Here is a 54,943-nt window from a genome sequence, read left to right as displayed (position 1 = left end):
ACGTCCGTCGGACTGAGCATTTCGGTTGTGGCTTTGTCTGCTCTCCTTGTGGTAGTTCTGACATTTGTAATGGCTGCAATGTATGCAACTCAGGAACTGGGTGCGCTGGGAAAAATGATTATCGCTCAGGTTGTACTGACCGGATTATGGAACCTGGCTTTTTCTATTATCCCGGACGGAAAGTTACTTTCTTTTTTCGGCGTAAATATCTGGCAATCCGGCTCATACCTGGTTTACTTCATGGCAGTGTTGATAGCTGTTTTCGCGACGTTCGTCGCGTTCCAGAAGCAGCAGTATTTTTTACCTGATGCACCATAAGCCTTCCGATATGGAAGGTTTTTTCCTTCAGTGCTGAGTTTATTTATAGCGGGTCTGTCTTTACACCTTTTTAAACTAAATTCTGTCCTATCTAATTTATCTATTTTTTTTTTTTTGCTCTTTGGGTTATTAGCCGGGAGAGTCGGTTTGTTATATTGGGTTTACACCAACCGAGGGCAAAAAAATGCAGATTAATAAAGTCATGTCTTTTCTTGATATTCTTTCTAGCTGGCTTGAAGACAATATTAATATGGAGTCTGAGCTGGTCTTCGATAATGATGTAGACAATACCACCTCAGAAGCCCTGTATCCCGCAGTGGAAAAAGCTAACGCGGTATTGAGCAAACTTGCATCTCTGTCGTCTGATACGATTCAGGCGACGCGTCAGCGTTTACAGGACGCTGTCGAAGGCAATGGGGAGGTTTCTCCTGCTGACGTCAAAGAGCTGCTCTTGGCAACCAAGCATTTGATGCTAGCGCCGGATTGCGGAGAATAATCAGATGAGCAGATTAACATTCGAGATTTCAGGGGTAAAAAAACTGCTTAAAGAAATCCAGTCAGCGGATCAATTCCTTGCAACCGTTGATCAGCTTTTTGAGCCAACAAATTATCCGGGGGGGGTGCCTCTTAACGAAGCTGGTAAGACGGAAAAAGAAGCTTGCCTGGCAGGGGAAGTTTTCTGGCCATCGCCAAAGCATATGGTTCAGACCCGTCTGACCCCTCAGATTACTCTGGTAAAAGGCCATGGCGTCTGTCTGATTACCAATGCTTCTCTGGATGGAAGTCCTGTCTCCCGAGATACAGCTATCTATGCCCGTGGAATGAATCCGTCGCTTGATGAAGATTGGAATTATGAGTCTGATCAGATTATGGGAGGAGATGATAGTACAGTTACAGTACCGCTTGAGTGGTTTGAACTCGCAATCGAAAAGAAACTTAAGGCTTTTAGTCTCAAAGTATCCCCTACAAAAATAACGCTGGTGAATGGATAAACGAGTCACAGGCTGTATCGGTCTAACATGGTCTGTCCCTGATCTTTCAGCCAGCCGAACAGACCCACCTTAAAAGGAGTATTATGGCTGACACAAAGCGACCTATTTCCCCGCTTACACAGGCCCAAATCTATGTGTTGCATCGTCTGGCAAGCGGAACGCAGTATGAGATCTGCGGTGAATTTCGTCGGGCCCGGGAATGCCGGATGTATAGGGGGGCATCGGATGATGTGCGATGCCGTAGCACCCCGGTCCTCTTTCGGCTTGGGTTGGTTGAGCTGGCCAATCCGTCCCAGCGGCCTTTACCGGGAAGTTATTATCAGGTCAAGCTGAGCGCCACTGGGAGTGATCTCCTGAGGTCCATCGAACGCGACTAAATTTTTCAATTGGAACCGTTTTTCTCTCTGATATCAGGACGGGATGACCACAGGTACCTCGAAAAGAACCTCGCCATTGCCAACCCTGAGGCGCTATTTTTTTCTGGTCAAAATAGGCCCGTTAGCGAAAAAAAAACGGTATCTGATGTGGTGTAATGCTGTTGTCATTTCACCCCAGAAGGATAGCTACTGATGAAATTGTTTTATAGCAAACCAGTTCGCTTTATCGTCATTATCTGTGTATTTCTCCTCGGCGTTGATAACTTGAGCGATATGTTCGCCGATGTTTCCCGATCTGTATTCTACGGCGGTCTCGCTGCTCTCCTTGCAATTGCCGTCGTCATTGCCCGAGTTGGTTACACCAAAAATGCGGACAAGGCCAGCCAGGCGCAGTAACTTTTACTCAGCCACCTTTCGGTGGCTTTTTTTTCATAAGGACTGACTCATGCACAACATTGAAATTTCTACCGTCGCCATTTTCAGCGCCCAGTTTAAAAACATCGAAGACGCCGAGAATGCCGGGGCCCTATATTCAGTCGACATCGAATATCCGATGACGCTGAATGACCTGTCGCTGCTGTGTGAATCCGTAGCAAAAGCCGTTGGTGTCCCTAATGGAGTAAAGTACCAGTTTGTCACTCAGCCGCAACCGGAAGAAAGTGATTATTAACGCTTATGGCGACTGGCTGAACAGGAGAAGAACATTGCCCCATGTTGATCACACCCGGACGCTCCGGGTCCAGCTGTACGATGCCAGCCGCTTTCATGATGGCGCGACGGCGGAACAAGCTGGCGAACTGCATACTGTCGCATTCAGTAAACCCGCGATTACCGATGATATTCAGAAAATTGTGGATACCACTGCCGAGGTGCTCGGTAGACGCTACAGCGTTAACGTATTCTCAAACTGAGCGCCGGAGAAGGAGGTGTCCAGGTGACCTCCTTCTACCTTTTTTTAAATCAAAGACCGTCAAATTTAATTCCCCTGTCAGACGTCATCGGCACACTTAAAATAAAACCCGTCCTTTTCCCGGTTGCCATTTTCACTTTTCAGATATTCGTCAAAATATTTCACCACGGGTTATTTGGGCCAGAGGCCGTATTGATATAATGAGTTCACATTTCTGAAAGGAGTTTTAGATGAATAAGTCTCTGGTCAGCTTTGCGGAATTATCCGGCGATGCTATTAATCTTGCGCGACAGTCGGTTATCGAGATGGAAATGACCGCTGCCCGGGAAAAGATTGGAAAGGCTCGTTCGTTATTCCGCTCAGGTATTCATCGTGCTGTTAATGGCTATCCGCTGATTCAGTCGGCGGCTAACCAGATGAGCGTCATTAAACGACTCCAGAGCGACACAGAATATCTCGATGCCTGTATTACTGAGAATCTTTGTATGTTCTCGACAGAGGGTTATCTGTACCTGTTTATGCAACGCCGCTTCATTAATGAACCCGTGTCTGAAGGCCGGGAACTGAACAATATTTCCATTTAAAGGTGACATTATGAAACCATTTGGACTTGCCGGAAAACCGCAGCCTGAGCCCTGTGGCTGCTGCTGGTACTACCCGGAGGATTGCCGTTATGCTGCTGCGAAACCGCTTTACCGCCGCAGCCAGCGTAAGGCTGAGCGTCAGCGTCAGCGTGCGACTATTACCCGCACACTGGCCGAATCACGATAGCCGTAAGGACTGCTCATGCCTGGGCTGACAGTACCCTGTTACCTGGCGGCATTATCCGCTGTGAGTGATTATGATTAAATACGTCACCACGTCGACTTCCCCGATATCACCGGAGCAAAGATGAAACTCAGTCAGTTGGAGGCGGGGATGACCGTTTGGTCACTCTTCCGAACCAAAATGGGCAATACCACCATTAAGACAGTAACTCTTCATTCTGTCGTTATTCAGGAGGTTTACGATAACCACGTTATCGCCAGCTGGAACCGCAATGCGCCGCGTCGGTTCGGGGAAACGGCGATAAGTAGCTGGAAAAAAGATAAGCCGCTACTCATCCGCGACCGTTCCGGAAGTGCCCGTTTGGCGACGCGGGAAGAAAAATCCCGAATATTGGAATCAAAATAGCGCCCGTCCATCTTATCGGTTTGGCCCGTTCCGTTCTCAGCGTATTCCGGTGATGGCAGTTTCCCCCCCCCACTTAACTGTAGGGAAACAAAACAGCTCATTGCATCCCACCTTCCTGCTGTCATTTCCCTCTTTAATCCCGTTTTTTTCGAGCCCTTAACCCGCAAACTAGCTCCCGTTCACCGGGTATGATCAGCGTGTCTGTGACCATTAATTTTCAGAGTGAGGAGAGGGTACATGAACCAAACTGAATCGGACCCGTCCGGATATACCGCAACAACGGTCGATGAAGAACGCATGGCCATCAGGGAACTGATCGGCGAAGTGGTCGGCCGCTACCGTAGACAGGTACCGCCTGATCGCGTCCAGAAAGCTACTTTTGAGGTGAATGGCGGGCTGCTCATGGGGCTTTTGCTTGCTCTGCTGATGCTGGTATGTATTATCCAGCGTGTGGCAACTGGCGACCGACTGATGAGCTTTACCGGAGAGCCTGACGTCCGGGATATTCAGTTTACCCTGATGCTGGTCATGGAGCTCGCACTTGGCATTGTTGTCTGGTTCCTGATTGCGACGGGGGACTATTCGCGTCCCTGGCTCTATCGTCTTACTCCGGCAAAACCCGTCTGGCTTTTTGATGAAGTGGAGGACTCCGATTTGGTGCTGCTTTCCAGCAATCCCTTTATCAAACGCTGGCTTCACGAGGAACTAACGAAAATCAGGCGACTGACGTATACCCGCCTCGATGAGAAACTGGAGAAAATCGCCCATTACCCGGATAGCCTAATGCACAGTTGTGTTCGTGCTCACCGTTTGTCACTGATCGCGGGTTCGAAGACTGACTGATTACAGTCGGAAAGAAGCGGGGGACCGGACGGGCTGGCGGCGTTGAGTGTAGAGATTTGCATCCGTCTGTTTCGTCAGCGATTACGTCAGCCGTCCGCTGTTACGGCCTGCGAGGCAGCAAAACCTGAAATACTTACTTATTAAATATTTAGGCGGTCGACCTGTTCGTTTGAAGGGGGCTGGGTGGTATAATGGCTTCGGTGCTGGAGGCTTTTGCCCCAGCCAGCAGAATCACTGTTTGACTGTGGTAAAAAGCAGAAAGCCCCGAGTAATTTTTTCAAATTAACCCGAGGCCCCTGATGCTAGTCACATTAAAGGTTAGCCTCTTACCTGCAAAAATGCAAGGAGAAGAAGCCATGTGTTAACACCAAGCTGTAATGTCCCCTTTGAACCATTCTAAAATGTCCCCAGACAATTCTCTGGGGGATTTTTCATGATCAAAGAGACTGTTACGATGAGTCATAAGGAACTCGACCGACTTCACATTATTCAGGAGTCACTTAATCGCCATATTACTCAGGAACAAGCTGCGGCACGCATTGGCATTTCTATTCGGCAGGTTAAACGTCTGGTGCAACGGTATAGAAATGAAGGGCCTTCTGGTCTAGTTTCCCGCCGACGTGGAAAGCGTCCCAATAATTCCTTTTCTACCGAATTCAGAGCAACAGTAATTTCACTCCTCAAAGGCCGCTACGCTGATTTTGGACCTACGCTTGCGTGCGAAAAATTGCGCGAGATACACGGCTTGTGTTTATCCATTGAAACTCTCAGGAAGTGGATGGTAGAGGAGGGCATATGGCGCGAACGTCGTCGTAAGTTTGCCCGAATTTATCAGCGCCGGATGCGGCGCCCATCCTACGGTGAACTCATCCAGATTGATGGCTCGCCTCATGACTGGTTTGAAGGTCGGGGCCCCAAATGCACACTGATAGTCTTTATCGATGATGCTACCAGCGCTCTGATGGCGCTACGATTCGCTCCTGCAGAAACAACCCGGGCTTACATGGAAACCCTCCGGGGTTACCTTAATGATCATGGCGTACCACTGGCTCTCTATTCTGACAGACACAGTATATTCAGAGTAAATAACCCGGAGCGGGAAGGAGAGTTGACTCAGTTCACACGTGCGATAAAGACACTGGGCATCGAGCCAATCCATGCCAACAGCCCGCAGGCAAAAGGGCGGGTAGAGCGTGCCAATCAGACACTGCAGGACAGGCTGGTCAAAGAAATGCGGCTTCAGGGTATCAGTGATATTGAAACAGCAAACGCATGGTTGCCGACCTTTATTGAAGCCTATAACAACCGGTTTGCTACGCCGCCTCGTATTGCTGATAACGCCCATCTTGATGTACACCATTCTGAAGAGGAACTGGGTTATATCTTCAGCCTCCAGGCGAAGCGCGTTCTCTCCAAAAATCTCACTTTCCAGTACAAAAGCAGTGCGTTTCAGATTCGCAGTGAAGGCCGGGGATATCGACTTCGGCATTCGGTTGTCACGGTATGCGAAAGCTTTAACGGTGAAATTAAGGTTCTGTATGATGGGAAAGCGTTGGGATGGGAAAAATATGTTGATGGCCCGGAGCCTATACCACTGGATGATGAAAAAAGTGTCCATGAACGTGTGGATAATGCCCGTTTTGATTTACGCTCAAAATTCTACGTAAAACCTAAAGCTGACCATCCTTGGCTCACGCGCCGCACGCAAAGTAATCAGCAAGTGAAGCCCCCTAAATTACCCAGAAAGAAGGCTGATCCCGATAAAATGGACTGAAACCAGGCGTTATTCAGTTGAGTGCATATCCAGTCATAGGATAGATTCTTACGTAGCGTTTCTGGCGTGCATTTTCGGGTGGTTTGTTACTGTTTTTAACGGGGACACGTCAGAAACGCGCTCAGGCCGTCTGAGCGGTACGCGTAATGCGGCGTTATGGTAAATAGCCTATGCTAATGTCCGCTAAGAGCGAGATATAGTCATTCGCACCCTGAGAATTACACTTTAAGTGATTCAGGGTATGCGCTTACTGGTTACGAATATTGAGCGAGAATCACGTGATGATCGCCGCTTTTCTTTCGAGCCAGTGGGTGCTCCACGTTCGCTAACGAATACTCAGGGCATGCAGATAAACTGCTGGCTATATTTCTTTCGAAGAGCGTGGAATGCATACCAATCCCCGATAAAAAGGAGTTGGTGATGACTGCGACTAATCAATTTGCTGCGCACGTTGGTCTGGACTGGGCAGATAAAAAGCACGATGTCTGTGTTCAGTTTAAAAACGGTGAACGCACATTCCATGTGATTGAACATACGCCGGAAGCACTTGATGTCTGGCTTACCGAGTTACACCAGAAGGTAAAAGGCAGGATCGCTATCGCCGTTGAGCTGAAGAAAGGTCCCGTGGTGTATGCTCTTCAGAAATATCCATTTATCACCGTTTTCCCCGTCCACGCTTTGTCCCTGGCTCGTTACCGGCAGGCCTTCTCGCCCAGCGGCGCTAAAGATGACCCGCAGGATGCCGAGCTGGCATTAGAGTTAATGCTGCGTTATCCCCAAAAGATAAAAGCCATTGAACCCGACAATGCGGATATCCGGTTACTCCAGCAACTGGTTGAGCAGCGCCGTCAGCTGGTTGAAGATAAACGCCGTTTTGTGAACCGGATAATCAACACACTTAAACAGTATTATCCTCAGCCACTGGAGTGGTTCTCACATCGGGGTAGCTTACTATTGTGTGAGCTGATTATCCGGTGGCCCAGTCTGCAACAACTGAAACGAGCGAGGCGCGACACGATCCGCAACTTTCTGAATGCCAAAGGTGGCCGCGCAATGGCTCTTACCGAGCAACGTGTTGCGAGTATTGATAACGCGATCCCATTGACTACAGACCCGAGCGTTATAGAGGCTAATGCTTTGATGGCAACAGCACTGGCGACACAAATTAAAGTCGTGAGTGAAATCATCAAAACCTATGACGAACGAATCGAAGCGTTGTTTGACACATTGCCAGATGCGGAGCTGTTCAAATCACTTCCGGGCATGGGGCCGTGTATGGGCCCACGAATGCTTGCTGCACTTGGTGATAACCGTGACCGGTTTAACAGCGCTGAAGAAATTCAAAACTACGCAGGTATTGCACCGGTGACAGAACGAAGTGGCCAGAAATCCTGGGTTCACTGGCGATGGCAGTGTGCCAAGTTCGTCAGGCAAACCTTTGTTGAATGGGCTGCCAAGACGGTTAATTCATCATACTGGGCCAGACTGTATTATCAGGGCCTCAGAGAGAAGGGCAAATCTCATCAGTCTGCGATCCGGGCACTGGCGTTCAAATGGATAAGGATCATTTACCGCTGCTGGAAGGCCAGAACCCAGTACGATGAAGCAAAATATTTGCTGGCTCTCGAAGCGCGCCACTCGCCCTTACTGAAGCCATAAAAAGCTTGTCGAATGTCTCAGGGCGTGAAGCGGACATTGCAGACTGCCCAGTAGAAAAAGTGCTATCAGAATTATCTAAAGGAAGATCGTATTTACCATGTCTCATTCTAACTGTTTAATAAATTACAAAAATTAAAATTTCCATTTAATATCATCGCGTTAAGCAAGAGAATTAAACCTCTCATTTAATTTATGATTCTTATTTAATTCATGAGTTGGTGTAAAAATAGGTTGCCGCACTATAGAAAGACACATATTTAAACCCAGCAGGAAATCATATTTGAAAGTAATGTGTTTAAGGGGCTGCGTAACAAGAACAGCAAGTAAACACATAGTAATAACAGTTACCATTCCCATTTCGCAAGTGGCCATATCAGAGGTGAACTAATGCCTGCTGCAATTTTAAGAATTAAGGTTATCCTAATAATTCTTTTGTATGATTAAGATCATCGATAAATTTACTAAGGACTCATTAATGAAATTGCGACTCTGGAATCTATTACCCCATGATTACGCTCCTTTTTTTCGTATTCTTCACATCATTGTGGCATTTCTAATATTATCACAAATTATTAACTCTAATCTGACAGAGACCGAAGCAATTGGTGAACATAGTCTTGAAGGAGTTATAACCTGGATGCACATTATTTCAGGGTTAGGACTGATTATTTGTGGTTTTATTATGTTAAGTTGGATGCTTACTCAAAGAGGTTTTACTTATTATTTTTCATGGGTAGGGCTTGACTTTAGTGGTATTAAGCAAGATATAAAAACGTTGACTAGTTTCCGACTGCCCGATGCACATTCGGGAGGTATTGCCAGTACAATCCAAGGATTTGGAGTTCTAGCATTGCTAATTGTAGCACTTTCAGGTGGCCTATGGTTCTTGTTGAATACCATGCAGTCAAATCTGGCTGAAACAGTAATCCACTGGCATAAGTTCTTTACTACTTTCATTGAGGTCTATTTTTATGCACATGGTGCAATGGGAGTTTTGCATATTTTAATTGAAAAATATAAAAGCCGCTCAGTTAACCTAAGTGACTAATCTGTTGTGAGATAATATTACTTCAAGTTGAAGAAAACCCTAAAAATAAAATTTAGTTTACTAGAAGATGAAACAGCACTTGCAGAGACTTTTTAATTAAATTTAATAAAAACGAAAAAATATTCATGGCGAAATGATTGTTTAATTATCTATCATGGATAGAAATGTGAGTTAGTCGTCCTATTTTAGGAAGTTAATAATGACTAAAACAAAAGGGTTACCTCGTCCGCTGACGCACTACGCTTGGCTTTCCATTGCCACGGCTATTGCCACTATCGGACTCAAAGGTGTGGCGTGGAAAATGACCGGTTCGGTCGGTCTGCTATCTGATGCCATCGAATCCGTAGTTAACCTCGCAGGAGCCCTAATGGCGCTCTGGATGCTGACCTTGGCTGCGCTTCCGGCCGATGAGAACCATGCATATGGGCACGGCAAAGCCGAATATTTCTCGAGTGCTTTCGAAGGATTTCTGATCCTATTGGCGGCAGCCAGTATCGCCTATACCGCAGTTGAGCGGATGTTAACTCCACAGCCGCTTGAGGAGATTGGTCTCGGATTACTGGTTTCAACAGTCGCATCAATCCTTAATTTTGTGACGGCTCGCATTTTGTTAAGGGCTGGCAGGCAGCACAACTCTATCACTCTTGAGGCAGATGCTCATCACCTGCTGACCGATGTCTGGACGTCGGTCGGTGTCATTTTTGGTGTCGGACTGGTTTATCTGACCGGCTGGTTTTGGGTCGATCCGATCGTTGCATTGCTGGTCGCAGCCAACATCGTTTGGACTGGTTATCAGCTTATGAGTCGTTCAGCTGCAGGTCTGATGGACGTATCGCTACCCACGGAAGAACTCAAAAAAATCGAGTCACTGCTGGCAGGATATCGTGAACAGGGGCTTGATTTCCATGCACTACGTACACGCCAGGCTGGCGGGCGGGCGTTTATGACAATGCACATCCTAGTTCCTGGGCGATGGACTGTTCAATATGGGCACGACTGGGCCGAGCGTATAGAGAATGATATCCGCACCGCACTGCCTTTTATCCATATCACCACTCATGTGGAACCGTTGGAAGATCCCGCGTCAATGAACGACCAAACGCTCGACATTTCTGATCACTAAACTAACCACATGTCGCTGGTCGGGCAGGGTAACAAACCTCGCTCTACAAAAATTTCAGGTATTCTCTATAATTCTGAGGGTACTTGATGTGACCTGCGCCCAATTGTTGGGCACGCAATATTTTTAAAAAGTCCGCTTCTGGCACAAAGCGGACAGTGATCACCGTTCTTACGACTACTTTCTGACTTACTTCGTGACTTGCCCTAAGCATGTTGTAGTGCGATACTTGTAATGACATTTGTAATTACAAGGGGTGTAAGACATGGGTAGCATTAACCTACGTATTGACGATGAACTTAAAGCGCGTTCTTACGCCGCGCTTGAAAAAATGGGCGTAACTCCTTCTGAAGCGCTTCGTCTCATGCTCGAGTATATCGCTGACAATGAACGCTTGCCGTTCAAACAGACACTCCTGAGTGATGAAGATGCTGAACTTGTGGAGATAGTGAAAGAACGACTTCGTAATCCTAAGCCAGTACGTGTGACGCTGGATGAACTCTGATGGCGTATTTTCTGGATTTTGACGAGCGGGCACTAAAGGAATGGCGAAAGCTGGGCTCGACGGTACGTGAACAGTTGAAAAAGAAGCTGGTTGAAGTACTTGAGTCACCCCGGATTGAAGCAAACAAGCTCCGTGGTATGCCTGATTGTTACAAGATTAAGCTCCGGTCTTCAGGCTATCGCCTTGTATACCAGGTTATAGACGAGAAAGTTGTCGTTTTCGTGATTTCTGTTGGGAAAAGAGAACGCTCGGAAGTATATAGCGAGGCGGTCAAACGCATTCTCTGAACCAAAGCATGACATCTCTGTTTCGCACCGATGGTGACACTTCTGCTTTGCGTTGACAGGAGAAGAAGCCATGAAACTGCCGAACCAACCCGTTGTTTTGTGCGTATTGATAGTATGTCTTACGCTGTTGATATTCACCTGGCTTACGCGCAATTCGCTCTGCGAACTGCGGCTGAAAGACTGTACGCGGGAAGTGTCGGCTGTGATGGACTACGAATCCGGTAAGTAGCTGAAAGAGGGGGGGTAACCCCCCTCGATTCAGATGTGGCCAGCAAGCCAATAGCACCTTTAGAAAAGGGTTTCTCCGGTCGGGGAAACCCTTTTTTCCTTCCGTTCGGTGGCAGACCGCCACTCAATTACCCAAGGCATTCAACAGTCTCAGTGGAATACCGTCGGATTAAAATTCTCCCCAGAACGGCTGCGGCTCGCACTGGGTACCTCCTCCTGCGTCCTGTTTAATTCTCAACGCCTCAATTTTTCGAGGACCCGCCGCAATTTCCGAACCTGGCTGGTCGTGGAGAGAGTACTGGTTTGTGGATGACATGCACTGGTCTTCTCATTGGGCTGTAGCTCATAGGACATAGCCAGTGCGGTCAGTGCTTCTTCAGCATCCAGCAGAGCTTTAATGGCCGTCTGGCGCATCTCTGCACGGCGTTCAATTATGGTCATGTTTGTCCTTGCTGCATCCGGTAAAATGACGCCGGGTATTCAGTCTTTCACGTTTTTCAGAATGGCCTGGCGGCAGGCATTCCAGATCGTCTGGGCATTCGCATCGCAGTCCACGAACCCGCCGCATTCCTGATAGATGACCTGGTAGACGCTGTCTGGGATCTTCTCCGGTACAACCGGGGAAAAGATGCTGACGGATGCCTTTCCTTCGGCGGCGTCACAGACGGCGTCCAGATGATTCGCCATCCATTCGGTTAAATTCAGATCCTCCTGAATTGCCTGCGCCTTATAGCGTTCTTTTCTTGTTACAGTGGCACGCATCTGAATTTGTACGCTCGCAGGCTCTTCGCCCTTCATCGCATTCTGAAGTGCAGATTTGGGCTGTTTCATCTTCGTTTTCATTTTCAATCGCACTATTTGGAAAGCGGCTTGTCTTCAGTGGGCTGAACCGGGGCTGTCTCCCCCGGCGTAACCAGCACACCAGCTTCACTCAGCACATGTCTCCACTGCTCATCCCGGTAGGCCGTTGCGGCGTCGGCAGAATCAAAGCATTGGTCGCAGGGCGGACAATTTACGGTAACCAGGCTCACTACCGGCTTAACGTAGTACGCTCTTCCCCGTGGATAATCTTTTCCACAAGGGGCATAGAGCTCCTCGTCCCCACCAACACGGCGGAGGTGGAATTCTGGTTGCTGGCTGGCCTGCTCGGACAGCTTCACGGATGCCGTCTGCCAAGCTGCGATAGCCCGGGTCATGTCGCTTTCATGCCTGGCAAGATCTGCATCCCGGCGAGCCAGTAGGTGCGCGATAATATTGGCTTCATCGTAATTGATGACCGCCATTAGTTGACGGGTCGCTTCATCCCAGTCCTGTACTGCGGAGCCATCCAGTGGATTAGCGAGGTGCGCCTGGTATGTCGTACGGTAATTTGCGGCAGCACCTTCCAGCTGGTGCAGTTTTTCATCCGATAGTTGTTCGGTCATTGCACAGTTCCTTTTAGATGCAGGCTCAACGCTTGCATTAAAATTCATGCCGTCTGTTTGGCTGCGGCTTTACGCTGGGCGGCGATATGGGCGGCAATCTGCTTTTTGAGGCGCTTATAGTCAGCCCTGAAGCGTGCCACGTCATCGATCTCAATCATGTACCCGCAGCTGTAACCGGCATGCCCAAACGCATCGTCATCTTCGTAGTTTGGACAGTGATCGCTTTCCCAACCCGCTGCATCCAGCAATTCATCAATAGCGACGAGGTGTGCCCTGGGCGCATTCTCAATGATGAAGTAGAGCGAGCGACCCCAGAAGTGGCTGCGGGTACCTTCGATAACAGCAGTGTCGTTCGTGGTCTGGCGGGAAAGTTTCATTGGATACTCCTTTGCCCGGAGCCGCCGGGGCGGGGGTGTGATGTTCACACCTTGTGTTTGCAGTATGCGGTCCTTTTCAGGCAACCGGGAAAGTAACTTTTCGCTGCTGCTGGTGGACTGTCGCCTATTGCTCGCCAGCCTTTTTCTTTAGATAGTTTACGTCTGACTCATCACATACCTGATCCATATGACGCTGAATCCATGCCGAGATAGTCAGGCCATTACGCTTCGCCTCACGGACATAGCGTGATTTTTTCTCCGGGGTCATACGCATCTGGACCAGTGCCGTTGCTTTGTCGGCCTCATCTTTTTTCGCGTTATCGTTGCCCTTCATATGGATCGCGTTAACGTGCTTTTCATTGTTATCGGTCATAGTGTTCTCGGTCAAACAGAGCCGCGTAGTGCGGCTCCCAGGGGGAGAGTGCAGCCGTGTCATGTCGCTGTTGAAACCGTCGGGTCAGGGGCCAGTCCTGTGGCGAGGTTTACGGAAACGTTCTGCACGTTAGAATGAATTGTCTGGTCAGGCTGTTGGTCTGTATTATGGACGACGGTGTCTGATGGATTGTCAGCCATTCGAACAAGATCACCGGCCATAACTTCGTGCCGATGATCAAGCATGACTACGCCAGTCCGTGCCTGGGCACGGGGTGTGCCGTTAGCGCTGCGGATGAATGCACTTCGAAATCCCGTCACGGTACGAACAGTACCCTTGTCCAGGACCCGCTGGCCCGACTCCAGAGTCTCAGCTGCGGCCGCATGAAATTCCGCCACGGCAGCAGCAAACCACTTTTCGAAACGGGGAGCAATGGTCTTCACGGCAAGCGAGGTACAGGAATAGACCTGTTCAACCTGCTTAGAACCGTTTTTATCGGTAAAGGCGATAATGCCGATTCGGCCACAGTTAACGGTGTAGAAGGTTGGTCTGAAGCCGTTGGTGAGGAGTGATTTAACAGCTGAGAAGAAAGCGGATTTAAGCATCGGTTTCATGGGGTTATCCTGTATGCCCGGAAACGCCGGGGCGTGCGGCCAGAGTGCCGCTGTGTGATTAAATATACAGAATCAGAGTTGTTTTGTCAATACAAAACAACGGGTGCTTTTTCCACCTGATAGCTGTATTTATTTTTTAAATCAGACTGTTAAAGTTGTAATGCGCAGTGCAGCAGCGGGCTGAGTCAGCCCACCGAGATCACCGCCGTTGTGGCTAACTCCTGCCCACGCCCGGTCAGCCGTACGCGATAGAAACAGCTCTGTTCTAACCCACTTTTCAGAGTGAACTCAATCAGGCCCAGCCGGAAGAGGGGCGGCAGACTGGGGGCATTAACCGGAAAATATCCCAGCGTACTGAGGCAATCTGGACGCTGCTCCATCCCTTTCTTTCCGTTGCCCTGCATCAGGTAGCGGGTTCCGGTATTCAGCCGACGCAGAGTATAAATTTGGGCGTTAGTCAGCGTCATGATCATCGCCCTCTTCAGTGGAAGAGCTGACCGGCTGTTTCCAGCCGCAGTGACAGTCCTGTAGCGTTCCATCCCCCCCTTCAAGGTACGCCAGGCACTCGGGGCAATACAGCTTCATTACCACGGGACCACCTCGACATGTTCACCCAGCCAGGCCAGCTTCTCGCGAAGCAGTTCGGCGGCATTCATCTGGTCTTCGGCCCAGAATGGAGCGAGTCCCATAAATTCGCACCAGTACGCCAGACCGGATTTTCCGTCGTCCCGGTAAGTCCAGACCGCCTGGCCGTGACCCACGCCGGAGTCGACGGTTACATACAGCCCGGGCATGCATTCACAGGGCTCCTCGCAGTCGCAGGTGCCACTCTGGACCACGCGTACTCGTCTCAGCTTCACTGCGGTACGCAGGCGCAGGAGCTCCTCCAGCGCATCAGCGTCGAATTTCGTCGTGCTGACAAGGGTGTTTGCACTGGTTTTACGCAGCGCCTGAATACGGGTGCGAAGCGCATCGTTGCTGATAGTAGCCTTAATCATCATTATTCCCCCATCTCACCCAGCTGCTTGCGGATTGAAACGCTTTCCGCACGGAGTTCATCTTGTTTTGCCAGCAGGAAACGTTTTACAAGCGCCATCGCGTCCAGAAATTCAGTGGGCTCACATTCAACCCGTTCGCACACGCTCTGAACGGCTTCCGTCACCAGCGGCATTACGTCCAGCGCTGTCTGCATTTCCGAAATCACAGAGGAGTTGCCTGCGTAACGGGTTGCCAGTGACAGAGTCTCTTTGCTCATGGATCGCTCCTTATGCCGAGACCGGACGGACAAACAAGTCATGCGCCCCATCTGCCAGCGGCTCGCAGTAATCACCGAAACCGTCTGGCACAATGCTGCCATCGGCCACGATGCAGGAAGCCACCGGTTTCTGTGCCCGGTACGCTGCCAGTTCGGCTGCGTCGACTTTCGCGCCATCGGTCAGGTCAAAATGCAGATCGTCATACGCAGAGCCGTTCAGCTCTTCTTCCAGACTGATAGCCGCATTCAAGGTAGCCAGCGCATCAGCGACGTCACGTGAGTTGATTTTTGCGTCGCGCAGCTCTAGCTCAAAGGCCAGTTGCAGGCGGCGTACAGCGACGATGTGGGACTTATGCTGGGACAGACGAATGAGGGTGTCGATATCGTGGGTCATGATGCTTACCTTATGCCCGGAAACGCCGGGGCGTTGGTGCGGATGCCGCGCCATGGGATTACTATGATCTTCTGAACTTCTATTGTCAATACAATAGAAAACAACGTTTTGAGGATTTTTTATACAGGACGGATGCTGCGGTAAATTCAGTTGCACACAGTCATTAGCCCCTGCATTTACAGAAGATGGAGGCGGTTTAATCCAGGAGCTGACATCTTGATATGGACGCCAGCCGTCACAGCATGATTCTGCCCGGGGACACCGCGCCGAGTGTGACCTCCCGCAGACGGAAGAAGAGCGGGGGAGAATGTGCCCCTTCTCCCTGCGGTGGTCGCTGGGTTCAATATAGGATTGAAATTCCCCGCTTATCGACCAGATGTGGCATGCGAACAGGGTAGAATACTATTCCGGATTCACGAATTATCAGCGCCAGCCGGTGACCCGCTGACGTACCCGCTGCAACCTGTGCCGAAGGTGTCGACATGATTAAAAAGGAATGTATGAAAGAACGTACACAATCCCCGGGTGAGTCGTTTGCTCACGCTGAGTTTATGGAGAAAGTCTTTACCAACTTACGGATGTTTTGTGACGCCGAATACCGACGGTTAGCCACAGGTGAGAAAGAAACCCAACAGTCGCAACCGGAAAAGACCATACATTCGCATTATCTCGTGTAAGACCCATGCCGCCGTATCCTTTCCCGATGGCCGGGCAGATTTAGCCTGGCCCGATTTTAATTCCCTCATTCTACCTGCCCCGCGTTGAGATGTTCGACAGTGATCCCGGTTATTCTTTTATAGCGATAGATAGATTGCCATTCCATATTTTGGAAAAGTAACTTTAGATGCCTTGTGACGCCGCAGTTCCCCTCTTACTCATCTTCCCTTCAGCGCATGTAACACCTTTCATGCTGACGGTTCTGCATTATTGTGGGTTCTTGCAGACGGAAAAGTAACTTTTTCGATAAATTCCGGCTTTTTGGTACCCGATTTCACACTAAAGTTAAATTTGGCCTCCTTAGCGAAAAATTAAAACGGACGGATCACGTACTATTACCACGGGAAAAAAAGTTACTTTTTTTTTCGCCTCAGGTTATTAGGAAATGAATCGAACCTGGTATTGTTGTGTTGTAGCGAACAACCACCCTAAACGAAAATTTAAAAGGAAGGCCACAATGTCCACTATCGAAAATGATGTAAAAACCGCTAACAACGATATCAGCCTGCGCACTTACCTGGAGCGTTCCGGTAACGGCGCACGCAAAAGCAATGGTCTGGTCATCAACCCGGCAGTGGTCGAAGAGGAAGAAGGTTTTAACACCCGTACCGCTGGCATGGGAGAAAGCTACTACTCCTTACCCCACGTGGTAGCCCACCTGAACAGTCTTAAAGAGTCCTATAAGTCTGAGCCTTTAAGCGTACCAGCTATCGTCGTGCAGGTTCTGAATGGTCGTCCTGTTCTGCGTCAGGGGGCATGTCGTATCCGCGCCGCCGCTATGGCAAACATCGAGCTGGCAGAGGAAGGGCGTGAACTGATTTCGTTAATTCGCTGCGAGGAGTTTCGCGGTAGCCGCGCCAGTGCCGAACAGTTTACGCTGGACGGTAACTCTAATCTGGCTCTGTCTGTCGTGGCTGAGGCGCTCTCCATCAAACGGATGGTCGAAGATGCTGAAGAACCTAAAACGTTCGCAGAACTGGCCAAGCGTCGCGGTAAAACAGAACAGCACCTGCGTCAGATGGTTCGCGTCCTGGACCTGCCTGAAGCCCTCCAGGTTATGCTGGTGACAGGGGAAGTGAGCATGTATGTCGCGCTGGATGAATATCTCTACAGCGGCGATAAGGCCGTGAATAATATCACCAAAGCCATCGACGTCTATGGCAAGGCTACGGCCAAAACCCTTAAATTCGTCAAAGCTGGCAACATTGATGCAGCCATGCAGCCGAAAGCGCCGGTCGTGCAGGAAACGAACGCAAACACCCCTGAAACCACCGTGACGGAACAAACATCCGTCGAAGGTACTACGGATGAGACCACCCCGCCGCAGCTGGTGGACGGGAATGTTGGGACCAACCCGGAGCCAACTCCGGAAAACACCCCGGAGCCGAAGGCGAAAGATCCGATCAAAACGCCAGAGCCTAAAACTGTATCGGTCTCCAGCGTACTCAACAAAAAGACCGTGACGACGATTGCGGACACGGCAATCCCGCTTTTTTCGCGTATTGCGGAAGAAGCAGAACAACGTGCCGCTAAGAACCTCAGCGACGATACGTACACCTTAGTGCTGACCAATGATGAGATGAATGCCATCTGTGAAGCCCACGGCAATCTCACGCAGTACCTGCGTAAGCATGCCGAAAAGCAGCAACAGGGCCAGGCATGATTTTCTGACCGACCCTCCACCCGGTAGGGTCGGTTACCACCACAGGTCAAGGAGAAACAGGGTAATGAAGAATATCGCGATCAACGTCAGCACGAAGGCACCATTGCAGACAGTTAAGGACCCTGTGACCCGGGTCAGCATTCAGTGTACGGCGAAGGATGAGAAGGGCGAAGACGTGGAAGTGAATATTCTCGATCTGGAGCAGCACCACACCACCAACGAAATTAAAGTGACTTTTGGCGGCTCCCCCTCCCAGGCGCTGACCATGCTCAGCCGGGTGATGGACGTGCTGCAACAGCAGGCGGACGCAGAGCTGCAACTGAATTCTTACGCTCGTTTGCAGTAAACGTAAAAGGTGAATGATCCGTTTTAATAAGTACCTGCAAACCCCATGGATACCGATTTGACGAATGGCACACCCATTTATAAATCTTAACCGCCACTGAACAGGCAATAAACAGAGTTATTGTGAACTTACATCCGAGGGAAAATAGGTGGCTACCAGCTTTTAGGATGGTGATATTCAAATAACTGCAAAATTACGAATTAGCAAGCGTATTGTAGGGAATACATAATGGTAGAATAAGATATGGTTTTAATAATTTACAACGCTTAAATCCACATTCGTCCATATTTAATATTTATGGGAATTTAAAAATATATTCAGTGTAGGTTATTAGCTAGCAGGTCGAATTTTATATAATACCAAAAAACAGGAGGTATTATGAAAACCAGTCTGGCTTACGCATCTAATTGTTCCGACGCTCTCTATTCCTTTATTTACAAGGCACTGCAACAACGCTCAGGTGCCGAAAATGAAAGTCTCTATCAGCAGGCTATTTCAGCGTGCCGTACTCCGAAGCAAAAAAAGAAAATGGCCGGTTACTACGCCGGTCCGTGGCAGATGCTGTTTAACGCCTGGTGTTACAACCGCCTACCCAACATTGCCGTACTGCCCGTGTTGGCACAGCAGTGCTTATCCTTTTTGCAGTGCGAAGAACTGATCGCCGACTGGCACTAATCACATTATGTCCTGCTGGTGGATGCTGGCAGGTCTGGAGTACCTTTAAATGTACAGATATGACAGGAACCGGCAGTCGTTCAACCTGGTCAATGCGCTTCAGCCGGTCTATCGCAACAACGGTGGCGGTTTGTTTGAGTTCGACCGCAGGAAGCAACATGAAACGGCTGATCTCATCTTCGAGGCACTGACGTTTTCCCAGGCGCCCGAACTGGAGCTGGCGAAATTTGTCCGTCTTAAATCTGTGCGCCGAATTGCACAGTTTGACGACGGTGAAGTGCGCTATGGCGTTCACGTTGAACTGGCCGACGCTGTTGATAATAATTCCTTCAGAATTTTCAAAGATGATAATACAGGTGGATTTGATTTTTATTTATTTTCTACTTCAAATAATGAAGCAGAGCTTGTCCGCTTTAATCTGGATGTCTGTGGTATTCATTTACAGGACATTTTTGAACGGTCAACCGGCTTGTGTCTGTCGTACTGAATTATTTATTAAATATTTCACTTCAGGTTATTAGCCACGAAACCGGTTGTGGAATAATAATAAAAAACGACGAGGTGAAATATGAAAAATCTTAATATTCAGATTAACGACATCGCAGCAATTAACACACTTGGTGGATCAATGCTGGCGGATATCATCGCCACCCAATATAAAGTAATTGGTGATAACAAAGACACTGCGGAAATGCCTATGCCGTGTATTGCTTACGGGCAGACCCCTGCAAATATCGACCCAGGCGTCTTCATCAACCGTGTGTACTGCTTGGACAGTCAATCGCTAAGTGCCAGCCTGCGTTACGAGCTGTTTAACGGACTTGCGAACCAGGCGTTTACCTTCTTCTGCCAGTCGGGCTGGTACGGTGCATTCCGGGTGGTGTCTTTCCGTGATAACGGACCTGCCGGACTCCTTAATATCGGCATTGTCCATGAGAAGGTGTTAAACGAATTTTGCGCCGATTTTCCCCGGGCTAATGTCAGCGAAACCGGCTTTAACTGCGGCATGACATTTGACCAGATCCGGATGTTTATTTCAGACCGGGCCTATCAGATGCCGCTCTACAACAACCAAGATCACTTCGTTAAACTCGCGAAACGCCTTGTGGCCTGACACCCAGTGCCAGGCTCAGGCCTGGCCATTATGAAGGAAATGCCCATGAGCGGATTTTTCAGCAACGAATCACCGTTATCACTGGCTCAAGCCCGCGCCGTTGCCGCCGGTTACCAGAACGTCTTTATCGAAAACCTCCAGCCAGCAGGCCATTTCCAGATTGCCATCCGTAATCATCGCGACCACGATCGCCAGCTGATCTGGCGTAACTGGAATTATGAACCCGATGCCTATGATGCGCTCAATAGCCACCTGCAAAGCCACGGACTGAAGGCCAGCTGATCAGCACAAGAACCCGGTAACTCCGGGTTTCTTTTTATGGACTCAGCTGTCAGTGCTGGCAAACGGGGAAGGGAGTCTGGGTCTGCCCGGGGCCCACAGCTGGTGGTATAAGTCTGACCCGCATGCAGATGGTTTCGCCCGGTGCCGAGATGGCGCCGGGGAACTGAAAAGGTATCTTGCATCCGGAAAGAAATCGTCGTGACCTCCCGACCTGCGTGTAGATATGCCTGGCGGATGCCTGCGGTGTGTCGTCTGTAACTGAACTGAGCCATCTTAATTCGCGATCGAGAGAAAAGGGACGTGCTAGCAAAAATTAAGCGCGAGGGACTTTGATATAAATACTCAGACAATTAACGATGACTCACAGGATTTCACTGGTGCTTATGATTCTCCATATTGTTTTAACCCTCTATGTGGTTGTATGTCTTTTCTGCTGTCTATTTTTGAGAGCCCGTAATAAAAAGGCACTTTGCCATTCCCAGACCGAAGGGCGTCGGTATACGCAGGATAGTAAGAGAGGGGGGATTGCCGACGGAAATGGTTCCTTCTTTACCCCCGATACCTCAGGCGGTGATGGTGGATGTGGGGGTGGTGGTGACGCTGGTGGCGGATGTGGGGGTGGTGGTGATTGATGCTGTTCGCAGGCGTCCGCTGGTGGGGAGCTATCGACATTGGTAATTTTGACGGTTTTTTTCGTAAAGGTTGCGGCCGTGGGCTCTGGCTGGTGGGGCGTGAAGTCAGAGAATCTAAATTAAATCCGTCGTGCAGAAAAGTACCTTTTCTGAATCTGTCAGACGCATCCGGAAAGAAAATATCTCTCGGGGCAGCAAAGGCACGCCGGAGGTGATTTGCAGATTCAAGCGGGAAAGTCTATTTTTCATGCACCGAACCTATTTGGGCTGGGACGGAACCTGGTATAATGGACACATACAAAGGAGGGCATTATGAATACTTTTCTTTACGTACTGGTAGGCTGGATTGTCGTGCTGTATCTGGTTAATAAAGTGCGCGAAAAACGCAGCAAAGCGAAAGCGGTTAAAATCCTGGTGAAACGCAATGGCGTTTATCAAGAAGTGGATGCCGTAATGTTGCCCAAATACCAAGGCAGCGATGTGAGTACAGTTAAGACAGGCAATGAATCAGCCTCGCAATGGTTGAATAAAGAGGATGATATTACTGAACCGGAGTACTACAGTGGCGCTTCATTATTGAAGGCAACGAGAGATTTTGAAGCTCAACAAATGGAACAAAAATTCTAGCTACACTAGCCAGTTTTCACGACTAGGAACTGTTAGTTGAACCCTATTCATTCAGATTTAATAGGGTTGGACGGGAGGAGTTTAATAATGACAACGGCCAACGTAACCACCACTACTATCTACCGCTCCGATGATATTGTGCCTTTTCGTCGGCCACAGGGCGTTCTGGATAATCGTTATATGCCGCAGGCTTATGCTCTGGTACGGAACTGGGCCAGCAAACCAGCGGAGTACGGTTCTGGTGTTCTGGCAACCTACAGACAGGCGGTAGTTAATCTTGCGTATCAGGTTAAAGGGACTCGTGTGATTTTAATTCTGGTTCCCATTGAATGTGAGCCGGTTGGCGTAATCATGACTGACACAGTCTTATGGCCGTCGCTACCCATTGGGGAGGTCATGCAAATTATGCAGGAAGCATGGCAAAATATTCCGGTGTTGAATCCATAAAAAAGCCCCGCATAAATTAGCAGGGCTTTTTTTTACTTTGTCGAACCGAATATTTTACCCGGTAGATTCCGAAGAAAGCGCAAAAGGTTATAGGTAATACGCTGCTCCAATCGCATAGTTGTTTTGTATCTGGTGGTAACGTTGTGGATATGGTCCAGATCAGTATAAAGGCCAGGAGGCTTTCTCTTTAACTTCAGCTCCCCACGGATATAACTTACTGCCTCAGGCTTGAATACAGTTAACTGGCGCCGCTCAGTGACTTTCCGAACAAAATCACCCATACCCATGCAAAGCCAGTCTGGCTTCTCACCTTCAAACTTGCAGGGCCCGTTAATGATGACAACATTGATACACTCCAGTTCGCTGGCGCGTAATGTAGACTGAATGGCCTTGATGTGACCGTAGTTTTGCCTGAACGGGTTTTGTAACTTTAGTGTCCCTGACGATTTCCATTTTCGCCAGTGGCTTTCATCCAGCTTCCCATAGAGCTTTCCAGCATAGTTCTTCTGCTCGATGACGTAGAGCCCATGAGAGGCGATAAGGACGTGATCAATCTGCGTGGTGCCAGTGGCACTAACCGGCAGAGTTAAATCGCTCAGAAGGCCTTCTGCATCATCAGGAAGGTACGCTTCAATTTGCTTGGCCGTCCTGCGTTCAGCAATGGCTGACGATACGAATCCCATCAAGCAATAAAGCACAATGAGTACCAGGGCAATAATACTTATTGCTATCACCCGCCACGCCATCAGGATCACGTCCATCTTATTTCACCGTCGGATAGCTGGTGGCCTGAACAGAATCAAGTAACCGGGAGGTTGTGCCCGCCAGCGTTTCGATGTTGGTTGACAGGCTCATTAACATACCGAGCGCGGAGCGAAGCGATCGTTGCGGCTCGTTGTACGTTTTGAATGTAGTGGTCGAATACATTTGAGACAGACGCGAACGGACCTCGACTGGTGTCAGGTCACCGTCGATGAGACCGTACTGGATTGCTTGCTGCGTTGTCCATACCCGGCCGGAATACAGAGCGACAGCATTTGCCTCCGGGCGGCTAATTAGTTTGTTACCCCGGCCTTGCTCAACGTCCGAAATAAATTTTTCATGCATGGAATCCAGGATTTGCTTCTGCATAAAATCCCGGGTGGCCTCGGAAAGCGGATGATAAGGGTCGAGTGCAGCTTTAAATTCCCCTGCTGTGAGCGGCTCATTTTTAACACCGACCGTATCCATGACGCGGGACAGGTTCCAGTGATCCATTCGTATGCCGATCGAGCCGGTCAGAGCGCTGCTATCTGCATAAATGGCGTCAGCAGGGGACACGGCGTAGTAGCACGCTGAAGCACAAATGCCTTTGACGCTAACGATAATAGGCTTATAGCTGGTTTCCATATCGGCAATGAAACGGCCACTCCCGGCGGAGAGGACCTCCAGGGTATTGCGTTTCGATTGTTCGGCATTGATATCGTCCTGCGAGCGTGAAGCACTGGTATCACCCGTATTACGGGTCTTGCTTGCGGATTCCGCATGTGAAATACGTTCAATCTTCTGCTGGTGGCTTCGAAGTGCATTAATCTGGCGATAAATAATAATCGCGTCTGAAGGTCCGCCACCACCTGACTCCGCCTCGATAATGACAGCTTTGGCATGCGGGTTGTTGTACGCTTTTGCCAGTGCTGCGGCTATCACAGAACCGTCACCGGCCTCTGACCCGGTGCCCATTTCTCCCGATATGCGCACGACGGCAATATGATCCATTCGTCCTTCTGATTCCTGATACTTATCGTAAATATTAAAGGCCGAAACCCCTGCTGCTGCTAATGCCAGAAGGGAAATAACCACTTTTGAGGTGGTATGGATTCGGAACATCTTATAAAAACGGTCAGCGTTCTCATCAAGCGATTCTTTGATATTGGCAGGTGACTTCTTATTTTTACGGTTAAACATCTGACCACCTTATTACATAAGTTTTTGAAAGTTAGACCACAAGCGGTTGAGTGCAATTCCCAATATCAGCAATGCGACAGGGGGGAACAGTTGAGCGATATTGTTAAAAAGAGACATATTAGGCATTGAGAGGTAAACAAAGGTTAATGCACCAATTATCCAGAAGGCTCTGAACCAGATCCTGTAAAACTGAACGGTTACATTACCGAAAACGTAACGTTTTAATTTCCATTGATACATGCCGTCAGCGAGCATAGCAATTAAGTAAGGTGAAAACACAATCAGCCAGCCGAGTATCAGATTCCAGCGGAAAATGGACTGATAAATGAGCAAGGGGAGATTCTTTGCCACAGTGTAGTTTACCGATGACATCTTCTCTGCAACGTAATTCAGCCCACGCGCAGGTTTCGTCGTTTCCGGGATCAGTATCGTATTCAGATATTCGATCAGCTTATAGTCATTAATCAGAGTCGACAAAGTAGCTTCACTATTTGCAATAACCGACAACCACCGGTCATTAGAAATGAGGCTACGACTGGCGTTCACCTCCTGAGTGATTTGTTGCTTTAGATCGTCAGTATTCTGGAAGCCCAGACTATAAATAAGATAAAGCATCATCCCTAAAAAAAGCAGTCCTCTGATGAATACTGCCCGTGCAGAATTATCCGCAGCCATTTGCGTCCCTCCACTCCCTGAATAAGTCTAATCGGTCGCCATGGTCACGGTAGTGGCTTCGCCAGATTGTTGGCACACCCAGCAACCAGTGGTATTGCTGCGGGATTATGTGGTTGATCAGGCTGAACTCAGCCAGTTCCTTATGCTCCGGACTTTTCCAATGAATTTGACCGGGTTCAGGAACATAGACACAGGCTTTTTCCTTTGCAGCCTGACGGCTAAACTCAACAAAATTAATCCCCCAGGGCGTCCAGTGTCGGTATCTCCCGGTGATCCCTGTATTAAATACCGGGAGCGTTAGCATGGTGTCTGCGTAGGTTGAGATGACCTTTTTGCACACACAAGGGCTATCAATTTGCTCCCGGTCGAGGTGTGTTAATAGTGCCCGGTCCATAATGTGGTTGAACATATTGGCATACAGCCCGGTCGGGTCGGGCAGGCGGTCAATCGCCGAGATTAGTTTAAATTTGATACGAGAGAGAAACGCCGAGTCTTCTATGGTAAGAATGTGACTTAATGTGGTTTCAGGGTGAATGAGTGGCTTATTGCGTTGTACTTGTTTAAACGTGACGCTGTCAGGCAGCGTAATAAACGCCGATGCAGCACTCGTAAAATTGACAAAATAGGGAAGTAAATAACTCCCCAGCATTTTTGAATTTTTATCAACAAGGCGGCGGCGCTCTTCAGAATTGTCGAATGTAATGCGAAAACCAATAAATTTTCGCTGTCCGTCTTCGCTCGTAAGAAGAGACTGAACCCATTCATCACAAGGTCCCTGAGCTACGGACCAGTAACTTGTTTCATGGTCACCGTATTCATTGCTGGTGGACAGTTCCCCTTGGAGCAGAAAAAGCTCGGAAAGGATAATAGCCAGCGCTGATAAAGACTCAGCATCGTTGTCATGGCAAAATTGCCCCACAGATTTCAAAGCACCTTTTTCAATCCCTGCCAGACGGTCACGAACATCCTGCGAATCGGCAAACTTCAGGCCTAATGACTGCATACGCCGTTTAACAAGCGAACGGCTTTTACTGACTTTCAGAGATGAACTGAAAATTTGATTTTGTGTCAGAGTAATTTGCTCGTCCATCAATGCAATTTCCTTAGATGTTTATTTAAATAGTCTAAACCCACATTCTGACGCAAAGTTACTTTTCCGGCTGGTTTCAGGAACATCTCCAATAATGTTGTATTGGGTCTCATCGAGTTTTCACTTACGGCAATCGGGATCTGCCCGACGACTTTACGACCATCCTGAAGTCTGGCCACAATATGAAATTTTGGAACCTGGCCTAAAAGCTCTTTCGGAATACTTTCTTCCAGCGTTGTTTGCTTTCTTTCTGATATCGAACCAGAGAAGTTATTATGCGGCAAAGTGGTTTCTGATCCTGTCGTATACGTGACCATATTTGTACTAATTGGACTTTTACCAAAGTTTTCTACAACCAGCGTTTGCGTTGGGGTGTCGTTTACCCGCAGGCTAATGTAATTGTTACACAGACCCGTAATACGATTTGCAGTCTCAACGTTTGCTGCTGCAATAAAATCGGAAATGGTTTGCGTGCAAATAAACAATGCAATTTGTGCGGCACGACCCTGAGCGAGTAAGTTTATCATTGAATTGTTGATTGCGGAGTGTGCTTCGTCGACGAAAATACTGATCCTTGAATGTGAGGACATATCACCATCATCAGAGTTATAGCGACTACCCGCGCAGGACGTCAGGTCTGACATTATCAACTGCGAAATAGCCCGGGCGGATTCCGGGTTGGAAAGACCATCGAGCGAGATATAGAGAACACCTCCGGTACTGAATATTCCATCTGAAGTGACTATTTCACGCGAAGTGAGTGAATTAGGTGACGGCGAAAGCAATTCATTCAGTGGTTGTTCGGTCAGACGACTGAACAGCGGCATAATACCCGCTGTCATTTTTGACATGTGCTCAGGATCAGACAAAGAATAATCTACTAACCGGCCGACGGTATCAATCCAATCAATGGGCTCGGCACCTTCATAATTCAAGAAGTGGGCAGAAAACCATTCAACAAGGCGCTTAAAGCGGACTTGTAGAGTATCATTCGAAGAATATTTCACCTTTTCCATCCATACATCGGGCCCGTAGTGCCGTGCATAACAGCATTCCAGAACTTTTACGGTGAGGTTCAGGATTGCCATGTGGCTTTTCATGTTTTTATGAATGAGATATATCGACGGTTTTTTATCCGTGTAAGACAGACCGGTGATCACAGTTGAAACGAGAGCCTCGGCATATTGTACGAATGGGTTAACTTCCCCGGGAACCGAAACCAGACTAAGAAGGCGTGAGGTGAGGTCCGAAACATTGGTATAAGCGTTGCAGACATCAATACACACTGAAGAAGAAGGCTGGGCAGGGTGAAACTTATAAAATGGCAACCCAAGTTCCGCCGCTTCATCCATAAGTGACTGCCGCCAATCTGCGTCGTTCTTTGGATCAATAACCACAATGACGTGGCCTAAATGCAGCATACTGATGCTCAATAACCGCTGAAGGACTGTTTTACCGGTACCGACGTTTCCGGTAATGAGGGTATGGCCGAACCAGTTATCTTCGGTAACAAAAATTGGCGCCCGTTTATCAACAGCAAAAATGGCGTTACTGCCACCCATGGATCTGGCCATCGCCTCAAAATGCCGCGCTATGGGGTTTAGGGCAAATGGCAGGGCTATCTCTCTTTTATCGCTTGAGAGATTGGCAATTTGATACGCGCGATCTGCATGCTCGGGACCCCATTCAAAGCCGTTACAGAAGTAGGTTTTTCTGTCCGGTACCTGACGGTTGGATTTTTTATACTCTTGTACCAGCTGGCGGTACTTTCGCTCGTTAGAGAAAAAGTTACTTTTGTTGATCGACCTGAGCGATTTAAGGCTAATAAACATAATCTGGCGCTGAAACACGCGCCAGTGCGCCATCAAATAAGGGTATGCCGTTTTACAGCGGTACAAACAAACCAAAAGCATGAAGGCAGCGGTATACAAAATGATGGGGGCAATATTCAACCCATCTGATCGAAACCCCATAAACAGCATTATTATGGCGCAAATTAAAAGTACTGAGGCACTTCTGTACTCCAATATCGGCCTGTAAAAGTTTTCCTGGGCGTGCAGGTTGGTCCTTTTTGATTTTGCCATTATAGATTCCCTACATCTTTAAGTGTGTTAATGATTAACTCAATATCGACCTTTGCCCGGTCGGATGCGGCTACCAGAGTTGGCATGTTGAATGCGAAACATTTTGTATTGACTATGGCGCCGGAGGTGACCTGGTATTGAGGAAGCTGGTTAAAAAGCTCAGGCGCATTTAACTGCGTCCCGTATTTTTCAACACATGACTGGGTCAGAAAAAAGGTGTTCTGGGTCAAAACCATGAATCGGTTTTTCCGCTTTCTTTTAAACGACCCAGATAACTTAGTCAGAATGTGGTGAAGCATTGTGGCAATTTCGACGTATTCAAGTTCTGTAACTTCACCGCCACTTAGCAGGGTAAAATCTTCCAGTGTCTCCTTTTCTTCTGCACCAGGTTGGTCAACGGCAATAGGAGCCTGAACTGTGGCAGAGTTGGATCGATTAAAGGCTTCTTTCACTGGAGTCGTGACCGGCGGATTTTCATGCTTCTTCTCTGCTTGAGTGTTTACCGCAAACAGACGAGCCAGGGCCGGAGATAGATGGTTCGCTTTCTCCCCGGCGGGTTCCGATTTTATAGGGTCCTGTGATGACACAGGACTTGTTAAAATTACTTCTTTCCCGGTTGTATTGGGAGCTGGTGGCTCTCTGGTATCCTCAGGATCATTCAATTTACCGGGCGCAACGACCTGGTCTGTTTCATCATGGAATTCGGCGACATCGCTATTTTTCGCCTCAGGCTGGGGGGGTTCAACCACAGAGTTGTCGGCGACTATAAAGTCAGAATATGCCTCACTATCGCTATCTAGGGTTTCTTCCAGCAGGTGGCCATATTGCTCATACTCAGAAGCAGTGACGGTCTCCGGTTCGGAGTGGGCGTTAATCTGTTCAGCTACCGAATTGGCCTCTACAGCCTGGGGGGTATTCAGTCGCGCCGGAGGGAGATCAAGCGGTGTTTGTGGGGGCGAAACCGCTTCGTTTAATGATGGACTTTCAGGGATATCCAACGGCTGGTACATTGACGTATCAAAAAGCGACTTCAGCGTAGAAGTGGTTCGGGGTTCCGAGGTGCTCACCTGAATACCAGCACAGTTATCCCCCAGTTGTATCAGGCGTAGATTGTTTACGTCACGGACTATCCACATACCATCCAGTGATCCATCACGGTACGTCAGCTGGAAAAAGGGCCCATCACAAAATGCCGCCTCATCAATACCAGGGATTAACGCAATAGCAGCATCGAGATTAAGGTAAGGTACGGAATCAATATTAATGACTGCGTTGTGGGGCAGTGGGGCGCTCAGAAGCATTTCATGCAGCTGCTCGACCAGACGCATCTGACTCTGCTCTTCATGTTCCTCTACCCGTTCCTTTTCATCCAAGCCGCCTGTTCCGGCTGTATCTGTTGGCGTAGTAACCTGCGGATCAATAATATCGGTTGCTTTATCCGTGCCAGCCGCCTCCACACTTTCTGTGATGGCTTCAGTATTTTCACTGCTTTTACCGTTGACACTGTCGGCATCAGGGCCGTTCACGAGTTTGAGTCCGTATTGTGGAGTATCTTCAATGGCGTCGCTTACGGTGTCCGTTACTCTGGTAACAGACTCACGACCCGGGACCGGCCTTCTGTATTCTGTTACAGTTTTCTGTTCATCAATATAGATGAAATCTTTATTTGCATTAACGCTGAAGAGGCCCGGAACAGAATCCGGGATTTTATATGAGTCAAAAATTAACCCGATCCAGCGAAGTTTCAGGAGATTATAAAATTCCAGCTTACCGATACCGTTTCGGAAGATGCTGGCTATTTCATTTTCCGAGTATGTCCCGGGAATAAAATAATGAACCACACGCTCATCATCGTAAGGCTCAACATAACCCCGTTGAACCAGCGACTCTACTAGTACAGTTTTACCTGCATCCCCCTGTGGGAAGTTGAACTTGTGGGCCGCAAAATCACTAAGTACAAAGTCGAGGAAGGCGTTTTCATTGAGGTAAACTTCACCGTTTACAATAATGATGTGCATGGGTTTGGATTTATAGTTATTAATATTAATACTGGTGAAGTTATGCTTAATGGTACCTATTGCTCTTGCCGCAGCATCATTCGACCGCAGACCCATTATCGGGTCCCTCAATACATTAAGGTCAGTTCCCGTTGAATAATAATCTGAGGTTCTTACACATTTGGACAGAAAGTCATTGCCATCGTTATAGACATTCAGTGCCGTAACCATTTTTGCATAGACGCGCTCCTTTTTGACACGGTCGAGGAATGACATACAGACCGGATCTAATATTCTCTCAAGGAAAACGCTTGACCATATATTATGTTGGTTATGAATGCGTTTTCGCCAATGTATTTCATATTCGACAACATTGTTTTCACGTGCCCAGTCAAGCAGGCTTTGCGAGCTTGGCGCCCATGTTAAAGTTTCATTCAGATTCAGACTTACTATATCGAGGTCATATACCTTTCCGGCATCATGCACAAGGCCACAGATAAAAGCGGCATAGAGATATACTTTTCGGCGAATGACTTCTTCATCCTGATACCCAATTGGGCGCAATTCAGAATGATTGGCATTTTTTAAAGAAATCATTGCAACTTCCAGGCTATGTGACAACAATCCGCCAATACCATTATGGTGGTGGTTTTCTGAAGCAGGAAGTAAATGAATCCAACGGATGTATTCAATCAATGGTTTTAAAACCAGATTGGTGAAGGTAAAGGCATCCTCACGGATGTCTCCATCACTTATTGCCAGCATCATAGAGATTGAGTGCAGTTTATCTCTGTAAAGAGAAAGAATAGACTGCTCATTAAACGTTTGTATCCCAGCTGGCCGAGTTGGGTACTCAATGAATTTCAGGACTTCAAGATTCGGGTGATCCGGTACAGTGTATTTCTGATCCCCTATAATCTGAGCAAATGGTGAAAGACTCGAAACATCCTTCATCATTAACTCAGCCACATCATTCTCCCTACTGGAGAAGATGCCTAAAACTCTTTGTATACTTAGGAATAGCGCCCTGAAATTCATCAAATAATCCTTATTGGCGTTTACCAGATAGTTCCGCAGCAATATATGCCTGCACGCTTTTGTACTGTTTTACCTTTTCGATAAACTCATCAGGACTGTAAGAACCTTTTACACGGCGCGACACGTTAAGTGTTTTTTTGACCCGTTCGATATACATGTTGAGACTTCGGATAATATTGTGCGCCATTACGTTGTAATCGCTAACCGGCAGCTGACCCAGAGAGTTGAATTTATACATCTGGGTCAGAAGGTTGTTCATTTCAAAGATGTGCTTATAAAATCGCATCGTGTTCTGGTTGTTGAAGTTTAACTGGACAGATTCAAATCTGAACGGAGAAAACTCAGTTGATGAGAAGAATGGATCACTTTCATCAACCTTAATAGTGGCGATGTGGGCCTCCAGATTCTGCTTCATCAAATTGTTTTCGTCGTGCAATTCATTAAACCAGTCCTGAATTGCCTGCACCAATTCAGGGTGTTTTACCGCATTAACCGTCCTGAATAATGATGAAATAGCAATGCTAACATCATTAAAGCCTCTTATTACGGAACGATTCCGTGCCGTAAGAAATCGGTTAAAGTCTGGCGTGCCTGGAGTAATAGTTACTGTTGCCATGCCGTAATGTTCATTTTTACTTTGCGTGGCTCTTCGGCTATCTTCAGGAGTCTGAGAGGAGCGGGCATTTACATCAGGTGTCTTCTGCTTGCTTTCATTAATTGTTACGTCGGTCATTGTGCCACCTCTGATTTTGAGTATTTACGGATTTTGCGTCCCAGTTCGATATACGCAGTATGATAGAACTCAAGTAATTCTCTGTAGGGTTCTAGTACTCCCTCCGTTTTTTCGATCATTTCATATTCCCAGAAGGCATGATTAACAAAGCAGCTTTTCGAATATTTTCCGCTTTTCATCGCAGAAATCCGTTTCGACATATGACTGGGAGACCTGGTTTTAAACGGGCTGAACTTATGCCAGGTGATTGTAACTTTTTTGGCATTACCGATTAATTCAATTTTCGGCGCATACGAACCCAGATACTCACGCTTTAGCGTATTGTTAGGCCGGGGTAAATTAATCTCCAGATGATTCCGTTCTTTCCACTCGATCCAGTAATTTGTGCAAAGGTCTTCAGCTGCCTCCCGCAGAACCTCGATTTGTGAACGCATCAAACTGCGTGATAATTCTAGTGACTTTATTAGTTTCGAATTAGACATGTGACCTCCTGATGTGAAATCACTATACCGAAGTGGTTTTTATTTTTTTTTCACAAACAGGACTTTTTTCCGTGATTTTTATCGAGAATTTTGAGGTGGGGCTTCGGAGGCGTGAGGAATACAGATAGTGCGCAGCTCCAGATGAACACGGGAACGGCTGAGATGGGCGCATTTAAGCGCGGCAGAAAAGTAACTTTTTCTGCCATGGGTATTTTGAGACCGTGATCTGAAAAGTGCTGTTTTACTTACTAAGTTATACATATATCTAGTGCCACTTTTTAAACAAAAGTGACCCTATGTTTTTTGCGCATAGTGCCACTTTTAAAAAAAGTGACCCTATGTCTTGGCTACATAGGGTCACTTTTCACAAAGAAGTGACCCTATGTCGAGGCTTCATAGGACCACTTTTCGGCAAGAAGTGACCCTATGTAGTAGTCATGTTAATCAATCGGAAAAATATTCATCCTGAATCGCTTTTTTCGCTAATGTTATTGCCGCTTAATGCCGATAACGATTCGGGCTTTGCTATTTTTTTAAGCGATTAAAATTTCGTTAGCAAGCGCAGGGTTTTTTGATAAAATTCTGGTTAGTTTGGTCAAAAAGTGTTACAAGTAAGGCCAATGGATGAATGGTTAGTTTTAAGACTCAAATAGGCAGTATTAAAATTCCAAAAGTTACTTTTCATCATTCAAAAACCAAACTTTAATTTCATGTAGAAGATTAGTACAATTGTATTGACGCAAGGACAATCCGCACATGTCAGAATCAGATAACATAACGCGTAACCTACTCGGTAAACTATTACGTACCGAGATTTCGATTATTCGTAGTTACCGTGCATTCCTAATGTTATTGCCTATTCACGGATCTTCTATGTATCAAACAGGGTCTCCACTCCTGCAACGCCGTCTATTTGGAACCGGGTTTGGGGCAATGGCTGATAATGCATTCGAAGTTGAAACACGTCCCGGAAGTTTCCTCGTTCCACGTTCTTTAGGTAAAGAGATCTCGTGGGATAAATTTTTTATGGCCGTTGTTGATGGTGACACTAACGTTATCCGTGAATATGACAGTGACGATACTGACTTCGGCATTTACAATGCAGGGGAAAAAGTTACTTTGTTGAATGGGCAGGAAGATTGTTATAATCCGAGCAAAATTCAGCAGTTACGCTCCAAGTGTGTAGACATACAAAATGATTATTTTATGCAGATCTTCTTTATGTCAATGCTTGCACCTGAGTTTGTCAGTATATTTTTTGGATTAAAGCCTGCTACCGTAGATGCAATAAAAGATGTTGGTGTGTCATCACTCAAAGCAATTAACGATGTCGTTCTATTCCCACGAATAATTGCCTTTACACCGGGGTTGGGGGATGATAGTGCAACATTAAAATCTAAGGTGTTTGCCTGGGCATACGAATTATCTGCCGACATTCGTTTGGGTAAAGTTAGTGACGACTTAATGGAACTATTGCGTTACGACACTATGTTTACATGCCACCGTCAGGATGTGTTCAACTCTTTGGCAAATAAAGTGCTCTTGAAGGATTAATAAAAATGGCTAAAGTCGATCAAACTAAAGCTAACATGTTGTTGAGCGCTACAAAAACGATGTCACTTGGTGCGAATAAAAACTCAATAAGAATTCTTTATGGAAGCCATGTTGCAGAAAATATTGATTTCAGATCGGAACCTCAACAAAACGTTAAAAAAGGTATTCGAGGGTGGAGTCGTCGTTCGGATAACCGCAGAGCATTTTCTGCGGTTATTGATGTCGCGGTAAATTACTTCGGTTTTGATCCTATTCATCCGGAATCCAGCTTCCGCAATATTGACTTCAACCGAATCATGAGCGTGCTGCATAACCTTGGGTATTTCGTCTGCGCCCCTGAGGTCAATAAAATCATTGAGATCCTCACGTCAATGAAAGAAATAGAGGAACTCGAAACTTGTGCGAAATGCAAGCGGCCTTACATTGTCCCGTATACCAATGATACTCATTGCCCTCGGTGCAGATTGTCGTCAACGGTCTCTGCAATAGCGAGATATTCTCAGGAGGAGTTAGATTAGCTATTACTTTATGTGAGTGGTTTTAAGCTGAGACCAAAAATCTAAAGACTGCGTCGTCTTTATCTATTAAATCTTTGGCTTGCATACCGTTACACATGGTTCCTCATGTTGCTGTTTATTTTCAGACGGCTTCCGTTCTGACGTATCTAAAACATACTGTGTTAAATATTACTACCATCCGTATTTTTTTGTCTGCTCTATCCTTCCAACGTTCATTTTCTGTAAGTATAACTAACATGAATTGCCATTCTTTGATTCATTACGGTCTTTGAAAAGTCCAGATTTTATGATGCGCCTGCCAATTTCGTTTCTTATAGGTATTCAATTAAGTATAAATTCCCTTATGCGTTAACCAGCAAAGTACGGGGATCGTTCATAATCTGGATAGTGTTGTCTGAATGACAACGCGAATTTGCATTACTGTACCGTCATATAATTAATCCATTTCTCTCTTACAGACCATGTCTTTACCGGGACACTGTGTTGAACTGTCGTTTTTGGGGCTTTGTCGGCGTCACATTTCTGGTTTTTTAACGCATGAAATCTACTCCGTTATCGAACTCCCGGTGATTTTTTTTATGCCATCATACCTCTATTCCATGAGGAGATCGGTGAATGACTCGATTAACGTTACTGCCTTCAAAGATGTTAGTGCTGATGTCTTTGTTTATAACTGGCGTCCATGCAAATGAAGACCAGACCCTTATCAAAGACACCCCATTTGTGTCAGGACAAGCCTTTAAGAAAGGTTTTTTCTGGTATGACGACCCAGCCCGGAAAACTGAGGAAGAAATTAATGAGACTACGCCTCCTGTTGCATCTTCGTCCCAGCCAGTACAAGAAGAAAAGATTGATCTTAATTCAAAGTGGCTAAAGGACAATATGCCCCGGCTTTTGACTCAGGCAATGGATAATCCGACCCCTGAAAACTTATCGAGGTTTTATACAGCGCAACGTTTAATGTTGGATATCGGTACGCGATTTTCGGATAAGTCGAAAGATTATTTTCTTAAAAATCCAATGATGTCTGAAAAACGAAGACAGCCGGTTGAGAAGGTTGCCTTGGATGCACATCGTACGGTTGTGGAAAAAAACCAGCAGACGGTAATGAAAGATATTTTCACAAGATCCGGGCTCTTTTTCTTTTTCCAGAGTACCTGTGAGTTCTGCCACGAAGAAAGTCAAATCCTCCAGTTTATGCAGAATTACTATTCGGTCGACATTCTCCCTGTCAGCATGGATGGCAGACCATTACAAAATGGGTTGTTCCAGGATTTCTCTGTCCCTAATGCGCAGATTATTGATCAATTCAAAATCCGCGAAGTGCCAACTATTTTCCTTGTGTCGAAAGACGGGTCATCAGCGCAACGAATTAGCGAAGGTATGATCACTGCTGAGGAGCTCAAGAATACTATTATTCTGGCTGCAAAGGGCATGAACCTGATTGATGATGCCTCATTCCAATCCACGTTAGATATTAAGCGCCAATATACCATTGGTGAGGATGGCGTAATTACAGTGAATAAATCAGAAATGGAATCTGACCCGTTCTTATTGCAACGAATAATGGACCAGAAGTTGGAAGGGTACGATATGCCTACAGCGGACCCTGTGAACTACTTGAATGTTGGTGGCAGTTTAGGAGGCCCATATGCGCGCTAACCTCCATGTTTGTGCAAAAAAGTTACTTTTGTCGTTAGCCGTTTGCACGGCGATGATTGCACCAAATGCCGGTGCCGATAACGCCATGCGTAATATTTTTAATGGAATGATGACGACAACCAGCCCGGCCAGTTTTGAAACGGCCACCCGTACCGGTGTGGTTGGCGGCTCTTTTTCCTACCGCACAACAAACGTGAATACCAATTTAGTTTCAATGTCTTTCCCCAAAGCTTCCGTCGGCTGTAACGGCATCGATGTTTTCCTCGGTTCATTCAGTATGATTAACGGAGATCAGTTGGTGCAGGTTGCTCGCGGTATCGCGCAGGGGGCCGCGATTTATGCATTTAATGTCGCGGTATCGGCAATCTGTGCTGACTGTGCTGCGACTATTAATGATATCCAGAACAAATTGCAGGCGTTGAACAAATTTGCCAAAGATTCCTGCAACGCTACTTACTCGTTTCTTTCTGAAAATGTTGGACCACCCAGCCAGTATGCGAATGCGGTCAGTTCCGGCCCAGCTTCAATGCTTGGTACTCTTAATGGATTGTTGCCTGATTTCGGTTCATCAATGACCAAGTCGCCAGAAACTGTGACCTCCCAGGTAAAAGCAAAAGACCCTGAAGAGTTTGCTGAAAAATTCAGTGGAAACCTTTTCTATATGTCATTTATGGACATCGATAAAGGTTCTATGAATATCGGTGGCGTGACTGAATTATCTGGCTACAAACTCGCAGAGCAGCTGATGTCGCTTGTCGGCACTGTGATTATCAACTGGGATGCTAAAGGTGAAAAAGCGGGGATGGAAGTTCGTCCATCGACGATGACGGTATCGGATTTCATCATGGGTCCTCCGGCTGGTGGCTCCATAAAAATGCTCAAATGTTCGCCTGTACCCGATCCTGCTTCAGCGAGAAAGTCGCAATGCCTGGTTATGTCTGAAGTGATGGATGGTGGTTTCAAAGGACTGAAGGATACGATTTCAGACCTCCTAATTCAGGTTCAAACAAAGGCAATCAGCGATGTCAGGATCTCTGATGATGAATTACGCATTATTTCTTATATCGGCATCCCAACAATTCTTGATTCTCTTCAGACTTTTGATGTCCCTGAAGGCTATGCCTATATCCAGGATATCAGTGCAATAGCGGCCACCAGCCTTGTCATTAACATGCTTCGGCAAGTTGAAGCAAAGATCAGCGCTATGAATATCCCCAGTGAATCACTTTCCGGACGGCGGCAGGACCTGACTCGGTTATCTGAAAACCTTAGCAATCAGGTAAAAGCAGCTTACGAGCTCACCCGTAGCCAGGTAGGTAACAGCTCTGATGTCATTTCAGCATGGGATGATCGCCGATTAAAGAGGAAGGCGTTCATGGAAAGTCTTCGTGGCACAGGTAACTGAGGTCTGATATGGATTACAACATCTATACAGTAGGTGATATCGAGTTCGTGTGGTCCGCCCTTAACGGGATTGCCCTGATTTTCTCACAATATACCGGTGTAAAAGCATTTCTCACCACGGCAGCGGTGCTGGCTGGAGCCAGCCTGTTTTATAAAACATGGCTTTGGCTGTTGAACCCGACAAAAGCAGAGGTGCCGATATTTTCATGGATTCTTGGGCTGATTCTTTTTTCGATGGCAATAGTACGCGTGGATGTGACTATTGAATCGGTTAAGTCTGGTGAAGTGAGAAATGTCGATGGTATTCCTGTTTTTATCGCGGCGATGGGAACTGTAACCACTAACCTTAGCCAGGGCCTACTCAAAGACTATAAAACGGCGTTTGATCCGCTGGCGCCGATCGACTTTGCCGCAACCACGCTTGATGATGACATTACTCTTGGCCCGATGATTCGCTTCGTTAAATTCTTACAATGGGGCGGGGACAGCCAGGGGTATTGTTCAGCGTTCCCCGAACCAGTTAGCGGATTAGGTGCGATGAACGTGTGTGCGACAGTGCAATCACTGGCCTATAACTGCCTCAAGGGAACACAAAACTCAAGCGCGAAAATCGCTGGGAAAGAAACCATTTTTAACGATATTTTCTCTTCAAATGTCGCGGAAAGCATGGAACGCATTAATCAGGCGATGAAAGGTTCGCTGAAGAACGCATCTGCTAACATCGTGGGTGTGAATAGTTCAAAGTCAGCGACTTGTGAAGAGGTCTGGTCGACCGTTAAACAGGTAACGAGCACCCCGGAGGCTCGACAGACGATTGCTTTGATTGGGCAAACAAACGGTATTCTTACCCCAGAAGAGGCGGGCGGTGCCGCATCCGGATCGAGCTTCACGGATGTAATGGCGTCGGCGAACGGCATGTATGGCAAGGCGATTGGCGCTTATGACGCGACGCTTTCTTTGTTCATCATGAATGAGCTACGTAATGGTGCCAGTAAATACAAAACCCCACTTGGTCTGGCCTCGGATATGCAACTGTTTGAGGCATCATTAAAACGTACGAATACCATGGCATCTCAGGGGCAGCTCTGGCTGCAATTATCTGGTGCGGCAATTGCGTTTCTTGAAATGTTTGCGTACATGGTTGCTCCGTTTGCATTGCTCATGCTGCTTGCACTCGGCGGAAACGGTGTTGCCGCAGCGGCAAAATATCTTCAGTTGATTCTCTTCGTTAATATGTGGCCGATTACTGCGGTGATGGTCAATGCCTACGTGAAGAAGGTGGCAACAGCGGATCTTGATACATGGAGCACACTGAATAGTCAGAGTAACGCGGTGACTTGGATGGGCTTACCAGGGCTTGCCGAAACATATAGTTCTTACTTATCAGTTGCATCAGCGCTCTATGCTCTTATCCCAGTCCTGACGCTGTTCCTGATGACGCAATCCATTCATCCAATGATGAATGCGATGAAAGGAGTTACGCCACCCGCACCTGTGGACTCCAGCCACCTCACGCCGAAAGTGTGGGATGCGCCAAATAGCGGAAAATCATCATTTGGGGATGTTAATCGTACAGCACTGACAAGCACCGGGCAGGGGTTCAGCGGTGGCGGGGCCATGGACTCCAGTAACTTCCGACTCGGTACGTGGAATGCAGGTTCAAGTATCGCGTCAAGCCAGGGACAAGGGGCGGCAATGACCTCATCAGTCATGAGTGCAGCAAGTAATTCATTCCAGCAGGCCTACAATCAGATGAGTGAAGTTGGTCGTTCGGGGCAATCGGGCCAGCAATTTTCCTCGAATCTGCAAAACTTGAAATCATATACAGACCAGGCCGGTGCAAACGTCGCTAATAGCGTAGGGGCGAAGCACGGAATTAATTCGCAGCAATTAGCTGGTGTGGTGTCAAACCTTCTCCTCAATGGAAGTTTGGGACTTGGTGGCGAGGAAAAACTTGGAAAAGGGGGGGCTGGGGGCATAGGTCAGAAAGTGATGGATTCACTAGGTCTGAAAGCATCGGGTACCGTTGGTTCAGGGATCTCAAAATCGAATTCAGGCAGTGATAGCCTCTTAACTGATTTGAATAAAGCTATTACGACTCAATTGTCAGAAAACTCAGGACTTTCTGAACAAATGAGTAAAGCGGCTTCTCAGGTAAACAGTGATCAGTTTGCACAGACCAATGCATTCAAAGAAGCTGCATCAAAAATGAACCAGGCAACACAGACAATGGCCGAAAATCTGTCGACGTCACTTTCAACGAACGCCAGCGCTAATACCGGCATGACACTCGACTCAAGACAGTCTGTCAACCTAGACAGATTCTCCGATTCTATTCGTAATAAAAACTTCAGCGATGATGATGTGCGTAATTTTGCACGGAAAAATGGTCTTGATGAGAATGCGTTTATGGATAAATTCAATTCTTACAATGACACATTTAAGGCCAGCACTCAGTTGGGATCACAACTCCAGCGAACTGATGCGCTGGTGGCAACGACACGCGACTTTAGTGAGCAAAAAATTGCGATTGATACTGCCAGGGGTGAAACGGCTGAGAGCAATAAGCAGGATCTGCGTGAGACCTCCAGCCTGCTTAAAGGGCTGGTTGCTGACTTCGGCGGTAACGCTCAACAGATGCTGCCAATTACCAATCAACTTGACCGAATCACTGGTGATGCATCGGGTATTAATACCATTGCACAGGCGCAGGAGCGCACACCAGACCATGTAGATACCTCCGGCGTAATGAGTGCCGATCGTGTTGCTGACGTAGGGCAAGGTCTGGATGCTCAGGCGAAAGCTGGATTGGCACAGAACCAGCAGAATGCTAATCAACATATTGGCGGACAAACCGAATCAGGTGTTACGCCGTACAATGTGGGCTCGGTCAGTAAAGAAGATATTCAGGGCATTCATAAAGGTAATGTAGCTAACTCCTATAGCGAAGAAAACCAAAGTGTTCTCTCGTCGTTGGATAAGAATACCCCTGTAGTGACTAATGAGACCGTGGGAAGAATTCAGGGGGCTGGGCAGGACGTTAAGAACGCCAACCAAACTTTCGACCAGCTTCAAACTGGTATAGGCGGCAAGCATGCTACTTCAGGCATGGGTAATACCAGCGAAAAACTGAATTCTATGTACGGAGATAGCCAGATACGCGGGATATCAAACAACCTCCCGAATTATTTTGACAGGGTTGCAAATGACCCAACCAAAAAGCCGGATGACAAACGGGCGGAGCTGGCCGCACAAGCCGTGTTTACCTATGGGGCCAGTACAATGGCAACCGGCGCTGAGAAAGAACAACTGAAAGCGGATACTCAAAGCCTCCTCACCGAGCTGGGTCACTACAACGTTAGCTGGGGGATGAATGATCTCCAGAGTATCCATGAAGGTTTCAACATGCACAACAAGGCTTCAGGCTCTCTTGATTCAGCAATAAGGGCGAATCTTGGTGAAGGCGGCTCTGGCGGCGGGATCGTTGGCCAACGAACCCAAACCACGATTGATACCCTTGCTGGTAATAAAATTGAGTCCAATACAGAACGTAGTGTGATTGGCAGTACGCTTTTATCGGGCCAGGAGAGTGTTGCCAGAGGGCTTGACGTTATCGGAGCAAAACCCGTAAACGACATGCTCTCAGGTATTGGGGTCCTGACTACGCCCGCATCTTTGGCAAACGATGCAACGAATCCGGTAAATATGCCGAGTTCGTTATTGGGCAAGGTTGGCAACCACCTGCAAATGTCAGATGGTCTGAGCGCGGTGACCAGCCGTTATAAGGATATGGGAAGTGATGGGATCAAGACGTATGAGAGTGCATCACAAAACTCAGAGCGTGCGATTCGTCAGCAACTGACCGATGATCCACGCTTCGGGTCGGATAAAGCAGATGCGTTCGTTAACTTTATGAAGTCAGACCTTAACAATACAAACGAACCGTATCAGTCGAGAATAGAGAGAGCTGAAAACTGGCTGAATGATAATAAGAAGTAGGAGTGAATACTGACTGATAAAAGCCGTGCTCTTTTTGGGCACGGCTTTTTTATGCCTGCATCCGGGGAAAATAACTATTCACGGCAGTGCTATTCAAGGTAAACCACGAATCTGAGAAAAGTACACCGGCTAACTGAGCATTGGATAAGGTTTGTTCAGTTTTAAAACAATGGTCAAACAGGATACTATCTTAATCACGATTCAAATTCTCTTTCCAAATCCAGTTCACTCGCCACCCTAAGAAACGTGAATGCTTACTGGCCTAAATTAAAGTTGAGGAAAAAGTTACTTTTCTGATCGACTGATGCAGTGTTTTTGGTAGATGGCGAATCATGGTTTTTTTTGACGGAGTGTGTGGAAAAGTTACTTTTTTAATAAAAACGGGCCATCAGTAGGTTATATCTGGCTATCAGATCCGTTATGTCCTTTTCTTTAACCCCCGTGTAATAATCCGTACGGATCAGGTGCGGATATTCTGGCGGAAACAGGGTCGTATCGTCATCAAGGCAGATAAAGGCTTTTACCTGGTGCCTGGCCACGAATTCTTCACATTCAGCTGCACGTACCCCTATTCCCCCCGAGGGTAGACACAGGGATGGGGTTGCGCCAATTACCCGGTCTCTGTACGGCGAGCGGAAAAGTGACTTTAGGTAGGTAATACTCCCGCATTCTCTCCATGAACTTGATATAACGATGAACATTGAAGGACTTGCATCAAGTAACTTCTCAATCAAATACATCCGTTCGAAAGATTCATTCTGACATTTGTGGATTACACCATCAAAATCCAGGAAAAGAACAATATGGATTAATGGCAGAGGTCCCCATAAGCCAGCTGTTGATTCATCCTGAGGCAAGATCCCGTCCAAGTCTTTATTTCTAAGCTTCTGTGGAGAACAGCGTATCTTGCACAGGAATTCGTATATTGATTGGAGCATACCTAACCTCTTTCACGGGACAGTTTCACTCGCTCAGTGATGAATTGTTCACAGCCACGTAAAACAACTAAACAATAAATTGGAGAGTAGGGGGGTAATTTACTCCGGAACATTTTTTACAATATGTCCGTTGTACTGGGTCTTTGGTTGCGTCCACTGATATAACTCGTCCATGCCATTCCGGCCCTGAATCCGGCGATTGTATTTGACCATGAAGTTAAAGATATACCTCGCCCGGACCTTAGGGGTTTTGCTGTTGTAATCGGCAATCCCTTCAAATACATTACCATTTCGGTCTACAATTTTCCGGTAAAGCCACCAGGTACCTACCCAGAAACTGGCACAGGCGTCATAGGCCAATACCCGCCAGGTAACAGACGGAAAGTGGCCACGTATTTCCGGCAGATTGGACGAATTGATCTGCATAGGTCCAATATCATAAGTGCCATTTTTATTCCGGCTGAACGTTCCCACTTTTCCGCCTTCATTATCAAAAAGCGTAAAGACCAATTCTGCATCAATCCCGAAAAAGCGGGAGGCATCGGTAATGCACTGTGTGTAGACTTCAACAGGAACGGGAATAGGTTTCACATCATCTGCTGGTGGTATAAACACGAGATAATCTCCACTGGAATTACATACTGGATATTCTCCCACATCGCGGGCTAAAAATTTTTACTATAGGGAGGGAATTTTGTCCCTTAAGCGAATTTGGAGGATTTTTTCGCATGATAGTATTAATGCTCCATTAAAGGAGCTGAAATGAATAAGACTATCAAGGCATCATTCTTATTACTGGCATCTTGTACGGCCTTTAGCATGAATGCCCAGACAGTGAAAACTGACGTGCTTCCTGATGCAGCACTGAAGAAATTAAAAGAAGTTGGGCTGTCCATCGAGCATATTGAACCATCCCCAGTAAAAGATATTTATACCGTGATTTCAAGAGAAGGCGTGAGTTACGTCAGCAAAGATGGTGATTACATTTTTACCGGGAGCTTGTTTCATGTTAACGGCAAAGATGTGGAGAATACAACGGAACAGGCGATACTGAAAGGCGTCAGGGAGTTTGCTGCTAAAACAAAATCCATAGAATATAAGTCGGCGAATGAAAAATATCGCCTGGCGGTGTTTACTGATATAACCTGCGGGTATTGCCAGAAACTACATCATGATCTTCAATCCTATCTCGATGCCGGGATCTCAATAAAATTCCTCACTTTTCCGCGTGCAGGCCTGAACTCCGTGGTCGCGGGGAATATGGCAAAAATCTGGTGTGCGGCCAAACCTAATGATGCGCTGGATGCTGCAATGAGCTCGATATCAATCATTCCGGAAGGACGGCCTGACGCGGCCTGCCTCGATATTATCAAATCGCATTTCCAGGTTGCTTCAACTATTCCGCTTCAGGGTACGCCAACCATGGTAACGCTGTCGGGTAAACCTCAGTTGTTCACCGGCTGGTTGAGCCCGGAAAATCTGGTGACCCGCATGGGCACCGCACAAAAGTGACTTTTCACGACTGCAAGAGGTGATTATGAAATCTGTAATACTGACAACGTTAATGCTCGTGGCGGTTGGCACTCAACCCGTCTTTGCGGCCCAATGCCAGTTCGGGTCCTGCAACGCAGACATTGAGGCCAGCAGTGAACTGCTGGTCTCTGCGGCTCAGACGGATAAAGACGCGGTTTTAAAAAAACTTAATGACGCATCATCCCCCAGCGACGCCATGTCTAAGCGGGTTGAATCGTATCTGAATAATGACAGGCTAAAGGTGAACACCGACAGTACCCGGAAAGGTCCGGGCAATGGAATCGTGAAGCCGACGGATGAGCTAGCGCCGGTAAGGCAGCTGAAAGCCATTCGCCCCGAGCTTGTACAAAACCCCATCACCCAGCCATTGGTTGCCTTTTATGAACGTATGGCCTGAGAGCGCCGTATATCCGCGATTTGGGGGTTAGAAAATGTCGCTCTGGCTCAGCATTGTCACCCGGGCAACGGGATTACCGGATAAGCGGTATTTAAATGATCCGGTGATCTTCCGTTATTACCAACAAAAGATCCAAAAGGCTCCTTTTGCCCTGGTCGGATGGACTCTCTGTTTCCTGGCAACCATCGGTGTGTCGCTGGGACTGGAGCTCTCCAACCAAATATTACTTCTCGTTCTGCTGATTCTGTTTTTACTAATGGTGGTTCTCCAGAGTCGGTACCAGTTCATGCATCCGGAGAGATGCATCAGTGCTCGATTTTACCAGGAGGTGCTGGACGATGCGTCAGTGTCAGATATTCAGAAAGCGCAGTTTGAGTATTTGTTCGTGTCCAAAGTGGATGCAATGACGATCGGTGATCTTTACCGGCTCTATGATTTCAACAGAGGAGGCCGGTAAAGGTGCGGCATGCAGGTGAGAAAAGTCACTTTGCGGTTGGGCGTTGCGGTGCTGGTCATTAGTTCCAGGGAACCGATGCGACATAGTTTCCGGAGCGTAGCGGGGCATCCAGTTTCCCGGCCAGAGCGTCGATCATTGCGGAATACGCAATGCTGTCCGATGGGATTGGCGCATTGCTCTGCATACTGACTTTAAGAACCTGTTGTGCCCCTTTCCCCGCAGGGTAGACTTCCACATCAAGGCGGCGCCAGAAATGCCTCTGTGATATCGTCTCTGACCCCACGATCCCGCTGACGGGTTTATAGTCATAGTCCGTCTGAGTCTGCCCGTGTTTATCTTTTTTCGTTGTCTTCTTCTCGACGACATATCCGGTTATGCCCGTCACCAGCTGTTCACTGTATTGCATATTTTCCTGGGTCTTACTGTAACTGAATCTGAGAATATAGTCGGGCAGATGGTTGGAAATATTAAACCCTATCCCCGTTAATCCACTCGCAAACCGGGCTGCAAACATGCGCGATTGTATACTGTCATCAGGCGCTACAATTTCAAATTTCTTGTTGCCTACCGGGCGTGACATTAAATCGTAAGCATCAACATCATTCCCGAAATGATAGCTGCACCCACATAAGAACGTTGTGGCGGTCAGTAAGAATAAATGCCGTAACATTCTAATTCCTCCAAAAAGGGTTCTTTAACGAATAATTCCGATGTGCTGTGACAGTATAATCGAACACAGGTTGATAACTAACAAGTTGAATTCGTAAAGGTGGCTATGACTAAATTAAATTATTTAAAACCCGTAGCGTCTGTTTTAATTTCTGTGTTGATTGCGACGGCTGGCTCTGTGTATATCACGTCGAAATATTTTAAAACTGAGCTCCCCAGTAACGATGAAGTAGGAAAGGTAGCGGCTACCTATCTGGTAAAAAATCCTCAGTATCTGCTTGAAGCGGGTAAGGCTCTTGAAAACCAAAATACCAACGCCTCCCTTGAGCGGATCATCCCTTACGCACCGGCTCTCTTCGAGACCAAAGAGACTCCCAACATTGGACCGGATAATGCGGCCGTCGCCGTCATCGAGTTTTTCGACTACCAGTGCCATTTCTGTATGAAGGTAGCGCCGGTCGTTGAATCCGTGTTGAGCCAGAGCAGCGATGTTAAATTCTTCTTTAAAGAATTTCCAATCTTCGCTGGTTCGAAACCCGTTTCTGCGATGGGGGCGGCGACAGGCCTGCATGTGTACCAGGCATTTGGCGCTGAAGCGTATCGTAAGTACCACAACAACCTGATGACCAGCGCGTATGTATTCTTCAACAACCAGCGAGGGTTTACGCTCAGTGATTTAGACATGGTGGTGAATAAATCCGGGTTCAACAGCTCATTCAGCGATCGAGAAAAAAGTCGCTATGAGAATGTCATTTCCGGAAATATGCAACTGGGGGAAGCTCTCGGGATCAGCGGAACGCCAGGGTTCATTATCATGAACATGCAAAAACCCGATGCTGCAACGACATCATTCATCCCGGGGGCTGTCGACGAAGCTACCCTGAAATACGCAATCCAGAAGGCCCGTGGTGGTTAAAGTAGCTTTTCATGCCAGAACTGACCATGCCGGGTAACACTGGCATGGATGTCAGGCTTTTACGACAAGTAGCTCATTCCAGCGAGTGGTATACCGTGGCGACATTGACAGTATGGTCTGCTACCCCCTGAAATCCTGCTGAATCCCTTCCCCAAGCAGGAACAGAGAGCTACGCAGCTCTTTGTTAAACCGATCCATCGCCTTCATAAGCGCTTCACAGCCTCGTTTGGCGGGCCGCTCATCGAATTAGTCGCGATGAGTGGCTCAATGCCGTAACAGCTAAAATCTGGTAAGAGATATTTGTTAGTTTTCTACTAATTGAACGACTACCAGCCTGCCACCTTCCTCTTTTGACAAAACAAATTGAGCGTTATTCTTCAGTTCTATTTTTTCCCCAACCATAATCTGCCGCTTATCCGGTAATGACATTAGTCCTGATATGCCTTCATTTACCAACCACCATTGATCGTTATGGTAAACAAAATAACCAACCCGTTTCCTTTGTGCATCCGTTGTACGTTCATTTGGCGCGATAAGACGATTCACATGCCACGCATAGATAGACTGCCCGCTCCAGACCATCAACCGGTGATCGTCAGGACGATAGCTGCCTTCTTTACGAGAAGAATAAAAATTAAGCACTGGCAACTTACCTTTATACGGCGTACCGCAGTAAGGACAGACCGGCTTTGTCTTACCCGAGAAAACGTACCACTTCTGTTCACATTTCGTGTTTTGGCAGGGCTGTATCAGGTCAACGGTCTTAACCAAGGCACTTTCCCACTCATCGGCGGTAGGGCGTTTTGTGGCATCATGTAAGCCATCGATGAAGGCTCGATCAAACAATGACGTCAGGTAGGGACCCATGATGGTGTAAGGAATTTTACCCGGGTCAGCCCAGGGAAGTGAAAAGGAGGATAACTGACTGATTTTGACTGCATTACTTTTGTCTGTCGGATGTTCAATGAAGAGCGCTTTCTCACCCATTGATAAGGTTTCATCACGCACTTCATCCGACATGTCATGTATTTTTCCGCCACGTAGCGGATGACGGAAAAACAGGTACATGTAGATAAGCACCGACAGTGCATGGCGGTCAGTAGTAATGCTTGGCAGTACGCGGTTCGGATCTTCTTTGGAAAGATGGCTGGTTTTCACCACCTCCGGAGCGATAAAATCCGGAGTGCCCACCACATCGGGAGGATACTTTCCAGGAACGACTAGGCCGTCTACGTCAATGATGCAGGCATGGCCCATTTCTGGATCAATCAGCACGTTTTTATAGCTGAGATCGCTGTGACAGAGGCCAGCTGCATGCATCCTTCTGACGGCTCTTGTCAGCAGCAGACAGACTTTGAGATAGGTAAGCGTATTGCCTCGTTCACGCGGATCGAGGAATTTATTCTGGTTGCTGGCGCTGGCAAACCATTTGCCTTCTTTCTCCCGGCCTTTAATATCCAGAAAATCATCGTTTTTGGAACCATATTTAAAGAAAAAATGGTTCTGGTAGGTTGGAACCACGATACCGATTTTATTCCCATGCTCAACAACGTGGGTCGGCCAACAAAACAGATCCTTCCAGTATTCGCCACCGGATTGTCCAAAAATGTTTTGCCTGTAGCGGCCGGTGATCATATCAATACGATCCCGGGCCTGCTCATTCTGCGGTTTTTGATAAAAAGCGACGACGTAAGATTTATCAGGCGAAAAGTAAACATCCTTCATCGAGCCTGAACCAATCACCTCGTCAACATACTGGACTGTTTCGCCGTTCTTTGTTTTACACGTAACGATATTTGCCATATTGATCACCGAAAAAGCGTATCCCTTACCACAACACCGCAATAGTGCGGTCATCATGGTTCCCAGTGGAGAAAAAGTTTAACCAGTCGCCTAACCCCTCAGACGCAATACTGGCGTCTGCGAGGATAGGGGAGATCTCATTAATGAGACGGGTCCATTTTTCGTCACTGCGAAGCCCGTTATCAGTCTCAAACAGAGGGTCTGATACGCCGTCGGTCATAAGGATCAAGTGAGATACGTCATTCCATTTGCCCACGCTGATGCGACCAGTAAATGATGGGTCTGCGATAATGCTCTGGTCAAGGAAGCGGGTTTGTCCTGCGTATTCTCCGCTATCGGGATTTCCAAGTATCCTGACTTTACCTGAAGGACTGTATGCACCTATCGCACCATCGCCAAGCCAGAAAGCAGCTGCAAACAGCTCGTTTTCAGTTCGCAGTGCTACAGTTGCAAGAAGGGTTGTTGAATAGGATTTCACAGGTTGTTCTGCACAAATGGCTTCGTTCTGGATGCTGTTGACCGCGAGCGTAGCTGCCTGTTTAAAATGATGAAGCATGGCGTTTATGGTTGCCTGCTGATCGCTCCCTTCCCAAGTCGTGATATGCTCTTTTAAACGGACGCCTTTCACTCCACTGAGCTGATTGAAAAGGTAATCGCCAGCCGTCATGACTGCAATTCGCGATCCCTCTCTGGAATTTACTGCACTACCGGCCCCGTCTGCGACCAGCATGACAGACCATCCTGTTTCCTGGCAGTGGTTGATATAGAAGTCATCATCTCTGAAGCTCCCGGCATGCTCATGAGAGCGGCCCCGGCGACTGGCGGCAGCAATACATATGTTATCTCTGACCAGGCCAGCAGAGTCCAGATGGGCCTTAGGGTAGGGAGCGTCTGCTGGTGGTTCTATTACCTTCCACAGGCTTCTCGGATCCGGGTTTACTACAAAAAGTAACTTTGTTTCGCATTCGTCGTGCGAAGTGTATGACCACAGTACTGAAAGCTCAATATCGCCAATTTCAGTGGGTATGCCAGTGAGCAACCCTTGTTCTTTTTTATACGACAAGCCAATGTCCCGGGGAAAGACAACGTCTCTTATCGTCGCCCGTCCACCCTCATCCAGTATGATGGCAACCGGCGAAGAGAAACGTTCGCCTGCGCGGGCGTTGGGTATGGTTATTCTCGCTGTCGGGGGCATTACACATTGCACTGCTGACCCGGTCCGATGCTGGCTTTCCGGTACCTGCCCAGGTTTTAGTATCGGAGACGGCTGGTTTTCAGTTTCATTTTTTCCTGGTTTCTGAAGTTCGTAAAAAGGCATCAATTTCCACAATGTAGGGCTGGTTTCGTTGACTGTGGCTGTTTGCGTCTCTTTTTTGTCAATAGCGTGGTTTCCCTGCATATCCTCATCAGTCCCGACCGGCTGTTGCTTTTCGGCAAGGCCTGGAGCAGGCGGGAGGGCAGTCACTGATTCGTTCTCACCTTCGTTAACCAGTGCAGAGGTACCTTTTGCAAGGTTCTCAATCCGCTTTATAAGCTGCATAACCTCGGCAGACAGGGCAGGATCCTGGGATGGAAGGGAAAGCCGCTCACCTTCTGCGGTGTGGCTGAGCTCAGACAGAACTAAGCGGATAATCTTTTCTTCAAGTGACGTATTTTGCGACATCAACCTCTCCCTCTGTTTACGTCGAAGTTAGTGTTTCCGCCATCATTGCTGAATGAAAGACCTTTTTCACACCATGGGCAGATCACGTCATCGGGGCCATCAATGCAGAGCAACTTCCCGCATGAGCACATGGCAAACGCACTGGCATTACCACAGTGGGGGCAACCCGGTACACCATGCAGTTCGCTTGTGTTTACCTGCAAATCGGTAGCGGTGGCATCTGACCACGCAAAATAGTCCTCATCAATGGGATAGCATCCGGCAATATTAAAGTTGTTCAGGTTCAGGTTGAAATCGAGCCCGGAAACCCTTGCTGGTGGCCGTTCATATTTCATCAGGTACGGTCGACGAGTCTTGCTGCAACGCCCGGTGAGCGTAACGCAGTTTTCGTCGTACGCTTTTACATACTCGTCTTTGGACAGGCGAACTATGTATTCAGTCTGGCTGAGCTCCGGTTGTTTTTCGTCCCCGACACTGCGGCTGTGAGCAGTAACCGAGGCCGTGATCCATTTGATGAAGCGGGTAAAGTCGCCTTCCTGTGACTCTGTGAATAGCATGACATTTTCTGTCAGCTGCCGCAGGATATTCAGGTCCGCTGACGGTCCCAGGCCAACGGCAATGAGATTCACCTTACTCGCGTAGTTATTTTTCCAGCGTTTCACTTCTAAGGTTGTGTCGTCAGTCGGACGTCCGTCGGTAAGGAGATACACTACGGGTTTCCAGTCGCCTTTAGTCTCATGAGTGGTTTTTCTTACCTGAGTATCAATTTGCACGGTCAACTCACGCAATGCAGCCCCAAGGCTCGTGCCGCCGCCAACGGGAAGGCGGGGAGGGTAGAACGAGGCAATTTCGTGCAGAGGTACAATCGTGCGGGCTATTCCGGCAAATGCGATTACCGAGACCCAGGCCGTTTCCAGTGCGTGTGGATCTTTTCTTAAATCTCCGACGATCATTTGCAGACCATCAGTCATTTTTTTCAGGTTTTCACCGATCATGGACTCTGAACAGTCCAGAACAAAAAAAACGGGAAGGCGTCTCATAATATCCCTCGTACGGCTGGTAACAGTCAGCAGAAAACGGTTCTGTAAAGGAAGGCGTTTGCCGGGTAAAGCAGCACCTTCCTGTCTGTCAGAGCACCAGCTGTATTTCTGGTGGAGGAGGTGGGAGGGTATCTGTTCCGGCATTGATCCCCGCGCTTGTGCTACCGGAAGAAACGCTGGCCGAAACCCATTTAAAGAAACCTGCAAAAGCGGTTGAGTCGAGAGTCTCCAGAGACACAACCTTATCAGTGAGCTGTTTTAAATGCTCGTGGCCTGCTTTAGGACCTACCGCACAGGCAATGATGGAGCCAAATCCCCGGCCACGAATAGCTTTTACCGCTTCACCGTACGCCATGGCATCAGAAGGCGTACCATCAGTCATCAGGAATACCAGGGGACGCCAGTCTCCTTTTGTATCACCATCTGAGCGACGCACATCCCGGTCTACACACTGCATCAGACATTCAAGGGCAGCGCCGGTGAACGTCCCGCCAGCGCTTGGCACAACGATGTCAGAAAACTGGAAGTCTTCCAGCGGCGTGAGAGGAATAAACTCACGCGCCTCATTGTCATAGGTGATAATGGAGACATGGACACTTTCGAGGGCGTATGGATCCTGGCGGAGTGCGTTTAGCATCGCCTGAATTCCAACGTTAACGGAATGGATGGACTCACCGCGCATTGAACCGGAGGTGTCGATAACAAGGTAAACAGGCAGGCGACGCATCAGATGTAATTCCTCAGGTGTGAGACAAACGAATCTGATTCTGAAGGCTCACCAATTGCCTTGAGTTTCCAGCCTGTAGGTTCGCGTATCAGCTCGGCAAAGACCATGGAGCGCTGGCTGGCAAAGGCGGGTCCGCCAGAAAGATCGAATCGTGCCATTTCAATATTACGGGCATCTACTGCCCGGATGAAGGCATTCTGAACTTTACCAAAGTGCTGCTGGAGCTTTTCACCATTGTAGATCTGAACGATGAACACAATTTTCTCGTACTGAGCGTCAAGGGAATTCAGGCGCACAATAATTTGCTCATCGTCACCGTCACCGGCTCCGGTTCGGTTATCGCCTGTCAGCCAGATATTGCCTGACTTATGGCGAAGGCTGTTGAAAAAGATGATATCGCCATTCACAAGCGTTGGTTTACCATTTTCCACATTGCCGAGATCGGTCACCTTTCCGGCTGAATTACACAGGAAAGCGATCACATCAAGGTCGTATTCTTCTTCTTTTTTACCAAAGATCCCGCCGAGGAAACCTTTCTTTTCCTCATTAATATCCCAACCCAGGCCGATAGTAACGGACGAGAGATCGTATTCATTTTTTTTCAGGCTTACGCCCTGGCCTTTGCTCAGACTGACAGACATGACATCCCCTTAATTAATAAAATTATAAGACCACATTTACTTCTGGCGGCGGCGGTGGCAGGTCTTCAAGACCGATCACTTCTTTTTTGCTGGACTCCACTTTCTGACTGCCTACCGAAATGCTCGCACTGACCCATTTAAAGAAAGCTTTAATCGTCGAACTGTCAGCTGTATCGAGCTGAACCACGATTTCAGTGATTTCTTTGAGGACGCTGGTATCGGCATCATGCCCGGCTGCACATGCCACAACAACGCCGGTTCTGGCGGCTTTAAAGTCATTCAGGCCTTTACGCCAGTCATCATTCGGACTTCCATCCGTCATCAGGAATACTAGGGGACGCCAGTCACCTTTAGTGTCAGCCGTCGTTTTCTGTACTTCTTTGGCAATGGAGCTGGCCGTCAGGGTAAGCGCTTCGCCAAGAGACGTGGTGCCGCTGGCTGTTAGTGCTGGCATCTGGAAACTCAGGAGGTCTGTCAGGGGGACTGCCTGTCGGGCTGAAGAATCAAAGGTGATCACTGACACGTAAGCCGTTTCGAGTGCATACGGATCCTGTTTCAGCGTGGTAAGCAGCGTCTGAACGCCATTCTTAACCGCTTCGATAGGCTCTCCGTGCATAGAGCCGGACGTGTCGAGTAGCAGATATACGGGTAAGCGTCTCAAATGTAATTCCTTCTTAAGAGATCGGAAGAGGAGAGTAGTTTCAGGAAGAGGCCAGAGTTTGTAGATTTGATAAAACGGCACGACATCTGTCGGGTGGAGATTAAATACTCAGAAGCGGCATTAAAGAAATAAGTTAACCACCATTGAATTACCGACATGTGAATGGCCTCTTATCAGAGAAAAAAATTCAGACCGTACTGGAATATAAGATTTCTGAAAAAAACTCCGGCAAAAATAAACTTTCTTATGTATGAAAATCATCATACATCACAGATCTGCATGAATGGAGTGTAAATCGCCCAAAGATTGATGTGTAGCACAAGAGGATGTCAAGACACCAGGTTTTGTAGGCAGAAAGGCGCTGCTGACATTGCGGGAGGAGAATAGATCAAAACTCCGTCACGCAGATACAGAGGTGAAATATGACAAAACCGGGGTTTTCACCCCGGTCTGAGATTTAGCGTCAGGACTTTTTAGCGCTGTATTCTTTTATCAGTTCATCAACGGAGTGCAGAGCCAGCTTCTCTACCGCTTCACTTCGGGTCGAGCCACTCAGCGCAGCCAGACGGTCAATTTTTCTTAAAATCCGCATGCGTAGCGATAATGACACGGCTGTTTTTTTATCCTTATCGAGTACGACCTTCCCTGTGGACTCACCGGTTTTCAGTTCAGCATTCTGTGCGAGCGCTTCATTCATCCGGCGAAGGGTCTTTTTATCCAGCTGGCCCGGATTAACGAGATGGTATGAATGACCTGCCTTGCTGTATTTGATCTCCGCAGAATATGACTCGCGTAGCTCTTTGAGTGCCCGGGTTAATGTCGGCTCTGAGCATTCCAGACTGGTTATAATGTCGGCAGCGGAAACGGGCTTGCCGGTGCCCAGTAAGTTGGCAAGCTTAAAAATCCGGGCCTGTCTGGTATTTAATTGCATCGTAAGATTTAGCCTGCTTAAAGGGTTAGTGGTTCAATAGGCTGAAAAATGAAGGTACTGCTCATCTTTCGAATAACCGGTTGATCGCCTAACGCTTCAACCGGATCAATGTGTTCTAAGCCTGCAAAATTTACTGACGACATCTGGCTGCGACTGCATTTGCAGGACAGGATATACTCATCCTCCAGATAGCCGGTCCGCTTACTGACCCGTTGCGTAAAGCCTGACACAATCACGTTGTCGAACGGTAGCGTATGTAAAACGATACCGACCAGGCGGAACAAGCAGCCATGGACGTGGCGGGCATAGTTTTCGCGTACGGCTTTTTGCGTCATGGCTTTTTCCGTCAGCTCCGTGCCCCGGGCATTAACGCCGTAAATCTTATCAGGGAAATCTTCAATCTCAGCTAAATCAACATCCAGCAGGACTGCTGATAGCTCCGGCTTTACTTCAAATGCAACAAGCGTTTCACGCGGCCATTCAGTTTCTGCCAGCACACCCGCCAGGTATGATTCGAAAAACGCGGCGTCTGTCCGGAACTGCTGCCGGGCATCTGCCTGAGCCGTGGCGAGCCGTTTTTCATGTTCTTCAGCCTCAAACTTCCAGTTTGCATACTGTTCGGCCCAGGCCGTCCGTTGTTGCTGGTACCGGTGCTGTCGAAGGGTATTCTCACGCTCCACATCAATCAGCTCCTGCTGCCACCGGCGAAGATTTTCGGCGTGGCGCTCAGCTTTAGCTGATTCCGATTCAAACCATTTACCCAGAAAACTAATGCCTTCGCTCTCGGCAGGCTTTTCCGGCAATGCAAGATAGTCTGGCTTTTCTGGACGCACCGGTGCCGGAACCTGAAAAGGCGACGTTCTGTTATGCAGGTATACTGCTTCCAGCTCTGCCCAGCTGATGCCTGTTTTAGGATCCGGCGTCAGCTCGTGAATATTACGGATTGCGGTCACCGCTGACATGAGATCAGCGGCTTCCTGCTCAAGCGCCTGTCTGAGCCCCGGGTCGGTAGCCGTCCGGTTCCCACCTCCGGAACGCGCGGCCCGGTCAAGCCGGGTACGGTAACTCAGCCCGGTACCGGGCAAGCCCAGATTGGCATAGGTCCCCCGGCTTCCAAAAGAAACGGAAGCACCTCTCGGCCCGACACTCAGGCTCGGTGCACCGTTACTCAGGTTGAGGCGAACACCAGGAATAATGTTGATCGACTTTCTGA

General features: G+C 47.8%; 65 protein-coding genes and 1 pseudogene (2 of these 66 only partly in view). 35 read left to right on the top strand and 31 right to left on the bottom strand.

Features of this window, described 5'->3' with window-relative positions; genetic code table 11:
• The 14 genes from ACQG1K_RS24050 to ACQG1K_RS23985 form a co-directional block, all read left to right on the top strand.
• Positions 1-318, top strand: partial view of a hypothetical protein gene (locus tag ACQG1K_RS24050; RefSeq protein WP_022652353.1) — the 3' portion only. It extends 84 nt beyond the left edge of the window; only the last 318 of its 402 coding nucleotides appear in the window; its start codon lies beyond the left edge, outside the window; it ends in the stop codon at positions 316-318.
• 184 nt (positions 319-502) lie between these two features.
• Positions 503-814: a DUF957 domain-containing protein gene (locus ACQG1K_RS24045; protein WP_022652352.1), complete on the top strand. Its 312-nt coding sequence runs from the start codon at positions 503-505 to the stop codon at positions 812-814.
• A 4-nt stretch (positions 815-818) separates the two neighbouring features.
• Positions 819-1,310 carry a DUF3085 domain-containing protein gene (locus ACQG1K_RS24040; RefSeq protein ID WP_015063020.1) on the top strand — a complete coding sequence of 164 codons (492 nt, stop codon included), beginning with the start codon at positions 819-821 and terminating at the stop codon, positions 1,308-1,310.
• A 569-nt stretch (positions 1,311-1,879) separates the two neighbouring features.
• Positions 1,880-2,083 (top strand): hypothetical protein, encoded by a 204-nt coding sequence (locus ACQG1K_RS24035; protein ID WP_022652350.1) that lies wholly within the window; start codon positions 1,880-1,882, stop codon positions 2,081-2,083.
• Between the two features lie 49 nt (positions 2,084-2,132).
• Positions 2,133-2,357 carry a hypothetical protein gene (locus ACQG1K_RS24030; protein ID WP_022652349.1) on the top strand — a complete coding sequence of 75 codons (225 nt, stop codon included), beginning with the start codon at positions 2,133-2,135 and terminating at the stop codon, positions 2,355-2,357.
• Between the two features lie 34 nt (positions 2,358-2,391).
• The gene (locus tag ACQG1K_RS24025; RefSeq protein WP_032610492.1) at positions 2,392-2,598 is read left to right on the top strand and encodes a hypothetical protein; all 207 of its coding nucleotides are present in this window, start codon (positions 2,392-2,394) and stop codon (positions 2,596-2,598) included.
• A 229-nt stretch (positions 2,599-2,827) separates the two neighbouring features.
• A complete protein-coding gene (locus ACQG1K_RS24020) occupies positions 2,828-3,181 on the top strand; it encodes a hypothetical protein (protein ID WP_022652347.1) in 354 nt (117 codons plus the stop codon).
• A 10-nt stretch (positions 3,182-3,191) separates the two neighbouring features.
• Entirely contained in the window at positions 3,192-3,368 is a 177-nt protein-coding gene (locus ACQG1K_RS24015; protein ID WP_162859439.1) for a hypothetical protein, read from the top strand.
• 120 nt (positions 3,369-3,488) lie between these two features.
• On the top strand, positions 3,489-3,770 hold the full coding sequence (locus ACQG1K_RS24010; RefSeq protein ID WP_022652345.1) for a hypothetical protein: 282 nt from the start codon (positions 3,489-3,491) through the stop codon (positions 3,768-3,770).
• 237 nt (positions 3,771-4,007) lie between these two features.
• Positions 4,008-4,613 carry a hypothetical protein gene (locus tag ACQG1K_RS24005; protein ID WP_015063019.1) on the top strand — a complete coding sequence of 202 codons (606 nt, stop codon included), beginning with the start codon at positions 4,008-4,010 and terminating at the stop codon, positions 4,611-4,613.
• Between the two features lie 433 nt (positions 4,614-5,046).
• The gene (locus tag ACQG1K_RS24000; RefSeq protein ID WP_000589001.1) at positions 5,047-6,387 is read left to right on the top strand and encodes an ISNCY family transposase; all 1,341 of its coding nucleotides are present in this window, start codon (positions 5,047-5,049) and stop codon (positions 6,385-6,387) included.
• A gap of 420 nt (positions 6,388-6,807) precedes the next feature.
• On the top strand, positions 6,808-8,046 hold the full coding sequence (locus ACQG1K_RS23995; RefSeq protein ID WP_003030308.1) for an IS110 family transposase: 1,239 nt from the start codon (positions 6,808-6,810) through the stop codon (positions 8,044-8,046).
• Positions 8,047-8,521: 475 nt separating this feature from the next.
• Positions 8,522-9,094 carry a cytochrome b/b6 domain-containing protein gene (locus ACQG1K_RS23990; protein ID WP_001515348.1) on the top strand — a complete coding sequence of 191 codons (573 nt, stop codon included), beginning with the start codon at positions 8,522-8,524 and terminating at the stop codon, positions 9,092-9,094.
• 199 nt (positions 9,095-9,293) lie between these two features.
• Positions 9,294-10,217: a cation diffusion facilitator family transporter gene (locus ACQG1K_RS23985; RefSeq protein WP_000167917.1), complete on the top strand. Its 924-nt coding sequence runs from the start codon at positions 9,294-9,296 to the stop codon at positions 10,215-10,217.
• A gap of 121 nt (positions 10,218-10,338) precedes the next feature.
• Here ACQG1K_RS23985 and ACQG1K_RS23980 read toward each other — a convergent pair.
• Positions 10,339-10,455: pseudogene (locus tag ACQG1K_RS23980) on the bottom strand (hypothetical protein); the annotation flags it as partial.
• Positions 10,456-10,479: 24 nt separating this feature from the next.
• Between ACQG1K_RS23980 and relB the strand changes: the two are divergent.
• From relB to ACQG1K_RS23965, 3 genes are all read left to right on the top strand, one after another.
• Positions 10,480-10,719: a type II toxin-antitoxin system antitoxin RelB gene (relB, locus tag ACQG1K_RS23975; RefSeq protein WP_000534858.1), complete on the top strand. Its 240-nt coding sequence runs from the start codon at positions 10,480-10,482 to the stop codon at positions 10,717-10,719.
• A complete protein-coding gene (gene relE / locus ACQG1K_RS23970; protein ID WP_000323025.1) occupies positions 10,719-11,006 on the top strand; it encodes a type II toxin-antitoxin system mRNA interferase RelE in 288 nt (95 codons plus the stop codon). Before relB ends, relE begins: the two co-directional genes overlap by 1 nt.
• A 70-nt stretch (positions 11,007-11,076) precedes the next feature.
• A complete protein-coding gene (locus ACQG1K_RS23965; RefSeq protein ID WP_064758473.1) occupies positions 11,077-11,235 on the top strand; it encodes a type I toxin-antitoxin system Hok family toxin in 159 nt (52 codons plus the stop codon).
• 233 nt (positions 11,236-11,468) lie between these two features.
• Here the strand turns inward: ACQG1K_RS23965 and ACQG1K_RS23960 are convergent, their stop codons facing one another.
• The 10 genes from ACQG1K_RS23960 to ACQG1K_RS23915 form a co-directional block, all read right to left on the bottom strand.
• Positions 11,469-11,675 carry a hypothetical protein gene (locus ACQG1K_RS23960; RefSeq protein ID WP_044255297.1) on the bottom strand — a complete coding sequence of 69 codons (207 nt, stop codon included), beginning with the start codon at positions 11,673-11,675 and terminating at the stop codon, positions 11,469-11,471.
• A 39-nt stretch (positions 11,676-11,714) separates the two neighbouring features.
• On the bottom strand, positions 11,715-12,065 hold the full coding sequence (locus ACQG1K_RS23955) for a hypothetical protein (RefSeq protein ID WP_032610485.1): 351 nt from the start codon (positions 12,063-12,065) through the stop codon (positions 11,715-11,717).
• A 23-nt stretch (positions 12,066-12,088) separates the two neighbouring features.
• Positions 12,089-12,658 (bottom strand): hypothetical protein, encoded by a 570-nt coding sequence (locus tag ACQG1K_RS23950; protein WP_032610483.1) that lies wholly within the window; start codon positions 12,656-12,658, stop codon positions 12,089-12,091.
• A 44-nt stretch (positions 12,659-12,702) separates the two neighbouring features.
• Positions 12,703-13,035, bottom strand: coding sequence for a DUF5417 domain-containing protein (locus ACQG1K_RS23945; protein WP_032610481.1), 333 nt, complete (start codon positions 13,033-13,035; stop codon positions 12,703-12,705).
• Positions 13,036-13,159: 124 nt separating this feature from the next.
• Positions 13,160-13,408, bottom strand: coding sequence for a hypothetical protein (locus ACQG1K_RS23940; protein WP_050596976.1), 249 nt, complete (start codon positions 13,406-13,408; stop codon positions 13,160-13,162).
• 59 nt (positions 13,409-13,467) lie between these two features.
• The gene (locus ACQG1K_RS23935; protein WP_015063016.1) at positions 13,468-14,022 is read right to left on the bottom strand and encodes a hypothetical protein; all 555 of its coding nucleotides are present in this window, start codon (positions 14,020-14,022) and stop codon (positions 13,468-13,470) included.
• A 185-nt stretch (positions 14,023-14,207) separates the two neighbouring features.
• Positions 14,208-14,489 carry a hypothetical protein gene (locus tag ACQG1K_RS23930; protein WP_032610524.1) on the bottom strand — a complete coding sequence of 94 codons (282 nt, stop codon included), beginning with the start codon at positions 14,487-14,489 and terminating at the stop codon, positions 14,208-14,210.
• Between the two features lie 117 nt (positions 14,490-14,606).
• Entirely contained in the window at positions 14,607-15,023 is a 417-nt protein-coding gene (locus ACQG1K_RS23925) for a hypothetical protein (protein WP_032610480.1), read from the bottom strand.
• Positions 15,023-15,277, bottom strand: coding sequence for a hypothetical protein (locus tag ACQG1K_RS23920; RefSeq protein ID WP_032610479.1), 255 nt, complete (start codon positions 15,275-15,277; stop codon positions 15,023-15,025). Before ACQG1K_RS23920 ends, ACQG1K_RS23925 begins: the two co-directional genes overlap by 1 nt.
• Positions 15,278-15,287: 10 nt before the next feature.
• On the bottom strand, positions 15,288-15,671 hold the full coding sequence (locus tag ACQG1K_RS23915; protein WP_050596975.1) for a hypothetical protein: 384 nt from the start codon (positions 15,669-15,671) through the stop codon (positions 15,288-15,290).
• 1,174 nt (positions 15,672-16,845) lie between these two features.
• On the opposite strand from ACQG1K_RS23915, the gene ACQG1K_RS23910 reads away from it, so the two are divergent.
• The 9 genes from ACQG1K_RS23910 to ACQG1K_RS23870 all read left to right on the top strand — a co-directional run bounded on the left by ACQG1K_RS23910 (position 16,846) and on the right by ACQG1K_RS23870 (position 22,174).
• Entirely contained in the window at positions 16,846-18,051 is a 1,206-nt protein-coding gene (locus tag ACQG1K_RS23910; RefSeq protein ID WP_032610476.1) for a DNA-binding protein, read from the top strand.
• Between the two features lie 64 nt (positions 18,052-18,115).
• A complete protein-coding gene (locus ACQG1K_RS23905; RefSeq protein ID WP_032610475.1) occupies positions 18,116-18,397 on the top strand; it encodes a hypothetical protein in 282 nt (93 codons plus the stop codon).
• Positions 18,398-18,775: 378 nt separating this feature from the next.
• Complete coding sequence (locus tag ACQG1K_RS23900) at positions 18,776-19,072, top strand: hypothetical protein (RefSeq protein ID WP_032610474.1); 297 nt, start codon at positions 18,776-18,778, stop codon at positions 19,070-19,072.
• Positions 19,073-19,121: 49 nt separating this feature from the next.
• Positions 19,122-19,559 carry a hypothetical protein gene (locus ACQG1K_RS23895; protein ID WP_015063013.1) on the top strand — a complete coding sequence of 146 codons (438 nt, stop codon included), beginning with the start codon at positions 19,122-19,124 and terminating at the stop codon, positions 19,557-19,559.
• A gap of 81 nt (positions 19,560-19,640) precedes the next feature.
• Positions 19,641-20,186, top strand: a complete 546-nt coding sequence (locus ACQG1K_RS23890; RefSeq protein WP_032610473.1) for a hypothetical protein — start codon at positions 19,641-19,643, stop codon at positions 20,184-20,186.
• Positions 20,187-20,231: 45 nt separating this feature from the next.
• On the top strand, positions 20,232-20,468 hold the full coding sequence (locus ACQG1K_RS23885; protein WP_032610472.1) for a DUF905 family protein: 237 nt from the start codon (positions 20,232-20,234) through the stop codon (positions 20,466-20,468).
• 537 nt (positions 20,469-21,005) lie between these two features.
• Positions 21,006-21,146 (top strand): hypothetical protein, encoded by a 141-nt coding sequence (locus tag ACQG1K_RS23880; protein WP_154591402.1) that lies wholly within the window; start codon positions 21,006-21,008, stop codon positions 21,144-21,146.
• A 266-nt stretch (positions 21,147-21,412) separates the two neighbouring features.
• The gene (locus tag ACQG1K_RS23875; protein WP_015063011.1) at positions 21,413-21,727 is read left to right on the top strand and encodes a hypothetical protein; all 315 of its coding nucleotides are present in this window, start codon (positions 21,413-21,415) and stop codon (positions 21,725-21,727) included.
• An 87-nt stretch (positions 21,728-21,814) separates the two neighbouring features.
• Entirely contained in the window at positions 21,815-22,174 is a 360-nt protein-coding gene (locus ACQG1K_RS23870; protein WP_015063010.1) for a hypothetical protein, read from the top strand.
• Positions 22,175-22,206: 32 nt separating this feature from the next.
• Here the strand turns inward: ACQG1K_RS23870 and ACQG1K_RS23865 are convergent, their stop codons facing one another.
• Genes ACQG1K_RS23865 through mobI form a run of 8 tightly spaced genes read right to left on the bottom strand, consistent with a single transcriptional unit; the run spans position 22,207 to position 32,217 of the window.
• Positions 22,207-22,935 carry a nuclease-related domain-containing protein gene (locus tag ACQG1K_RS23865; RefSeq protein WP_015063009.1) on the bottom strand — a complete coding sequence of 243 codons (729 nt, stop codon included), beginning with the start codon at positions 22,933-22,935 and terminating at the stop codon, positions 22,207-22,209.
• Position 22,936: 1 nt separating this feature from the next.
• Complete coding sequence (locus ACQG1K_RS23860; RefSeq protein ID WP_032610470.1) at positions 22,937-24,118, bottom strand: S49 family peptidase; 1,182 nt, start codon at positions 24,116-24,118, stop codon at positions 22,937-22,939.
• Between the two features lie 12 nt (positions 24,119-24,130).
• Complete coding sequence (locus ACQG1K_RS23855) at positions 24,131-24,793, bottom strand: DUF4400 domain-containing protein (RefSeq protein ID WP_015063007.1); 663 nt, start codon at positions 24,791-24,793, stop codon at positions 24,131-24,133.
• Entirely contained in the window at positions 24,780-25,883 is a 1,104-nt protein-coding gene (locus ACQG1K_RS23850; RefSeq protein ID WP_015063006.1) for a hypothetical protein, read from the bottom strand. The genes ACQG1K_RS23855 and ACQG1K_RS23850 overlap by 14 nt, the downstream gene beginning before the upstream one ends.
• Entirely contained in the window at positions 25,883-27,967 is a 2,085-nt protein-coding gene (gene traD, locus ACQG1K_RS23845; RefSeq protein ID WP_015063005.1) for a conjugative transfer system coupling protein TraD, read from the bottom strand. Before traD ends, ACQG1K_RS23850 begins: the two co-directional genes overlap by 1 nt.
• Positions 27,967-31,002 (bottom strand): MobH family relaxase, encoded by a 3,036-nt coding sequence (mobH, locus tag ACQG1K_RS23840; protein WP_015063004.1) that lies wholly within the window; start codon positions 31,000-31,002, stop codon positions 27,967-27,969. Before mobH ends, traD begins: the two co-directional genes overlap by 1 nt.
• 10 nt (positions 31,003-31,012) lie before the next feature.
• On the bottom strand, positions 31,013-31,735 hold the full coding sequence (locus ACQG1K_RS23835; RefSeq protein WP_015063003.1) for a hypothetical protein: 723 nt from the start codon (positions 31,733-31,735) through the stop codon (positions 31,013-31,015).
• Positions 31,732-32,217 carry a conjugative transfer protein MobI(A/C) gene (mobI, locus tag ACQG1K_RS23830; protein ID WP_015063002.1) on the bottom strand — a complete coding sequence of 162 codons (486 nt, stop codon included), beginning with the start codon at positions 32,215-32,217 and terminating at the stop codon, positions 31,732-31,734. The genes ACQG1K_RS23835 and mobI overlap by 4 nt, the downstream gene beginning before the upstream one ends.
• A gap of 756 nt (positions 32,218-32,973) precedes the next feature.
• Here mobI and ACQG1K_RS23825 point away from each other — a divergent pair.
• The 5 genes from ACQG1K_RS23825 (at position 32,974) to ACQG1K_RS23805 (ending at position 41,354) form a co-directional block, all read left to right on the top strand.
• The gene (locus ACQG1K_RS23825; protein ID WP_015063001.1) at positions 32,974-33,771 is read left to right on the top strand and encodes a hypothetical protein; all 798 of its coding nucleotides are present in this window, start codon (positions 32,974-32,976) and stop codon (positions 33,769-33,771) included.
• A gap of 5 nt (positions 33,772-33,776) precedes the next feature.
• The gene (locus ACQG1K_RS23820) at positions 33,777-34,289 is read left to right on the top strand and encodes a hypothetical protein (RefSeq protein ID WP_015063000.1); all 513 of its coding nucleotides are present in this window, start codon (positions 33,777-33,779) and stop codon (positions 34,287-34,289) included.
• A gap of 615 nt (positions 34,290-34,904) precedes the next feature.
• Positions 34,905-35,951, top strand: coding sequence for a thioredoxin family protein (locus ACQG1K_RS23815; protein WP_015062999.1), 1,047 nt, complete (start codon positions 34,905-34,907; stop codon positions 35,949-35,951).
• A complete protein-coding gene (gene trhH / locus ACQG1K_RS23810) occupies positions 35,941-37,356 on the top strand; it encodes an IncHI-type conjugal transfer protein TrhH (RefSeq protein ID WP_015062998.1) in 1,416 nt (471 codons plus the stop codon). Before ACQG1K_RS23815 ends, trhH begins: the two co-directional genes overlap by 11 nt.
• 8 nt (positions 37,357-37,364) lie before the next feature.
• Positions 37,365-41,354 carry a conjugal transfer protein TraG N-terminal domain-containing protein gene (locus ACQG1K_RS23805; RefSeq protein ID WP_015062997.1) on the top strand — a complete coding sequence of 1,330 codons (3,990 nt, stop codon included), beginning with the start codon at positions 37,365-37,367 and terminating at the stop codon, positions 41,352-41,354.
• A 371-nt stretch (positions 41,355-41,725) separates the two neighbouring features.
• Here the strand turns inward: ACQG1K_RS23805 and ACQG1K_RS23800 are convergent, their stop codons facing one another.
• Both ACQG1K_RS23800 and ACQG1K_RS23795 read right to left on the bottom strand, forming a co-directional pair.
• Positions 41,726-42,292: an HAD domain-containing protein gene (locus ACQG1K_RS23800; RefSeq protein ID WP_015062996.1), complete on the bottom strand. Its 567-nt coding sequence runs from the start codon at positions 42,290-42,292 to the stop codon at positions 41,726-41,728.
• Between the two features lie 99 nt (positions 42,293-42,391).
• Entirely contained in the window at positions 42,392-42,907 is a 516-nt protein-coding gene (locus tag ACQG1K_RS23795) for a lytic transglycosylase domain-containing protein (protein WP_032610469.1), read from the bottom strand.
• A 147-nt stretch (positions 42,908-43,054) separates the two neighbouring features.
• On the opposite strand from ACQG1K_RS23795, the gene ACQG1K_RS23790 reads away from it, so the two are divergent.
• Genes ACQG1K_RS23790 through ACQG1K_RS23780 form a run of 3 tightly spaced genes read left to right on the top strand, consistent with a single transcriptional unit; the run spans position 43,055 to position 44,679 of the window.
• Entirely contained in the window at positions 43,055-43,804 is a 750-nt protein-coding gene (locus tag ACQG1K_RS23790; protein WP_032610468.1) for a thioredoxin fold domain-containing protein, read from the top strand.
• Positions 43,805-43,829: 25 nt separating this feature from the next.
• The gene (locus ACQG1K_RS23785) at positions 43,830-44,222 is read left to right on the top strand and encodes a hypothetical protein (protein ID WP_032610466.1); all 393 of its coding nucleotides are present in this window, start codon (positions 43,830-43,832) and stop codon (positions 44,220-44,222) included.
• A 34-nt stretch (positions 44,223-44,256) separates the two neighbouring features.
• Positions 44,257-44,679: a hypothetical protein gene (locus tag ACQG1K_RS23780; RefSeq protein ID WP_015062992.1), complete on the top strand. Its 423-nt coding sequence runs from the start codon at positions 44,257-44,259 to the stop codon at positions 44,677-44,679.
• Between the two features lie 58 nt (positions 44,680-44,737).
• On the opposite strand, the gene ACQG1K_RS23775 is transcribed toward ACQG1K_RS23780, so the two are convergent.
• The gene (locus ACQG1K_RS23775) at positions 44,738-45,349 is read right to left on the bottom strand and encodes a hypothetical protein (RefSeq protein WP_015062991.1); all 612 of its coding nucleotides are present in this window, start codon (positions 45,347-45,349) and stop codon (positions 44,738-44,740) included.
• Positions 45,350-45,454: 105 nt separating this feature from the next.
• Here ACQG1K_RS23775 and ACQG1K_RS23770 point away from each other — a divergent pair, with 105 nt between their 5' ends.
• Positions 45,455-46,264: a DsbA family protein gene (locus ACQG1K_RS23770; protein WP_015062990.1), complete on the top strand. Its 810-nt coding sequence runs from the start codon at positions 45,455-45,457 to the stop codon at positions 46,262-46,264.
• Between the two features lie 51 nt (positions 46,265-46,315).
• On the opposite strand, the gene ACQG1K_RS23765 is transcribed toward ACQG1K_RS23770, so the two are convergent.
• The 9 genes from ACQG1K_RS23765 to ACQG1K_RS23725 all read right to left on the bottom strand — a co-directional run.
• Entirely contained in the window at positions 46,316-46,369 is a 54-nt protein-coding gene (locus ACQG1K_RS23765; RefSeq protein ID WP_223203177.1) for a DUF4113 domain-containing protein, read from the bottom strand.
• Between the two features lie 198 nt (positions 46,370-46,567).
• Positions 46,568-48,067, bottom strand: a complete 1,500-nt coding sequence (locus ACQG1K_RS23760; protein WP_032610464.1) for a helix-hairpin-helix domain-containing protein — start codon at positions 48,065-48,067, stop codon at positions 46,568-46,570.
• Between the two features lie 25 nt (positions 48,068-48,092).
• The gene (locus ACQG1K_RS23755) at positions 48,093-49,730 is read right to left on the bottom strand and encodes a PP2C family serine/threonine-protein phosphatase (protein WP_015062988.1); all 1,638 of its coding nucleotides are present in this window, start codon (positions 49,728-49,730) and stop codon (positions 48,093-48,095) included.
• Complete coding sequence (locus ACQG1K_RS23750) at positions 49,730-50,770, bottom strand: TerY-C metal binding domain-containing protein (protein ID WP_015062987.1); 1,041 nt, start codon at positions 50,768-50,770, stop codon at positions 49,730-49,732. The genes ACQG1K_RS23755 and ACQG1K_RS23750 overlap by 1 nt, the downstream gene beginning before the upstream one ends.
• An 88-nt stretch (positions 50,771-50,858) precedes the next feature.
• Positions 50,859-51,497 carry a vWA domain-containing protein gene (locus ACQG1K_RS23745; RefSeq protein ID WP_015062986.1) on the bottom strand — a complete coding sequence of 213 codons (639 nt, stop codon included), beginning with the start codon at positions 51,495-51,497 and terminating at the stop codon, positions 50,859-50,861.
• Positions 51,497-52,138, bottom strand: coding sequence for a TerD family protein (locus ACQG1K_RS23740; protein ID WP_032610462.1), 642 nt, complete (start codon positions 52,136-52,138; stop codon positions 51,497-51,499). Before ACQG1K_RS23740 ends, ACQG1K_RS23745 begins: the two co-directional genes overlap by 1 nt.
• A 22-nt stretch (positions 52,139-52,160) precedes the next feature.
• Positions 52,161-52,799 carry a vWA domain-containing protein gene (locus tag ACQG1K_RS23735; RefSeq protein ID WP_001388628.1) on the bottom strand — a complete coding sequence of 213 codons (639 nt, stop codon included), beginning with the start codon at positions 52,797-52,799 and terminating at the stop codon, positions 52,161-52,163.
• 463 nt (positions 52,800-53,262) lie between these two features.
• On the bottom strand, positions 53,263-53,730 hold the full coding sequence (terW, locus tag ACQG1K_RS23730; protein WP_001176767.1) for a tellurium resistance protein TerW: 468 nt from the start codon (positions 53,728-53,730) through the stop codon (positions 53,263-53,265).
• Between the two features lie 17 nt (positions 53,731-53,747).
• On the bottom strand, positions 53,748-54,943 hold the 3' portion of the coding sequence (locus tag ACQG1K_RS23725) for a DUF4236 domain-containing protein (protein WP_000506888.1). Its footprint extends 13 nt past the window's final position; 1,196 of the gene's 1,209 nt are visible here — the last part of the coding sequence; its start codon lies beyond the right edge, outside the window; it ends in the stop codon at positions 53,748-53,750.

This window comes from Enterobacter cloacae complex sp. 402C9, assembly GCF_050030745.1.
GTDB lineage: Bacteria > Pseudomonadota > Gammaproteobacteria > Enterobacterales > Enterobacteriaceae > Enterobacter > Enterobacter intestinihominis.
The sequence above is the reverse complement of the archived record's forward strand: the minus strand, read 5'-3'. Positions and strand labels throughout refer to the sequence as shown.

Bases quoted from the DNA above. Each gene is read 5' to 3' on its own strand.
- ACQG1K_RS23755 (WP_015062988.1), bottom strand. From the start codon at position 49,730: ATGTCGCAAAATACGTCACTTGAAGAAAAGATTATCCGCTTAGTTCTG.
- ACQG1K_RS23935 (WP_015063016.1), bottom strand. From the start codon at position 14,022: ATGAAACCGATGCTTAAATCCGCTTTCTTCTCAGCTGTTAAATCACTC.
- ACQG1K_RS23790 (WP_032610468.1), top strand. From the start codon at position 43,055: ATGAATAAGACTATCAAGGCATCATTCTTATTACTGGCATCTTGTACG.
- ACQG1K_RS24045 (WP_022652352.1), top strand. From the start codon at position 503: ATGCAGATTAATAAAGTCATGTCTTTTCTTGATATTCTTTCTAGCTGG.
- ACQG1K_RS23815 (WP_015062999.1), top strand. From the start codon at position 34,905: ATGACTCGATTAACGTTACTGCCTTCAAAGATGTTAGTGCTGATGTCT.
- ACQG1K_RS24000 (WP_000589001.1), top strand. From the start codon at position 5,047: ATGATCAAAGAGACTGTTACGATGAGTCATAAGGAACTCGACCGACTT.
- ACQG1K_RS23860 (WP_032610470.1), bottom strand. From the start codon at position 24,118: ATGTTTAACCGTAAAAATAAGAAGTCACCTGCCAATATCAAAGAATCG.
- ACQG1K_RS23865 (WP_015063009.1), bottom strand. From the start codon at position 22,935: ATGGACGTGATCCTGATGGCGTGGCGGGTGATAGCAATAAGTATTATT.
- ACQG1K_RS23745 (WP_015062986.1), bottom strand. From the start codon at position 51,497: ATGCGTCGCCTGCCTGTTTACCTTGTTATCGACACCTCCGGTTCAATG.
- ACQG1K_RS23740 (WP_032610462.1), bottom strand. From the start codon at position 52,138: ATGTCTGTCAGTCTGAGCAAAGGCCAGGGCGTAAGCCTGAAAAAAAAT.
- ACQG1K_RS23805 (WP_015062997.1), top strand. From the start codon at position 37,365: ATGGATTACAACATCTATACAGTAGGTGATATCGAGTTCGTGTGGTCC.
- ACQG1K_RS23770 (WP_015062990.1), top strand. From the start codon at position 45,455: ATGACTAAATTAAATTATTTAAAACCCGTAGCGTCTGTTTTAATTTCT.
- ACQG1K_RS23990 (WP_001515348.1), top strand. From the start codon at position 8,522: ATGAAATTGCGACTCTGGAATCTATTACCCCATGATTACGCTCCTTTT.
- ACQG1K_RS23950 (WP_032610483.1), bottom strand. From the start codon at position 12,658: ATGACCGAACAACTATCGGATGAAAAACTGCACCAGCTGGAAGGTGCT.
- ACQG1K_RS23870 (WP_015063010.1), top strand. From the start codon at position 21,815: ATGACAACGGCCAACGTAACCACCACTACTATCTACCGCTCCGATGAT.
- ACQG1K_RS23890 (WP_032610473.1), top strand. From the start codon at position 19,641: ATGAAAAATCTTAATATTCAGATTAACGACATCGCAGCAATTAACACA.
- ACQG1K_RS24015 (WP_162859439.1), top strand. From the start codon at position 3,192: ATGAAACCATTTGGACTTGCCGGAAAACCGCAGCCTGAGCCCTGTGGC.
- ACQG1K_RS23915 (WP_050596975.1), bottom strand. From the start codon at position 15,671: ATGACCCACGATATCGACACCCTCATTCGTCTGTCCCAGCATAAGTCC.
- relB (WP_000534858.1), top strand. From the start codon at position 10,480: ATGGGTAGCATTAACCTACGTATTGACGATGAACTTAAAGCGCGTTCT.
- ACQG1K_RS24010 (WP_022652345.1), top strand. From the start codon at position 3,489: ATGAAACTCAGTCAGTTGGAGGCGGGGATGACCGTTTGGTCACTCTTC.
- ACQG1K_RS23785 (WP_032610466.1), top strand. From the start codon at position 43,830: ATGAAATCTGTAATACTGACAACGTTAATGCTCGTGGCGGTTGGCACT.
- ACQG1K_RS23995 (WP_003030308.1), top strand. From the start codon at position 6,808: ATGACTGCGACTAATCAATTTGCTGCGCACGTTGGTCTGGACTGGGCA.
- ACQG1K_RS24035 (WP_022652350.1), top strand. From the start codon at position 1,880: ATGAAATTGTTTTATAGCAAACCAGTTCGCTTTATCGTCATTATCTGT.
- ACQG1K_RS23850 (WP_015063006.1), bottom strand. From the start codon at position 25,883: ATGGACGAGCAAATTACTCTGACACAAAATCAAATTTTCAGTTCATCT.
- ACQG1K_RS23800 (WP_015062996.1), bottom strand. From the start codon at position 42,292: ATGCTCCAATCAATATACGAATTCCTGTGCAAGATACGCTGTTCTCCA.
- ACQG1K_RS23910 (WP_032610476.1), top strand. From the start codon at position 16,846: ATGTCCACTATCGAAAATGATGTAAAAACCGCTAACAACGATATCAGC.
- ACQG1K_RS23905 (WP_032610475.1), top strand. From the start codon at position 18,116: ATGAAGAATATCGCGATCAACGTCAGCACGAAGGCACCATTGCAGACA.
- ACQG1K_RS23920 (WP_032610479.1), bottom strand. From the start codon at position 15,277: ATGAGCAAAGAGACTCTGTCACTGGCAACCCGTTACGCAGGCAACTCC.
- ACQG1K_RS23965 (WP_064758473.1), top strand. From the start codon at position 11,077: ATGAAACTGCCGAACCAACCCGTTGTTTTGTGCGTATTGATAGTATGT.
- ACQG1K_RS23880 (WP_154591402.1), top strand. From the start codon at position 21,006: ATGGTTCCTTCTTTACCCCCGATACCTCAGGCGGTGATGGTGGATGTG.
- ACQG1K_RS23855 (WP_015063007.1), bottom strand. From the start codon at position 24,793: ATGGCTGCGGATAATTCTGCACGGGCAGTATTCATCAGAGGACTGCTT.
- ACQG1K_RS23985 (WP_000167917.1), top strand. From the start codon at position 9,294: ATGACTAAAACAAAAGGGTTACCTCGTCCGCTGACGCACTACGCTTGG.
- trhH (WP_015062998.1), top strand. From the start codon at position 35,941: ATGCGCGCTAACCTCCATGTTTGTGCAAAAAAGTTACTTTTGTCGTTA.
- traD (WP_015063005.1), bottom strand. From the start codon at position 27,967: ATGGCAAAATCAAAAAGGACCAACCTGCACGCCCAGGAAAACTTTTAC.
- ACQG1K_RS24030 (WP_022652349.1), top strand. From the start codon at position 2,133: ATGCACAACATTGAAATTTCTACCGTCGCCATTTTCAGCGCCCAGTTT.
- ACQG1K_RS23885 (WP_032610472.1), top strand. From the start codon at position 20,232: ATGAGCGGATTTTTCAGCAACGAATCACCGTTATCACTGGCTCAAGCC.
- terW (WP_001176767.1), bottom strand. From the start codon at position 53,730: ATGCAATTAAATACCAGACAGGCCCGGATTTTTAAGCTTGCCAACTTA.
- ACQG1K_RS23930 (WP_032610524.1), bottom strand. From the start codon at position 14,489: ATGACGCTGACTAACGCCCAAATTTATACTCTGCGTCGGCTGAATACC.
- ACQG1K_RS23960 (WP_044255297.1), bottom strand. From the start codon at position 11,675: ATGACCATAATTGAACGCCGTGCAGAGATGCGCCAGACGGCCATTAAA.
- ACQG1K_RS23940 (WP_050596976.1), bottom strand. From the start codon at position 13,408: ATGACCGATAACAATGAAAAGCACGTTAACGCGATCCATATGAAGGGC.
- ACQG1K_RS23945 (WP_032610481.1), bottom strand. From the start codon at position 13,035: ATGAAACTTTCCCGCCAGACCACGAACGACACTGCTGTTATCGAAGGT.
- ACQG1K_RS23900 (WP_032610474.1), top strand. From the start codon at position 18,776: ATGAAAACCAGTCTGGCTTACGCATCTAATTGTTCCGACGCTCTCTAT.
- ACQG1K_RS23895 (WP_015063013.1), top strand. From the start codon at position 19,122: ATGTACAGATATGACAGGAACCGGCAGTCGTTCAACCTGGTCAATGCG.
- mobH (WP_015063004.1), bottom strand. From the start codon at position 31,002: ATGAATTTCAGGGCGCTATTCCTAAGTATACAAAGAGTTTTAGGCATC.
- ACQG1K_RS23955 (WP_032610485.1), bottom strand. From the start codon at position 12,065: ATGAAACAGCCCAAATCTGCACTTCAGAATGCGATGAAGGGCGAAGAG.
- ACQG1K_RS23780 (WP_015062992.1), top strand. From the start codon at position 44,257: ATGTCGCTCTGGCTCAGCATTGTCACCCGGGCAACGGGATTACCGGAT.
- ACQG1K_RS23775 (WP_015062991.1), bottom strand. From the start codon at position 45,349: ATGTTACGGCATTTATTCTTACTGACCGCCACAACGTTCTTATGTGGG.
- mobI (WP_015063002.1), bottom strand. From the start codon at position 32,217: ATGTCTAATTCGAAACTAATAAAGTCACTAGAATTATCACGCAGTTTG.
- ACQG1K_RS23875 (WP_015063011.1), top strand. From the start codon at position 21,413: ATGAATACTTTTCTTTACGTACTGGTAGGCTGGATTGTCGTGCTGTAT.
- ACQG1K_RS23835 (WP_015063003.1), bottom strand. From the start codon at position 31,735: ATGACCGACGTAACAATTAATGAAAGCAAGCAGAAGACACCTGATGTA.
- ACQG1K_RS24040 (WP_015063020.1), top strand. From the start codon at position 819: ATGAGCAGATTAACATTCGAGATTTCAGGGGTAAAAAAACTGCTTAAA.
- ACQG1K_RS24020 (WP_022652347.1), top strand. From the start codon at position 2,828: ATGAATAAGTCTCTGGTCAGCTTTGCGGAATTATCCGGCGATGCTATT.
- ACQG1K_RS23825 (WP_015063001.1), top strand. From the start codon at position 32,974: ATGTCAGAATCAGATAACATAACGCGTAACCTACTCGGTAAACTATTA.
- ACQG1K_RS23925 (WP_032610480.1), bottom strand. From the start codon at position 15,023: ATGATGATTAAGGCTACTATCAGCAACGATGCGCTTCGCACCCGTATT.
- ACQG1K_RS23760 (WP_032610464.1), bottom strand. From the start codon at position 48,067: ATGGCAAATATCGTTACGTGTAAAACAAAGAACGGCGAAACAGTCCAG.
- ACQG1K_RS24005 (WP_015063019.1), top strand. From the start codon at position 4,008: ATGAACCAAACTGAATCGGACCCGTCCGGATATACCGCAACAACGGTC.
- ACQG1K_RS23820 (WP_015063000.1), top strand. From the start codon at position 33,777: ATGGCTAAAGTCGATCAAACTAAAGCTAACATGTTGTTGAGCGCTACA.
- relE (WP_000323025.1), top strand. From the start codon at position 10,719: ATGGCGTATTTTCTGGATTTTGACGAGCGGGCACTAAAGGAATGGCGA.
- ACQG1K_RS23750 (WP_015062987.1), bottom strand. From the start codon at position 50,770: ATGAGACGCCTTCCCGTTTTTTTTGTTCTGGACTGTTCAGAGTCCATG.